At 43.2% G+C, this 53,744-nt stretch carries 39 protein-coding genes, 1 tRNA gene and 1 riboswitch (1 of these 41 only partly in view); of the genes, 17 read left to right on the forward strand and 23 right to left on the reverse strand.

The window, feature by feature from the left end; all coding sequences use genetic code 11:
• Both ACQKCP_RS04500 and cysS read right to left on the reverse strand, forming a co-directional pair.
• A protein-coding gene (locus tag ACQKCP_RS04500; RefSeq protein ID WP_427611440.1) for a mechanosensitive ion channel family protein crosses the window boundary here: on the reverse strand, positions 1-561 show its start. The gene continues 1,425 nt to the left of window position 1, outside the view; only the first 561 of its 1,986 coding nucleotides appear in the window; the start codon lies at positions 559-561; its stop codon lies beyond the left edge, outside the window.
• 153 nt (positions 562-714) lie between these two features.
• Positions 715-2,175, reverse strand: coding sequence for a cysteine--tRNA ligase (gene cysS, locus ACQKCP_RS04505; protein WP_427611441.1), 1,461 nt, complete (start codon positions 2,173-2,175; stop codon positions 715-717).
• Positions 2,176-2,407: 232 nt separating this feature from the next.
• On the opposite strand from cysS, the gene ACQKCP_RS04510 reads away from it, so the two are divergent.
• Positions 2,408-3,004, forward strand: a complete 597-nt coding sequence (locus ACQKCP_RS04510; protein WP_427611442.1) for a cob(I)yrinic acid a,c-diamide adenosyltransferase — start codon at positions 2,408-2,410, stop codon at positions 3,002-3,004.
• A 132-nt stretch (positions 3,005-3,136) separates the two neighbouring features.
• Here the strand turns inward: ACQKCP_RS04510 and ACQKCP_RS04515 are convergent, their stop codons facing one another.
• Positions 3,137-4,075, reverse strand: coding sequence for a hypothetical protein (locus ACQKCP_RS04515; protein ID WP_427611443.1), 939 nt, complete (start codon positions 4,073-4,075; stop codon positions 3,137-3,139).
• Positions 4,076-4,405: 330 nt separating this feature from the next.
• On the opposite strand from ACQKCP_RS04515, the gene ACQKCP_RS04520 reads away from it, so the two are divergent.
• The 7 genes from ACQKCP_RS04520 to ACQKCP_RS04550 all read left to right on the forward strand — a co-directional run bounded on the left by ACQKCP_RS04520 (position 4,406) and on the right by ACQKCP_RS04550 (position 13,770).
• A complete protein-coding gene (locus ACQKCP_RS04520; protein ID WP_427611444.1) occupies positions 4,406-5,134 on the forward strand; it encodes a glycerophosphodiester phosphodiesterase in 729 nt (242 codons plus the stop codon).
• A gap of 471 nt (positions 5,135-5,605) precedes the next feature.
• Positions 5,606-6,784, forward strand: a complete 1,179-nt coding sequence (locus ACQKCP_RS04525; protein WP_191115423.1) for an acyl-CoA desaturase — start codon at positions 5,606-5,608, stop codon at positions 6,782-6,784.
• Between the two features lie 336 nt (positions 6,785-7,120).
• Positions 7,121-8,587 (forward strand): protein adenylyltransferase SelO, encoded by a 1,467-nt coding sequence (locus tag ACQKCP_RS04530; protein ID WP_427611445.1) that lies wholly within the window; start codon positions 7,121-7,123, stop codon positions 8,585-8,587.
• A 382-nt stretch (positions 8,588-8,969) separates the two neighbouring features.
• A complete protein-coding gene (locus ACQKCP_RS04535; RefSeq protein WP_160021186.1) occupies positions 8,970-11,288 on the forward strand; it encodes an NADP-dependent malic enzyme in 2,319 nt (772 codons plus the stop codon).
• A 278-nt stretch (positions 11,289-11,566) separates the two neighbouring features.
• The gene (locus ACQKCP_RS04540; protein ID WP_427611446.1) at positions 11,567-12,748 is read left to right on the forward strand and encodes a tRNA nucleotidyltransferase; all 1,182 of its coding nucleotides are present in this window, start codon (positions 11,567-11,569) and stop codon (positions 12,746-12,748) included.
• A 37-nt stretch (positions 12,749-12,785) separates the two neighbouring features.
• Positions 12,786-13,598, forward strand: coding sequence for a pteridine reductase (locus ACQKCP_RS04545; RefSeq protein WP_427611447.1), 813 nt, complete (start codon positions 12,786-12,788; stop codon positions 13,596-13,598).
• 95 nt (positions 13,599-13,693) lie between these two features.
• Positions 13,694-13,770, forward strand: a tRNA-Ile gene (locus tag ACQKCP_RS04550).
• Between the two features lie 338 nt (positions 13,771-14,108).
• Here the strand turns inward: ACQKCP_RS04550 and ACQKCP_RS04555 are convergent.
• The 14 genes from ACQKCP_RS04555 to ACQKCP_RS04620 all read right to left on the reverse strand — a co-directional run bounded on the left by ACQKCP_RS04555 (position 14,109) and on the right by ACQKCP_RS04620 (position 35,402).
• Positions 14,109-14,684, reverse strand: coding sequence for a manganese efflux pump MntP family protein (locus ACQKCP_RS04555; protein ID WP_427611448.1), 576 nt, complete (start codon positions 14,682-14,684; stop codon positions 14,109-14,111).
• A gap of 7 nt (positions 14,685-14,691) precedes the next feature.
• Positions 14,692-14,859: riboswitch (yybP-ykoY riboswitch) on the reverse strand.
• A gap of 190 nt (positions 14,860-15,049) precedes the next feature.
• Positions 15,050-17,437: a TonB-dependent receptor gene (locus ACQKCP_RS04560; RefSeq protein WP_427611449.1), complete on the reverse strand. Its 2,388-nt coding sequence runs from the start codon at positions 17,435-17,437 to the stop codon at positions 15,050-15,052.
• 208 nt (positions 17,438-17,645) lie between these two features.
• Complete coding sequence (locus tag ACQKCP_RS04565) at positions 17,646-18,287, reverse strand: RraA family protein (protein WP_427611450.1); 642 nt, start codon at positions 18,285-18,287, stop codon at positions 17,646-17,648.
• Positions 18,288-18,315: 28 nt separating this feature from the next.
• The gene (locus tag ACQKCP_RS04570; protein WP_427611451.1) at positions 18,316-20,397 is read right to left on the reverse strand and encodes an IucA/IucC family protein; all 2,082 of its coding nucleotides are present in this window, start codon (positions 20,395-20,397) and stop codon (positions 18,316-18,318) included.
• A gap of 4 nt (positions 20,398-20,401) precedes the next feature.
• Positions 20,402-22,324, reverse strand: a complete 1,923-nt coding sequence (locus ACQKCP_RS04575; RefSeq protein WP_427611452.1) for an IucA/IucC family protein — start codon at positions 22,322-22,324, stop codon at positions 20,402-20,404.
• 120 nt (positions 22,325-22,444) lie between these two features.
• Positions 22,445-23,944 (reverse strand): MFS transporter, encoded by a 1,500-nt coding sequence (locus ACQKCP_RS04580; RefSeq protein ID WP_427611453.1) that lies wholly within the window; start codon positions 23,942-23,944, stop codon positions 22,445-22,447.
• The gene (locus ACQKCP_RS04585) at positions 23,944-24,546 is read right to left on the reverse strand and encodes a GNAT family N-acetyltransferase (RefSeq protein WP_427611454.1); all 603 of its coding nucleotides are present in this window, start codon (positions 24,544-24,546) and stop codon (positions 23,944-23,946) included. The genes ACQKCP_RS04580 and ACQKCP_RS04585 overlap by 1 nt, the downstream gene beginning before the upstream one ends.
• A 232-nt stretch (positions 24,547-24,778) precedes the next feature.
• Positions 24,779-26,173, reverse strand: coding sequence for a lysine N(6)-hydroxylase/L-ornithine N(5)-oxygenase family protein (locus tag ACQKCP_RS04590; RefSeq protein ID WP_427611456.1), 1,395 nt, complete (start codon positions 26,171-26,173; stop codon positions 24,779-24,781).
• Between the two features lie 102 nt (positions 26,174-26,275).
• Positions 26,276-28,105, reverse strand: coding sequence for an IucA/IucC family protein (locus ACQKCP_RS04595; RefSeq protein ID WP_427611457.1), 1,830 nt, complete (start codon positions 28,103-28,105; stop codon positions 26,276-26,278).
• Between the two features lies 1 nt (position 28,106).
• A complete protein-coding gene (locus tag ACQKCP_RS04600) occupies positions 28,107-29,612 on the reverse strand; it encodes a pyridoxal phosphate-dependent decarboxylase family protein (RefSeq protein ID WP_427611458.1) in 1,506 nt (501 codons plus the stop codon).
• Positions 29,613-29,739: 127 nt separating this feature from the next.
• Entirely contained in the window at positions 29,740-31,089 is a 1,350-nt protein-coding gene (locus ACQKCP_RS04605; protein ID WP_427611459.1) for a diaminobutyrate--2-oxoglutarate transaminase family protein, read from the reverse strand.
• Between the two features lie 370 nt (positions 31,090-31,459).
• Positions 31,460-33,616, reverse strand: coding sequence for a Fe(3+)-hydroxamate ABC transporter permease FhuB (gene fhuB, locus ACQKCP_RS04610; RefSeq protein WP_427611460.1), 2,157 nt, complete (start codon positions 33,614-33,616; stop codon positions 31,460-31,462).
• Positions 33,613-34,524 carry an ABC transporter substrate-binding protein gene (locus ACQKCP_RS04615; protein WP_427611461.1) on the reverse strand — a complete coding sequence of 304 codons (912 nt, stop codon included), beginning with the start codon at positions 34,522-34,524 and terminating at the stop codon, positions 33,613-33,615. The genes fhuB and ACQKCP_RS04615 overlap by 4 nt, the downstream gene beginning before the upstream one ends.
• A gap of 113 nt (positions 34,525-34,637) precedes the next feature.
• Positions 34,638-35,402: an ABC transporter ATP-binding protein gene (locus ACQKCP_RS04620; protein ID WP_101205244.1), complete on the reverse strand. Its 765-nt coding sequence runs from the start codon at positions 35,400-35,402 to the stop codon at positions 34,638-34,640.
• A gap of 193 nt (positions 35,403-35,595) precedes the next feature.
• On the opposite strand from ACQKCP_RS04620, the gene ACQKCP_RS04625 reads away from it, so the two are divergent.
• Together ACQKCP_RS04625 and ACQKCP_RS04630 are read left to right on the forward strand one after the other, a co-directional pair.
• Positions 35,596-36,876: an SIP domain-containing protein gene (locus tag ACQKCP_RS04625; RefSeq protein ID WP_427611462.1), complete on the forward strand. Its 1,281-nt coding sequence runs from the start codon at positions 35,596-35,598 to the stop codon at positions 36,874-36,876.
• 279 nt (positions 36,877-37,155) lie between these two features.
• Complete coding sequence (locus ACQKCP_RS04630; RefSeq protein ID WP_427611463.1) at positions 37,156-38,073, forward strand: haloalkane dehalogenase; 918 nt, start codon at positions 37,156-37,158, stop codon at positions 38,071-38,073.
• Between the two features lie 126 nt (positions 38,074-38,199).
• On the opposite strand, the gene ACQKCP_RS04635 is transcribed toward ACQKCP_RS04630, so the two are convergent.
• Positions 38,200-38,784 (reverse strand): TetR/AcrR family transcriptional regulator, encoded by a 585-nt coding sequence (locus ACQKCP_RS04635; protein WP_427611464.1) that lies wholly within the window; start codon positions 38,782-38,784, stop codon positions 38,200-38,202.
• A 122-nt stretch (positions 38,785-38,906) separates the two neighbouring features.
• Positions 38,907-39,587 (reverse strand): glutathione S-transferase family protein, encoded by a 681-nt coding sequence (locus ACQKCP_RS04640; RefSeq protein WP_427611465.1) that lies wholly within the window; start codon positions 39,585-39,587, stop codon positions 38,907-38,909.
• 287 nt (positions 39,588-39,874) lie between these two features.
• On the opposite strand from ACQKCP_RS04640, the gene ACQKCP_RS04645 reads away from it, so the two are divergent.
• From ACQKCP_RS04645 to ACQKCP_RS04675, 7 genes are all read left to right on the forward strand, one after another.
• A complete protein-coding gene (locus tag ACQKCP_RS04645; RefSeq protein WP_427611466.1) occupies positions 39,875-40,165 on the forward strand; it encodes a putative quinol monooxygenase in 291 nt (96 codons plus the stop codon).
• Positions 40,166-40,557: 392 nt separating this feature from the next.
• Positions 40,558-41,112 carry a carboxymuconolactone decarboxylase family protein gene (locus ACQKCP_RS04650; RefSeq protein WP_101205249.1) on the forward strand — a complete coding sequence of 185 codons (555 nt, stop codon included), beginning with the start codon at positions 40,558-40,560 and terminating at the stop codon, positions 41,110-41,112.
• A gap of 110 nt (positions 41,113-41,222) precedes the next feature.
• Entirely contained in the window at positions 41,223-41,876 is a 654-nt protein-coding gene (locus ACQKCP_RS04655; RefSeq protein WP_427611467.1) for a DsbA family oxidoreductase, read from the forward strand.
• Between the two features lie 70 nt (positions 41,877-41,946).
• Positions 41,947-42,834, forward strand: a complete 888-nt coding sequence (gene yghU, locus ACQKCP_RS04660) for a glutathione-dependent disulfide-bond oxidoreductase (protein WP_427611468.1) — start codon at positions 41,947-41,949, stop codon at positions 42,832-42,834.
• A gap of 359 nt (positions 42,835-43,193) precedes the next feature.
• On the forward strand, positions 43,194-43,736 hold the full coding sequence (locus ACQKCP_RS04665) for a peroxiredoxin-like family protein (RefSeq protein WP_101205252.1): 543 nt from the start codon (positions 43,194-43,196) through the stop codon (positions 43,734-43,736).
• A 519-nt stretch (positions 43,737-44,255) separates the two neighbouring features.
• Positions 44,256-45,278, forward strand: coding sequence for an acyltransferase (locus ACQKCP_RS04670; RefSeq protein ID WP_427611469.1), 1,023 nt, complete (start codon positions 44,256-44,258; stop codon positions 45,276-45,278).
• 87 nt (positions 45,279-45,365) lie between these two features.
• Positions 45,366-46,100 (forward strand): hypothetical protein, encoded by a 735-nt coding sequence (locus tag ACQKCP_RS04675; RefSeq protein WP_427611470.1) that lies wholly within the window; start codon positions 45,366-45,368, stop codon positions 46,098-46,100.
• A 117-nt stretch (positions 46,101-46,217) separates the two neighbouring features.
• Here the strand turns inward: ACQKCP_RS04675 and ACQKCP_RS04680 are convergent, their stop codons facing one another.
• The 4 genes from ACQKCP_RS04680 to ACQKCP_RS04695 form a co-directional block, all read right to left on the reverse strand.
• On the reverse strand, positions 46,218-47,387 hold the full coding sequence (locus ACQKCP_RS04680; protein ID WP_057760587.1) for an HlyD family efflux transporter periplasmic adaptor subunit: 1,170 nt from the start codon (positions 47,385-47,387) through the stop codon (positions 46,218-46,220).
• Positions 47,388-47,389: 2 nt separating this feature from the next.
• A complete protein-coding gene (locus tag ACQKCP_RS04685) occupies positions 47,390-49,714 on the reverse strand; it encodes a type I secretion system permease/ATPase (RefSeq protein ID WP_427611471.1) in 2,325 nt (774 codons plus the stop codon).
• A 74-nt stretch (positions 49,715-49,788) separates the two neighbouring features.
• Complete coding sequence (locus ACQKCP_RS04690; protein ID WP_427611472.1) at positions 49,789-51,327, reverse strand: TolC family protein; 1,539 nt, start codon at positions 51,325-51,327, stop codon at positions 49,789-49,791.
• Between the two features lie 484 nt (positions 51,328-51,811).
• Positions 51,812-53,744 (reverse strand): beta strand repeat-containing protein (locus tag ACQKCP_RS04695; protein WP_427611473.1); only part of this gene is annotated, 1,933 nt, incomplete at its 5' end.

Raw genomic sequence — 53,744 nt, forward strand, 5'->3', positions numbered from 1 at the left:
GCTTTTCTCGTCAATTAAATTCATGTTTAGCGCGTAAGCGGCCAAATCATACTGCTGTTTCATTAACGCTGATTGAAAAAACTCTAAAGCTGCAAGCGGTGTTTCTAAGTTAGCTGGCTCAGATAACGGCGGCAACCCAGCATTTAATTTATCGAGTATATAGTAGCTCTCACTGTATTCTCCGGTCAGTGCCGTATCACCTTGTAGCCTGCCTGCCTGCTCCACTGCATTACGCTCAGTAGGATCGAAGATCTCTTCAGTAATACCAGAAATACTAACACTCTCATCTTTAAGCGCATTGACTTGCTGAGCTGCATATTCAGTAAAACTATCAGGTTTACTAGGTGTTTGTTTTTCCGGCTCGCTCGTACTCTGTGCATTTTCACTACTTGCTGCGTAAACAGGCACATAGATCACACTTATAGCGATAATAAAAAAGCCTAACAATACTTGCAGCCTATGGCTTTTGAAACGACTTTTCTCTACATCTACTTGATGATTATCATCTGAGTGCAAAACGGCACAATGATGGTTCATAGGATTGTCTTTAAGAGTATTCATGTTTTCAAAGCCATCAGTCTATAAAAGGAAAGTATCAAAAGTATATCAGTGCTGCTTTAACCTAATTCAGTAAGCAAAAAAAAGCCAGCCTAAAGCTGACTTAATTTATTACGAGATTTGTAGCTATTTACCCTATAAACGGCAAGAGTTGTTTTAAGCGCGGCGCCATGTCGTGCCAGCACGGCTGTCTTCGAGTTCAATACCAGCCTCTTTTAGTTGCTCACGTATCTCATCAGCACGAGCAAAGTTTTTGTTGGCTTTAGACTCTGCACGTTCGATAATCAAATTATCAATAACCGCATCCGTTAGACCATCTTCTGCTTGATCACCAGTCACTGCTTGCAAAAACTGCTGCACTGGCTGCTGTAAAATATTTAATACTTGCGCCAATGCTTTTAGTTGCTGGGCTAATTGCCATGCGGTATCGACGTCTTCTGCTTTAATGGCTTTATTGATATCGCGAGCCAATCCGAATAAGACGCTGATGGCGGTCGAGCTATTAAAGTCGTCATTCATCGCCTTGATGAAGTCTGGAGCAACCGCGCTATTGTAAGCTTCAGCCACTAAGTCTTCATTGATTACGATTGACTGTCCTTTTTGTTGCTCAGCCAATTTTAGTGCATTATATAGTCTGCTTAGGCTATTATGTGCTTCATCTAAGGCGCTATCAGAGAAATTTACTTGGCTACGATAGTGACTCGATAATAAGAAAAAACGTACCGTTTCTGGCAGGTATTTTGCCATGACATCGCGAATGGTAAAAAAGTTGCCCAATGATTTAGACATCTTTTCGCCATCGACATTGATAAAACCAACATGCATCCAGTTGCGTGCATACTCACAACCAGTCGCTGCCTCAGACTGCGCGATTTCGTTTTCATGATGCGGGAACTGTAAGTCATGACCACCGCCGTGAATATCAAAGGTACTACCTAAGCACTTAGTCGACATCGCTGAACATTCAATATGCCAGCCTGGACGCCCTTGACCCCATGGTGATGCCCACTGCGGCTCGTCAGGTTTTGCAGATTTCCATAGTACAAAGTCAAATGGATTACGTTTATCATTTTCAACTTCGACTCGCGAACCTGCCTGCATATCGTCCAGATTACGCTTAGATAATTTGCCATAACCGTCAAAGCTATCGACGGCATAATAGACATCACCGTTGTCGCCTGCATACGCATAGTTGCCAGTGACTAACGTCTCAATCATATTCTGCATGTCATCGATATGATCGGTCGCACGTGGCTCAGCATTTGGCATCTCACAACCAAGGGCTGTTGCGTCTTCATGCATCGCTTCAATAAAGCGCTGCGTCAATGTACCAATCTCTTCACCGTTTTCAGCAGCACGAGCAATGATTTTATCATCGATATCAGTGATATTACGTACGTAATTCACGTTGTAACCCAAACGTGCTAACCAACGAACGGCCATATCAAAACCGACCATCACTCGCGCATGACCAATATGACAATAGTCATAAACAGTCATGCCGCACACATACATACCAACCTGCCCTGCTTTGAGTGGTACAAACTGACGCTTGCTGCCAGTCAATGAATCGTAAATGGCAAGTTGGGACATCGCATCTGCAAGTGGTGTGGTCATAGTAAAAAAGCCTTGTAACGTAAATAAAATAGAGAAATGTGAAATCTCAGCCGCGGTGTATGAATAAGCCATACAAATGACTGAGACTATAAATCATGTAAATAAAAAATTCAGACCAAAAAACGTCGTGATATAAAACGTAACCCATTATCTTAGCGAAAACAGGCGTAAAATACTACAATGAGCGTGCAACTAACGCTATTCAATCATAAAAACCGTTAAGGATGTAAAGATGGGCAATCGCTTAAGCAAAATATACACACGTACTGGAGATGACGGCAGCACTGGTATGGCTGATGGCAGCCGCCTTAGCAAAGCGGACGATCTATTTAGCGTCATGGGTGACATCGACGAGCTCAACTCACATATCGGCTTGGTACGTGCGCAACTAAAGCACAATAAAGGGCAATCTATAGAGAAAGAGTTCTCTGAAGCCTTGGTCATCATTCAGCACTTGTTATTCAATATAGGCGGCGAGCTTGCCATGCCAGAATATGAAGGGGTTAATGCCACTCATATTGAATGGTTAGAGCAGCAAATAGATATGATGAATGCCACATTGCCACCGCTAAAAGACTTTATTTTGCCGACAGGTTCTATATTGGTCAGTCAATTACACGTGGCGCGTAGTGTGTGTCGCCGCGCTGAACGTCAAGCTGTGATATTGCAACAGCAGCGTCCACAAGCGATTCGTAGTACTGCCGTCAGCTTTATTAATCGCTTATCTGATTGGTTGTTTGTCGCTGCACGCTTTTGTACAGATCCAGAAAAAATCTCTGAGGTGTTGTGGGACAGTCAAGCATTGAAGACGTTCACTGACAGTCAATAATAAAAACTAAGTATTTAACAATAAATAGCTTAAACACTAAAAACCCCGCGACATAATTGTTGCGGGGTTTTTATTATTCAGCAATAGCAATTCGGTTTACTGGATATCGCTACCTCTTATTACAATGATAAATTAATAAGTCGCGCTGTTGTCTTCAATGATGACCATATCGATGGTTTCATCTTTAGGCACGGCTTTTGGTGTGGCTGGCTTGCTAGGCTCGGCAGCTGCTGCTTGAGTGTTTGCAGTCGAACTGCTCTGACTTTCAGCAGGTTTATTGATGGTTGGTGGCGGCGTAGGTTCAGTTGGGCGAATTGGCTGAACTGGCGTTACAGTTCTTGGCTGACGGATTGGCGCTGTTTGAGTCGTATCGTTGTTCTGTGTTGCACGGCGCTCAGCAGCACGTTGGGCGCGTTGCTCATCCATTGCAGTTTTAAATACAGAACCTGCCATCACATCTGCAACGACAGTAATCAAAGCAGGTTGACCTGCAATGCGCGTACGCACTTGACCGCCTTGAGTACCGACGATGTAAGTGAAAGCGTCATCAACAAGCATATTGTTATTGATACGGATATTGTCTTGCGCTAAACGTGATTGTAAGCTTGGCTGATTATTGGCCGCTTGTACCTGACTGGCTTGATACAAGTCTTCACTTGGTAGCGTCATGCTGACACTTGCTTGGCAAGTGGTCATACCGTTCTCATTGGCTTGTTGCAAGATGGCAGCGTTTTGAACATCAATGACAACGCCATTGGTTTTTTCGCTAACCACACCGTTTGCTAAACTGATTTCAGCATCATTTGCATAATTGGCAGCCAATGACTGTGCTTGTTGATTGAGCGTATTCTTTAGAGCTGACTTCAGGCGATCTTGCACCATAGGATCATCACAACTGATCGCAGGCGCAATGCTATTTTCAGCATCGACCGTCTCTTGTTCTGTTAGCTCTGCCTGCTCAGTAGTGTCTTCTTTATCTGAACGATCACAGCCTGCAAGCGCCAAACCACATACCAATCCAATCCCAGCAACTTTATGCCACTTGCTCAAACTTATATTTGCTACGCTCATACTAACTCTACTCCCAATTTACAGGTTCGTACCGCCACTGACTGACAGTGTTCAACATTCAAATGCAACGCTAGCTGCTACAGATATGAAAACCACATCATTATACGGTGTTTAAATCAAATGGTCATTAGTGTAGCCCATGGATATACAAATAGTGCCCCTCATTGTGGAAAAAACCTGCGTTTGGTTGCAAAAACATAACAAACATTCGAAGATTTGGAATCTAAAAAGTCATATTTAAAAAAGTACGGATTTCATCACAGTTTTTGTTAGACGTCATTGATATGACGCTATATGATTGGGCATAAAAATCATCAATAATTGGTGCATATGATAAATTTTAGAGATACGTTGTTGTTAGGTCATCGAGGCGCACGCGGTGAGGCATTAGAAAATACCTTTTCAGGCTTTCAATACTCTCAAAACCTCAAGTCAAGAGGCTTATCAGGCGTAGAATTTGATATACAACTAAACGCTGACGGTCACTTAATCGTATTCCACGATGACGATCTAGAGCGTATGTGCGGTCGGCAATCACGTATTGACCAGTTGAAACTGACTGAGATTCAATGCCAGTTGCAGTTTGGCCAACCTATTATGACGCTCGCAAGCATAGCACCTGCGCTTAGTGGATTTAACGTTATTGAGCTGGAAATTAAAACACATAGCCGTACCAATTATGCGGTGTTGATTGCAGCGCTTCGGCAGGCATTTATTAATACACCTCTTGCCAGTTTACCAGTTGTATTGACGAGCTTCGATGTAGAGCTACACAACCGTTTGCAACGTCACAAACTATTATCTCATATGCCTCGCGGCTTGCTCATTCGTACGCCAAAAGCGTTGGCAAGCGCGACCAATACCGCATTGCAACTCGGCTGTATTCAACTAGGCATTCATTATCCGCTTTTGACCCAAGCCGTCATTAAACATAGCCACCGTTATGGATTGCCCGTAAGTGCTTGGACGGTTAATGATATTCCTACCATTGAGCAGCTCATCAAATGGCAGACCGATGTCATCATTACGGATTTTCCAAGTCATTTGCTGTTGCCTTAACCGAGTTATCTGTACTTTTTTGATATTTAATCATTTTTTCGATAAACGCATTCTTTTCTACATATCTACCCTCCTTGTTACACTTCTCCTTCATGTCTGATAAGTCACTCGTATTTTTGACCAATACATTCTATAATCCATACAAGTTATTGTTATTTAGCAATATTTTTATAGTGTATAAGTGTTCACTTTACATGCTTTTTAAGGTACTATGGTGGCTTAAATTAATACCGTTAGGGATATTATATGATTGCAAAAAAAGCACTTGGCTTACCGCTTAAAGGCTTACGTTTCGCTATCAAATCTGGTGACACGCTTGTAAAGACCGCCAGCACTCAAGTAACGCGTTTTAAAACTCGTTTTGATGAGAAAAAAGCGCAAATGGCGCTTGATGAGCAGCCTGTTGCCAAACGCAATTATGCTAAAGCTTCTGAGCAAGCGGATCTTTCTGCGCAAGAGCAAAGCATTGATATGCGCGAGTTTGAATTTACCAAAGCACCGATCAATTGGATTCCGGCGACTATTTTGGTAGCGACGCCGATTGCTGCTGCTATCATTACGCCATGGTACTTGTTCACTCATCAAGTGAGCGCACCTGTTTGGGGTGTATTCGGTGCCTTTATGGTATGGACTGGTATCAGCATTACCGCAGGTTACCATCGTCTAATGGCGCATCGTGCTTATAAAGCGCATCCAATTGTCAGAAACTTTTTATTGCTTGGTTCTACCCTAGCGGTACAGGGTTCTGCGTTTGATTGGGTTTCTGGTCACCGTACTCATCATCGTCATGTAGATGATCGTTTGGATGATCCGTATTCAGCACAGCGTGGATTCTGGTTCAGTCATATTGGCTGGATGCTACGTAACTACCCTAGCGGCAAGTTCGACTACAAAAACATTCCTGATTTGACTAAAGATAGAGTCTTACAGATTCAGCATAAATACTACGGTCTATGGGTAGTTGCCATGAACGTTGGTATGGTTGCCGCTATCGGTTGGTTGCTTGGTGATGTTTGGGGTACGTTGGTTATCGCAGGCCTATTACGTTTGGTATTGACGCATCACTTTACGTTCTTTATTAACTCGTTCTGCCATATGTTTGGCACACGTCCTTATACGGATACCAACAGTGCTCGTGATAACTTCTTCTTGGCTATCTTTACATGGGGTGAGGGTTATCATAACTACCATCACTTCTTCCAATACGACTATCGTAATGGCGTGAAATGGTGGCAATATGACCCAACCAAATGGTTAATCGCTGGTTTATCAAAACTTGGTTTAACCTCTGAGCTGCGTACTGTTGATGATACGACCATCAAACATGCAGAAGTACAAATGCAGTTTAAGAAGGCTCAGCAGCAAATCGATACAGCAGCAGTAAGCGGCATTGATCTTCCTCATGCGATGAAGAGCTTCCAAGACCGTATTAAGTTTGAATATGATGCCTTTACGCAGACTGTTGAAGAATGGCAAGCGCTAAAAGCAAAAACTATCGAGCTTAAGAAAACAGAGTTTGCTGATCGTTTGCATGAAGTTGATGATAAATTAAAGCACGATTATGCCAAAATTGAACAAAAAATCCTTGAGCATAATAGCAATCTAAAAACCGCTTTCCGCTCTATCGGCGCGAACGAAAAAGCTGCTTAATTAATCTCTGATTTGTTTTATAATTTTGAAGCTTCTCCATCCCCCTATCCGTCCTAGATAGGGGGATTTTTTTTGCTTATAATTTATCGCTTATGTCATTCTAGCTACTTCTAATGACCTTATTATCATAATAAATGGTCAAATACATTGACTGAGCCATTGCCAGATCCAACCTACAAGCAATAACAATCTCGTTCATCACATTCAGTTGATTAAAGACCGAAAAATTTATTTTTTGTCCAGATATTACAAGAGACGGACAGAGTGCAACGATGCCATATGAGAGCTATGCTATAGTGACATTCTCACTTTTATATTTTAATGGAAACGGCCTGTATGCGTTATCAAAACACTTACGTCAACCTAGACACGCGCCTTTATCATGAGCAACCACCGACGCCACTAGACAATCCTCGTGTCGGTCACTTCAACACTCAAGTTGCACAGCAGTTAGGCTGGGCAAACGACGAGGACCTGATGACCAATTGGGTTGAGATATTGGGCGGTCAATACGTGCCAGCTGACTTTAAACCATTATCAATGGCGTATGCTGGTCACCAGTTTGGACAGTGGGCTGGGCAATTGGGCGACGGACGCGGTTTACTAATGGCACAGGTACTCGATAATGATGGACAGCCACAAGACTTGCATCTTAAAGGTGCTGGCTTGACGCCCTATTCACGTATGGGTGATGGACGCGCAGTCTTACGTAGTACTATTCGCGAATACCTGTGCGGTCATGCATTGACCCAGCTTGGCATCCCTTCATCTAACGCATTGGGGTTTGTGGTATCTGATACGAGAGTGCGCCGTGAGCGTATCGAAGCAGGTGCAGCACTAATGCGTGTGGCAGACAGTCATATTCGTCTCGGTCATGTCGAATGGATTGCCAGCTTTGCCCCTGATGTACTGGGTGAGTTCACCGACTATATGATTGACACTTATTATCCAGAGTGCCGCGATAGCGACGTGCCTGTCTTGGCGTTTTTGACCGCAGTGGTTGAACGTACGGCTCGTATGATTGCTAATTGGCAATTGATTGGCTTTGCTCACGGTGTCATGAACACAGATAACTTATCTATCACAGGCAGTACTTTGGACTTCGGGCCTTTTGGCTTTATGGAGCGCTTTAATCCTGCATGGATTAATAATCACTCAGACCATACGGGTCGCTACGCTTATCAGAATCAGCCTGCTATCGGGCATTGGAATCTAAACGTTTGGCTGCCACACTTTATGCGCCTAGAAGGCGTCACCCGTGAGACGCTTGCTGAGTGTTTAGCGCCTTACGAAGCAACCTTTATGCAGCACTATCAGCAAGGTCTGTGCCGCAAGCTTGGTTTACCGCATCAAAGAGAAAGTCTCAGCTTAGCCTTTGAATGGTTGACGCTATTAGAAGACAACTTGCTCGACTACACCAATAGCTTCCGCGCCCTACTCGGTTTGATCGCACCAGCAGATCATCCTTATGAACAAAAACTACTGGCTACTATGACCACTGAATTAAGCAATGATGCGCAGCAAGTATGGCAAGGCTGGTCAGCACGTTATCTGGCACAGATCGAGCAGCTGCCACTTGAGCAGGTAGTTAATGACATGATAACCAACAATCCTGTCTATGTCCTTCGTAATAGCATGGCGCAGCGTGCGATTACTGCCGCAGAGCAAGGTCAGTTTGAAGAAGTTGATCGGGTATTTCGTTTACTAGCCAATCCTTACAGTGTGCAAGATATCGCTAATGATTTGGATAGCAGTGCGCCTGCGCCTGATACACCGCAGATGCCAATTAGTTGTTCGTCTTAGTAGCTGCTCTTCTTAGTAGTTGCTCGCCTTAGCACCTTTCAATTCTGTAATATTTTGAAACATTATGAAATTAAGGTTGATATATAACTGCATTTTTTGGCATTATCAACGAGATAAATAACGAATATCATTTTATTATATTATTCGTACAATTCACTGTTGTTGACTAGGCAGTGAATTGGCAATAATGCTAGAATGAATATTTTAGCTAGTTTGCTTTTTTGACTTGATCTTTGATCGTCGACCATGATTCTGATGGTCGTGAGTCGTTTAACGTTTTTATACCTTTCAGTTATTATCATTCAATGATTTTTGGAGGGTTAGACGTTGTTTTTTATCACCATTTAATTTATTCCAATTTATTCCAACCATGGCAATTATTATGAATGACGATACCACTTCGAATACGGATAACCTCAGTACAGAAAAAGAGCAGTTTGAACAAGCTGCCTTACATTACCATGAGTTTCCACGCCCAGGTAAAATTTCGGTAACCCCTACTAAGCAGCTAGCCAACCAACGTGATTTAGCACTCGCCTACTCTCCAGGTGTTGCTGTACCTTGTCTTGAGATCCAAAGAGATCCAAAACTTGCGTCTAAATACACGGCACGTAACAACCTAGTTGGTGTTATCACTAACGGTACTGCTGTATTGGGTCTGGGTAATATCGGTCCATTGGCATCGAAGCCAGTTATGGAAGGTAAAGGCGTTCTATTTAAGAAGTTCGCAGGTATCGACGTTTTTGATATTGAAATTGCTCAAAATGATCCAGATAAATTCATCGAAGCGGTTGCCTCGCTTGAGCCTACCTTTGGTGGTATCAACCTAGAAGACATCAAAGCACCAGAATGTTTCAAAATCGAGCGCGTACTACGTGAGCGCATGAACATTCCTGTGTTCCATGATGATCAACATGGTACGTCAATCATTGTTGCCGCAGCCATGCTAAATGCTTTGTTGATCACTGGCAAAAAAATTGAAGAGATTAAAATTGTTTGTTCAGGCGCAGGCGCAGCAGCCATTTCTTGCCTAGATATTATTTGCGCACTTGGTGTTAATAAGAACAACATCATTGTTTCAGACTCACGCGGTATCATCAGTACTAGCCGTGAAAACCTAGACGAAACCAAACAGCGTTATGCTCGTGATATCACGGCTACTTCTATCGAAGAAGTCATGGACGATGTCGATATGTTCCTAGGCTTATCAATGCCAGGTACACTATCAGAAGATATGGTTCGCCGTATGGCAAAAGACCCTATCGTCTTTGCACTTGCCAACCCAACACCTGAAATCATGCCAGAATTGGCCCATGCGGTACGTCCAGACGTCATCATGGCAACTGGTCGTTCAGACTATCCAAACCAAGTAAACAACGCGCTATGCTTCCCGTATATCTTCCGCGGTGCATTGGATGTTGGTGCAACCACTGTTAACGAAGAGATGAAAGTCGCTTGCGTAAAAGCAATCGCTGCGATGGCACACGTTGAAGCCACACCAACTACTAGCGCTAGAAACATCGAAAAGATGCAAAGCTTTGGTCGTGACTACTTAATCCCAGGCCCTCTAGAGCCAAATCTAATCATTGAGATCGCATCTGCTGTTGCCAAAGCAGCGATGGATTCGGGCGTTGCCACGCTACCGATCGATGACATGCAAGCCTATCGTCAGCGTCTGTCTGAGTTTGTTTATAACTCTGCGTTTGTAATGAAGCCAATCTTTGCTCGTGCTAAAGCCGATCCAAAACGTATCGTGTACTGTGAAGGTGAAGACAACAATATCTTGCTTGCTGTACAAGTGGTCGTTGATGAGAAGCTAGCACAACCTATCTTGGTTGGTCGTCCTTCAGTTATCGAAGCCAATATTAAAAAATTAGGCCTACGTCTAAAAGCTGGTGAGAATATTACCATCGTCAACGTTGATGACGATCCTCGCTATAAAGACTACTGGCAGGGTTACTATGAGAAGAACAAACGCCGCGGTGTAAGCATTGAGCTTGCTCGTCGTGATGTTCGCCGTAAGACGACTTTGATTGGTTCTTTGCTGGTTGAAAATGGTGCAGCAGATGGCATGGTATGTGGTACCTTTGGCCATTACCAATTGCATCTAAAATACGTTGAAAGCGTCATTGGCAAAAAACAAGGTATGAACGACTTCTATGCAATGAATGCGGTACTCATGCAAGATCGTAATATCTTTATCGCTGATACCTATGTTCATGAAGACCCAACGGCTGAACAATTGGCTGAAATGACTGTCTTGGCAACGGATCAATTACGTCGCTTTGGCATCACGCCACGCGTTGCGCTAGTATCTCATTCTAACTTTGGTGCTTCAGATCGTGCCAGCGCTGTCAAAATGCGTAAGGTTCATGAACTATTAACCAATATGAATGTCGACTTTGAGTTTGAAGGCGAAATGCAAGGTGATGCCGCGCTTAACGAAAATATTCGTCTAAACGATATGCCATCAAGCCCGTTAAAAGGTGCAGCGAACCTACTTATCTTGCCAACCCTCGATGCCTCAAACATCGCTTTCAACCTGCTTAAAACAGCGACTGGCAGTGCTTCTATTGGCCCTATTCTATTAGGTACTAATAAGCCGGTACACATTTTGACGCCATCAGCGACAGCACGTGGTATCGTCAACATGACTGCATTGACTGTTACTGAAGCGCAAGACCTAGAAAACGAAAAATAGTCATATATCATACCTAGTATGAATGCACTATAGTCGGTTCAATATAATTTGAATACAAGGAAGCCGAGTGAAAGTACTACAAATAGTAGACTGAGCGAGGCTGACACCCTACCCAATTTATAGAGGATTGACCATATTAAGAAGGGCTCTGTCATCCATTGACAGAGCCCTTCTGCTATACTAAAACCAGTCAATGCAACTTATAAAGCATTGGCTGTTTTTTTGATTTATAAAAATTGAGCTAGCGATATAAAACTCAATAATAATAAGAGGCTTCTATGCAAATTTACCTTGTGGGCGGCGCTGTACGCGATCGACTGCTTAAGCGTCCTATCAAGGACAAGGACTTTGTCGTCGTTGGCGCTACTGTTACAGAGATGATTGATGCTGGGTTTCAACAAGTGGGCGCTGACTTTCCTGTGTTTTTGCATCCGACCAGTCATGAAGAGTATGCGTTGGCACGTACAGAGCGCAAGCAAGGCTCAGGCTACAAAGGTTTTAGCGTACATGCCAGCCCCGATGTTAGTCTAGAGGATGATTTGCGCCGTCGTGATTTAACCATCAACGCGATGGCAATCGAAGTTACCAGCTTAACCGATGATACCCCGATTAATGGACAAGTCATCGACTACTATGGCGGACTGCAAGACTTAAAAAGTAAGACATTGCGTCATGTGTCCAGTGCTTTTAGTGAAGACCCATTACGTGTGCTTCGAACGGTGCGCTTCTATAGCCGTTACTACGATTTGGGATTTGCCATCGCGGATGACACTTTAACGCTGATGCGTCAATTGGTTGATACAGGAGAGCTGGCTCACTTGAGCGCCGAACGTATTTGGCAAGAATCGAGCCGTGCGACTATGCAGCTATCACCGCAAGTCTATTGGCAAAAACTGTTTGAAATTGGTGCACTCACAGAGTATTTCGCGCCTTTGCATCACGCTTGGGACAATGTCCAAATAAGAGAAGCAGTGCAGACAGCGTTATACTTTGCAGGACAGATGCATTTAAATTTATCACAGCGTTGGGCGCTACTAATGACTAGCCTGTCTTCATCATTATTTAATAGCGAAAACTCTGAGTCTACCTCTACCGTATCAACCGCCATAAAAAATATTAACGCTATCGGTAATAAAGCCAAAGTCCCAAAAGCACATACTCAGTTCGCGACTTTATTCGCTCAGCAAGCTGAAAAACTAAGCACAATAAAAAGTCTAAATTCGGCTGAAAAAATCGACCTAATCCAAGCCTGCGGTGCACATAAGGAGCCTGATAAGCTCTCTCAACTGCTAGTGTGCAGTCATGTGTTACAGCTAGCAACACAGCATCGCCAAATGATGCTAGCACTAAATAGCTTTCACGCTGTCAGCATGACTGACATTGCGCCAGATCTCAAAGGCCCCGCTATTGGTACAGCCTTACGCCAAAGCAGGATTGAACACTTGCAAGCGCAACAATGATATAGACAAGCGCACTAGAGAAAAAAGTAGTATTGCTATGGACCAAGAACTTAATGCCTACCAAGCAGAAAATATAAATAACCAAGCGCCAGTGATGCTTGTCACAGGTAGTGCTAGGCGCATTGGGGCGGCTATTGTTAAAGCGGCTCATAGGCAAGGTTACCGCGTCATTATTCATTGTCATCGTAGTGAACAAGACGCTAATGACTTGGCTGACTATCTGAACGACATCCGTGCTAATAGTGCAAAAGTTATCGTTGCTGATTTAACGATAGTCAACGATGGGATGGCTTTAGACAGCTTTGTTAAAAATATCGTAGAGGCGTTTGGACAGCTTGATGTACTGGTGCATAATGCTTCGCGGTTTTATCCTAGCCCACTCGGTAGTATCAATCATGCACAGTGGGATGAGTTGCTTTTGACCAATGCCAAGGCCCCTTTATTACTAAGCCAAGCCCTACTACCTTATCTAAAGCAGCAACAAGGCTGTATTATCAGTTTATTGGACATACACGCGCATGATAGACCGTTTAACAACTATACCGTCTATAATATGGCAAAGGCTGCGCATCGAATGATGGTGCAGTCGCTAGCGCTAGAGATGGCACCTGAAGTAAGGGTCAACGGGGTTGCTCCTGGAGTCAACATTTTGCCTGACCCTACTAGCGACCAAGCTATTGATAACGATCAACAACAAAGTATCATCGATGCTATCCCTATGCGGCGAATAGGCCAACCTGATGAGATTGCTCATAGTGTGCTGTATCTTGTGCAGGCAAATTATGTCACAGGAGAGATCATCACTGTGGATGGTGGACGTAGCCTAACCATAGCTGGCGGTCACCTGTAATACGAAAATACGGCTCAATAAAAAATATCTTGATTACTGCCTATCTTTTGCTTGAAAAATTAAAAAAATCAGGTATCATTGTGCGTCTAACGTTAGGGCCCATAGCTCAGTTGGTTAGAGCAGAGGACTCATAATCCTTTGGTCGTAGGTTCAAGTCCTACTGGGCCCACCACATTTAAGTTTTAATAAAAAAGACCTTCAAGAGATTGGAGGTCTTTTTTATTGTCTACTGTTTTCTTAGTAAATAACAACCATGTGTATAAGCATAGATATAGGCACTTTATTCAAGCCTCTCCGCTGACAGCGGATAATTATTAATAGTTTTGTAGTGCTGTGTTTTTCAGACCTCTTGCGAGCCGCTACAGCGTAATGTGCTAGTTTTAGACCAAAAAGCCTAACTATTAATATAGATAGGCTTTTCTTAGGTAAACTGGTTTTCTACATCCGAAAGACAGTAACAGATCTATACACGTAATGACCATCTGTTCGTAGTAGACAGTTTTTATATCATCATTGAAGATGGCTTAATAAAATCCATGCACCGATGGCAATTAGCATCACACCACCAAATATTTCAGCTCTATGACCGATTAAGGAGCCCAATACTTTTCCTAACATCACCCCTAGCGTGACCATTACTGTAGTGGTCAAGCCAATAAGACCTGCCGCCAGTAGAATATTGACCTTTACAAATGCTAGGCTTACACCGACAGCCATGGCATCGATGCTGGTACCAAATGCAGTCAAAGCAAGTTTGAAAAAAGAGTGTCTCGACGGCGCTTCTGCCGTTTCATCACTTGGCTTCAGTCCCTCATATAGCATGTGCAGACCAAGCGCAAAAAGTATGACAAACGCGACCCAATGATCCCATGCCTCAATAAAAGACGCATCTATAAAAGATGTAGCAGAGTGACCAATTAACCAACCAATAATAGGCGTGATCGCTTCAATGGTGCCAAAAATAACACCCATTCTGAAAGCTTCGGTAAAACGAGGGTTTTTAAGACTTGCGCCTTTACTGATTGCTACAGAAAAGGCATCAGTAGACATAGAAAAAGCAAGTAATAGAAGTGCGATAGGATTCATGTGATTTTCTCTGGTCGAGTATAGAGTCCACGACATAGCCACACCCCCGACCTGCAGTGTAGATATATCGATGGTCTCGCCAACCGAGAGGTGTTCGCACCATGGCATGTGGCCAAGTATGTTGATACGAACGCTTTCGCAGTACGAAAGCAGGCTACTCCCCAAAGAGAGGTTAGATTAGCATTGATAAACTATAAGTCAATCATAAAATGCCGAAAAATAATTTTTGCATCTGATAAAGCGTAAAGTTGGAAACGCTAGCAAATACTCTTGGAGCAGATGAATTCTTTAGAGAGTTATGAACATAAAAAACCCTTCACGCTAAATTTTCATAGCCTGAAGGGTTTTTTAATGCGTGGCGCTTTTTAGTAATCAACGGTATAGCTTAAGCCATAAGTCGTGCCTGAGGCAGGTAAACGGTTCAGATCGCCATACGTGGTTTGATGATAGACCGTTAGATAGTCCTTATTAAGCAAGTTATAAACGCCATAATCTACTCGGCCGACTGGCATATTTACTTGGCCCAATACATCAAGGGTTATATAACCGGTAACTGGTAAGGCACTAGAGTCAGGGTCTTGTTGTTGGTCTTTAAAGGCTTTATCATCACCGCCGATTGCCAGTGCTTGCAGACGAATATTGCTGCCTTCATCGAAATTATACTGAGCAAATGCCGTACCTTTTAGCGGTGTTAGACGTACTGCATCGAGCTCCAGCCAATCACCATCCTTATCGTACTGACCGCGGGTATACGCCACACTGCCGCCTACTTGCCACTTGTCACTGATATCATGACTAAGCGACCCTTCCACGCCATAGACACGCTCATCGGTATCGACAACTTCTACGGTATAGCTGTCAGTAAAGCGCACGACCTTATCTGATTCGTTGTAAAAACCACTCAAGCGTGCTGCTGTATCGCCATGTTTGCCTTGCCAGCCAAACTCGTAGTTATTGGTTGTAATCGGTTGTACGTTGTCTGAATTAACCACGAAACCGGCACGTACATCACGTAGCGCCCGTTGAATATCAGCTGTCGTAAACCCTTGTGAAAAATTAGCAAAAACTTGATCATTCGGTGTTATCTGATAGCTAGTACCGAGATTAAACAAGGTTTTGTCGTGATCTGTGCTACCTTTTTCTACGTTGCCAGCTTGATAGTCAATGCCGTAAGCTGCACTTGTTCCACTGATAGCAGAACTATTAAAATACTCTTCAAGCAGTTGCTCATAGATGGGCGTAAAGGTATCAGTCTCAGATTTTAGCTTTTGGTAACGCACACCAGCACTGGTATGCCACTTGTCAGTTATATCTACATCTGCATTGACAAAAGCGCCCCATTTATCGATGGTAGTATCTGGTCCACCATTATAAGTAAGCCCATTTGTCTGGGCACTTAAGCCATTACTAGCAAGAAACGTATTTAGGTCTTGACCGTAGTAAGTTTGCTCACTGTTTTCGCGCTCGAAATCAGCACCGTAGCTAAACAGTGTCTTTTTGCCTGCGACTTCCGTCTCGGTTTGCATGGCGGCACGTAAGCCCATTACTTCGATATCAGCTTCTGATTGAGTGACAAATGTTGCAGCACTTGCCAGTTTCTTCAGTGTGGCTGTATCAGTTAGACCATTGTTTTGCCATACTTCAGTCGCTTGGTCTCCTGCAGTTTTACCAGAAGGGTAAAAACGGCCTTTCTCATCTCGGTAGTAACCCGTCAAGCTTAGGCTAGACCCTGAGCCTACAAAATCATCGTCGTTATAGCTCAAATTTACTGAGCTTTTTTCGGTATAAGGCTCGTTCTCTACGTTGGCACCATCGATAGCTTTTAAGGAAGGTTTTGCGCCAAATAACACTGCCAAACCATCACCATAATCTGGGCCATAGTCGGTGTTTTGCTCATCTTTATAGTAAGTCACTGCAAGATCAAGACGCTGGCTGTCAGTGAGCTCTACACCCAAGCTACCATTTACACTTAGCGATTCGGTATCTTGTTGGTCCGTTTGGTTCACATCTGGGCTGATTCGATTGCCTTTGCTATCAAACTTGCCGCCTTTATTGTCATAATCAACATCTAAGCGACCATACACTCGCTCGCCGCCATATCCTAAGGTTTGCCCTACATGATAACCTAATGAGTCTGACTCAAAACCGCGACTGCTACTGACACCGACTCTAGTCTGTCTGATAGGGCCATACCCTACTAAAGATTTGGTTACAAGGTTAATCAGGCCACCTGCTGCACCAGCACCGTAGATACTGGTAGCACCTGAGAGTACCTCTACCCGCTCAAGCTGCGCAGGATCGATACTATTGAGCTCGCGTGAAAGACTACGTGAACTGCTTAAAGGCACACCATTCAACAAGAACTGTACAGGGCGACCGTGCATGGTCGTACCATAGTTACTGGTAGAACCACTACTAGCACCCAGACTCGGTATCAATTGTGCCAAGATATCACCAGTGGTACGGTCACCCGTTGCCTGCATCTGAATCTCATTTTCAGTAATTACTTGAGTGACTGCTGGCATCTCACTAATTTTCTGTGCCAGTGCCGTGCCCGTTCTGGCTTTGGCCGTGACATTGATAGTGTCTAAAGTCACATTAGGCGTCTCGTTAGACACTGTAATTGAAGCCAGTTCCGCTGAGGTCTGTGCATCTAATACGGCATCCGCTTCATTGATATTGTTTTGTGCATATAATTGCTGACTAATACAAAGGGTAAGAACAGATAGAGCAACTTGATGATGGCTTTTCATAATTTTTTCACTTAGGTTATTTCACTTAGTTGAATAAATAAACAGTGATATGAGTAATATTTAGCTAATAATACTGTGTGTACTAACTTTGTGAATCATATTGTAAATGATAATCGTTTTTATTTCTATATGTATTTACACCTTGCTAGTAAACGCTTATTTGTACTGTTTTCAGATATCGTTGACTATTTAACCTCTGATATTTTCATTAGTCATTGAATAGTTTATCTAGCTTGTTTTTACGATAGGCCTCAAAGAACCGCTGAAACTTTACTTCATCTTCTTTATGCTTCTTTTGACAATCTGATAATAGCTGCTGTGCTACACCAACAGACAATATAAATACGCCGTCATTATCCATAATGGCGATGTCGCCTGAACGAATCGTCGTCGTCTGCTCACCGAAGCGATAGGCAATATCGGGCGCTAGCGTGCCTTGTGCTTGGTTGCTCTTGAACGTGGTCACAGCACTGATACCTTGTGCAAATACCGGAAAGTCCAGCTGCTGAATTTGCACCGAGTCAGTTGCCTGTCCAATGACAATGACGGCAGACAGCTTCTCATAGATAGCAGCACAAGTGCGCAGCGCTCCCCAACATGCGGTGACGCCTAGTATCTGAGCATCAATACATAACACATCATTTGGCGCTGCTTGAATCAATGCTTGGTTTATTACATCTGTGTTGTCAGAGGTGAGTTGCACTGTTAGCACTCGGCCGACTATAGTAGCCGTGCATGGATTCAGCGATTTAATATCTGGTAAATACCCTACCCCTGTCAGATGGCCAATGGTAGAGGTACCTATCTCTTTATAACTGTCTATAAGTTCGCGAATATCAATATCATTCATTATGTTCTCATTATGGTATTTCATAATTTTAACCACTGTTCTTGACTCGCTTGAACGGATTGATCGTTTTACTTTCTCCAGCTGGCATACTGCCATGAGGGTCAGCACCACGTGCAATCACAGGCAGTAGCAATGTTTTATGCGGATAGTGTGAACTGTTTAATAACTCATCACGGAGTATCTGACGCTGATCATCATCAAAATCGATAGTCACTAAGGACTCCTCGATACTGGTCATTGCCTCATGCCACAGCTTATCTTCATTGATGTGATAGTGCTCAACCAATGACTCGATAATCGCTCGAATATTAACTAACAACCCTAATGACTGTAGATAAAATATCAGCGCTTGCGGCGTCTCGCGATATAGACGGTTTTTAAAATCTGGTGGGCTTAAATACTCAGGATCTGCTATTTGATGACGTGCCAGCCATGGTATATGGATACGTACGGAGTCATGGTCACGCAATAATAGACTGGTAAAACGATTGTCTTTTAATACGATAACAATATTTTGCCCGTGCATTTCAGGCGCAAACCCTAAGCGTAGACAGCGCAGCATCGTTCCCAAAAACACATCACAAAGGTTTTTAAAGCACGCTATGGCAGCGAGTTTTTTGTTCTGTGACGCGCTTTCTTGGATGCTGTCTTGAGCACTGTTTTGGCTACTATTCTGAGTAGTACTATGAATACCCTCCTGAACAATCCCGTCAAAAATGTGATGGCTAATACCTTGCTTATAGACCAACATACCCAAGCTTGCCATCGGTAATAGTCGAATCGTATCGTCACACAGATCTGCTGGTAGTTGGCGTAGCATCGCGCCTAGATGCGTGGGTTTTTCTTGATAAAAACAGGGATTAATAGCGCTTTTATCATATAGATGAAAGGGTGACATATAGCCCCACCATAGGCGTTCATCCCACAACCGTAGCTGTGCTAATAGTACCGGGTCTAACGTTCTTGCTTGCATCAATAGGGTTTGATTTTTTTCACCATTGATCAGCTTGAGCGCTGGCAAGTAGCGTTTTGAATTCAGTGCGTACACACCTATAGGTAGCTTAATGCTATTTGGCGTATCAGCATCAATTAACATACTGCGCATGGATGAGCTGGCATAAGTGATGAGCGTATCAAACTTGAGGGCGACAACTGTGCCATTGGCAAGATCGTCGGCATACATGTCATCAATCACATGAGTCATTTGCCAAGGGTGTATGGGCATCGCAATGTGCGTCTCCGTAATACCTTTATCATCTAGCTCTCGCATCAACTTCTGCTGCTGCGTAGTATCCAAAAGATATTTCGCTGGATTTTGCGTTGTTGTGTCTTGAACATGCTCTGCCACCATGACATGACTTTTGGCAATGGCGACCCATACCAGCGTAATAGGCTGGTTAAACTCTGCCATATAGCGTTTATATTCTTGTGCAGTAAAACCCAACTTGCCCTTTGCCAATGGATGAAACGGACGATCCATCAGTGAGGCCCACTGCTCCGCCGCAATCAAGGTTTGATGCCAATGCGGGTGCTGACACACTGTAGTTGTGATATTTGCCGCTGCTGACTGTTGCTGCGCTATAAAGGAAGCCTTTAAGCTTTCTTTTAACTTTAAGACACCGACATCAGACAACGTAGCACTATCCATCATTGATAAAAACATATCTAACAACTGCTGTGGTGAGCCTACTGGCTCTAGCAAAGCGCTATCTACATGACGCTTGCTATTAAGGTTATGTACGACAGGCAGACAGGATTTAGATAATCGCCACGGTGAAGCGTAAGCAGGCTCTACCAATAGTAATAATTGTCTATTTTGGTCAACCTGCATCACCATTAATGGGTTATCTTGGTCAAAAAAGTCTTGATACTGCTGTGGTAGCGACGCTAAAAATTGATGCGCGTCTTGAAGTTGTGACGTTTGATAATTTGCCAAGTACTCGGTAGTGGTTGTCACTTGAATAAAATGCTCATCCATCCACTGCTCTAATAGAAAGCACTCTACCAAATGACTACTCAGCGACCATTGGATGGCCTTGATATTTGGTTCAGGATTTACATCAAGATGGTTGTTTTGCGCAGAAGTTTGCACAGGAAATAAGGTATGCATCGTCTTACCCCTGACTTTTAAATAATGGGTTGTTAATATATTTAATTGGGAATGCTTTATCTCCGAATAATCGGCGCTTAGCCAATGACTCAATGCGCGTTTGTTCAGCGAATACATCAAACAAATCGAACCGTACTTGATGCTCTGGATGTGAGACTCGATAGTCGGTCACGCAGTCAGCAACCTGTTGCCAAAATGCCACTTCAGAATAGTGATAATGCGTCTGCATAAAAATTGCGATATCTGACAACGCCACAAAAAACAAGCAAGCAACCGTCATATCTCGAATGCCGTCGGTATCTTTGGTCTCGATGAATGAGCCTCTATTTAAGGCAGCATGAGCAGGTGGCAAGCTATAAAAATCTGGGCGCAAGTGTTGTTGAGTTAAGTGCTCAGGTGAATAGCGAACCCCGTCATGCAAGTCTTTTAATAATATTTTTACGGGATAACCATCTTCATGTACCAAGACGATGTTTTGCGCATGGCACTCTAATGCCACACCATAACCAAATAAGATATGTAATAAAGGAGTGACAGTGACCTTAATTAACTGCGCAATCCATGTCTCTACGCCATATTTATCAAGCCAAGGTGCTATTAAATGCGAGCCATCAGCATTGACATAGCTGACACCATTGAGCGGAAATGCTGTTTGACCTTTTGATAAATACTGGTTTACGTTTTCTCGCCAAATCGCAGCTAGCCCGCCATACATATTTGGATGCTGATAGCCACGCGCGCGTAACGCCTCATGGTCTAGACTAACGCCAACGGTCTCACCTAAAAACGCAATGGGTAATGCTTGAGCGCTCTTATCGTCTGCAATCAGTTGGTTTAACCACGTAGTGACAACAGCGGCATTCATCACGGTATGCTTTGCTAGTATTCGCGTGCTTGAGGTATTAATCAAATGCATACTTAGTTTTAGGTAGGCTTTATCATTAATAGTGTCATTGTTACCATTGTCATCGCTATTATCAAGCATAGTCAATGAGCGAATAGACTGCTGAGCGCGGTACTGATGACCTGCATCACCCAAATAGATAACTTCTTGCGTGGCAATCAATGGTTGTAATGCTTGAATTAAGGTGTTTTGCCATTGCCAAGGATGTGCAGGTATTAGGCAATAATTATTAGCCGTCTCATTTGTGGTTGTAAGTACTTCTGTGAGTTTGGCATTAAGTGCATCAAATTCATCAGCACCCACATAATCTTTCACCCATTCATTGATATCGATACCAGTAGTGGTATTGCTCACCAGTAGCTCTTTTTTGACCGCCAACCACACCACGCCGATGTTTTGATCAAACTCTGGGCCATAGTCATAGTTATCTTGCAAATCAAAACCAATACGAGACTTAAAACACGGATGATAAGGATGCCCTGCCGTCAAATAGCCTTCGAGTTGCTCATAAGTGAGCGTATCAATAGGTACAGGTATATTAGAAGTCAGTATCTGAGACTGTGTTTCATTCACTAAGGTATGGCGCAGCTCTTTGATAAAGCTGTCTTTGAGTTCTGCACCTTCAATGTTGAGCAAGATATCACTGATTACATGCTCAAGAATGGCGTCTTGGGCAACACCGTTAACCACTCGCTGCACATTCAAGTCATTTAAACGGATGATGTCAAAACTGTAATGAATATAGCCTTGAGCGGTATAACTGATATCATCACCTACTTTGATAATAAAATTCAGCAGAGTCTCACTATCAGCACTTTCATTAGCGGTGTTCGCACTTTCAGATTCAAACTCAATGATATTTTCATATAGTAATGCTTGTAGCAATTGCTTGATCACCCGTTGCTCAGCGCGTGCCATAATTTTAGAATCGACAGGCGCGTGCCACGGTTTAGTCGCATAAGTAACGTCAGTACTATGATGGCTATTATTGTTTTTGGTAAAGTTTGCTAGATTATTGGACATAGATATAAGCTTCCTGTCTGAAAATTGAATCAAATAAAAGTATGAATTTAGATACATGTAAAGCGAATGATAATTATTTATGTTAATAAGTTAAAGTAAACCCCGATACGGGGTATTTGTTTATGGGGATCGTGGTAATTTGCACGCTGAAGGAATTGTGAATAATAAAATCACCGCGATTACTACCAGTATTTCTTGGATCGCGCTTGCCATGCCGTCACTACTACCTGCTGCTAATAACTGCGCACTTCGACTGCCTATATAAAGGGTGGACAGCGTGATAAATATGGTAGAGATGATGCGGCGACTGATGTTATTAAGGGCAGCTCCCTCAGTGACCGCGTCTTTGGGTAAGCTGCTAAACCCAACGGTCGTGGTTGGTAGGTATGCTAGACCCACTCCGACACCTCGCATACTCATAATCAACATTAATAGCCAAAGCGTGGGGTGATACAAGCACCATGCCAGCATCAAGGTAGATAGCGCACTAATCGCAATGCCTACGATGCCAATCCCTCTGGCACCTTGCTTATCTACCATCTTGCCAGCGTAATGCGTGGTGATACTGGCCACGAGCGTCGCGACCATCAGGACAACACCTGTCCATAAAGCACTCTCGCCCATCACGTCTTGTATCAACACGGGTAATAGTAAGAGACACAGCATCAAACCGACTGTTTGGCTAATGCTAATGATATTACTGTGTAAATAGGTCTTATTATTGAACAAGCGCACGTTTAATAATGGATGTTTCTGCCGCCGCTCATATGCCCACCAAGCCATCGCGGACAGTAAAAATCCGACAGACAATAAACCCAACGTGGCTATCTTTAATAAGCCGTCACTGCTGAACAATCCACTAGTAAAATCTATTTTCAGCGTGCTCAGCCAAACCATCATCGCAAGCAGCCAAGTGAGTAAGCTGATAAACCCGATGATATCGAAAGGGCTTTTTTCATCATGTGAGCGCATGTCAGGTATTAACCACCACACCATCGCCATGACCGCCGCACTGAGTGGTAACGTAATGGCAAACAGTGTCCACCACGCAAACTGCTCAACCAAGTAAGCACCGACCAAAGGGCCAAACGCCAACGACATCATAATAACAATGCCCCATAGCGCCATTACTCTGCCGTGCTGCTGCTGCGGATAAATCTGATACAGCATACCAATAGACAGCGGGATAATCAGACCGCCACTCAGTCCTTGTATGGCTCTGGCAATGATGACAAAGCTCATACTAGACGCCAGCATGCCAATGACTGAGCCCAGCATAAATCCAAAAATTGCCGCCAAATAAACATGCTTAAAAGGAAATTTTTTGTTTAAGTAGCCGCTTAGCATCAGCCCCACACTCATGGCCAATACATAAGCATTTAGCACCCAGCCGCCCATCACGATATCGACATCAAACACCGACATAAAGACAGGAATCGCTGGATTGAGCGCGCTATTACTAAAGCTGACCACCGTACCGCCGAGCAGTAGTGTCAGCAACACCTGCTGTACCTGTTTGTTGCTCAAGCCATTACTACTACTTTGAGAGGCTTCGTTTATAGACGTCTCATTTGTAGATGCCTTATTTATAGGTGCTTTATTTATAGGGGCGTTGCTCATCAAGCAGTGGCACCATAAAAGCTGAGATACCCTCTAGATTCGAGAAATTCATCGCGATTGCAAAAATACAAGGCGGCGGTCTTTTCTGGCATCTCAATCAGGCGTTGTACTCTATAGGCAAAGCTGTCGGCCACCCACTGATACACCTCAACCTTGCTATCAGGCTCACCCACGATTTTTTTGGCCTCAGTATGCTCAAATATAAACTTGGTAATCATCATACCTGTTGGTTTTAGATAGCCTTTGCCAACCACTGCTGGATCGCCAAGCAAAATATGCCAGCCCATGTCCGTCTCTTTGGCTTTGTAATAATGAGATAACCGGTCACGAGCCGTTTCATAAATCTCTGTATAGCCAATCGGCTTATCATCACAAAGTATGAGGTAGAGACGCTGATGATCATCGGCCAGCATTTTTTCAAAATGTGTTTTTAGCTGCGGCATCGGAAGATGTAGCTGCCACTGATCGACCACATGCTCAGCATGCATCCATTTATACAGCAATGGCATATCATCTGGGTATTTGACAGGTCTCAACGCAAACGTCTTTTGATAAGCTTCAATGCTAAACGTATCGGGTAGGTTTTGGGTGATGGTCGGCATGACTTGCTCCTAGTTATTATTTTGCTATGTGGTTATCGCTAGTTATCTAAATGGGTTAAAAATGGCTAAATCTTGCCAAACGGTGTCAAATAGCTGACTAATATCTCGATATTATCTGCGCTATTTTCCTTGTTTGACGGCAATTTATCTCATTTTTATTACCATTTTTAAAATGAGGACACGCCCTAGTGTTTTTTACTATCGTTTCTGTTCAATAGAATGCTTATAAAAACTACGCGCCAAAATTTTGAAAAACTTTCAAGGCGTCAGTGTCGTAAGTCTGCTCACCTGTTAACTGATTGACGATACACCCTGCACGATAAGCACCCAGCCCCAAGTCTGGTGCGCCAACGCCATGGGTATGCACCTCTTGGTTTTGTACAAAAATCTTGCCATCAGTCGCATTATCTTTTTGATCCGTTAGCACATACTTTAGTGCATAGTTTCGATCAATGATTGGCTGCTCAAACTCATCATGCGCGATGGCAGGCAGTAGCGTATTTAAGCACTCAGGCAGACCGTAACGATAGCCTGTACCAGCAATCACACAGTCATAATCAGCAGTAAATGATTGATTCTGCTCACGCTGCTTAACTACCAGTTTTATGGTGTCTGTCGGTTCTGGCTCTTCTAGCATTGTTGTCAGAGCTGCCTCAACCACTTCACAGTTAGACAGCAACGTCGAATGCAGATCTTGATTGGTAATACTGCGCTCATAGAGACGATGATAAATATCGCGTATGGTCTCAAAGCCCATACCTTTATAGAGCAGGTCTTGCTTGGCAGTGACTTGAGGTTTGGTTGCTGAGTCTAAATGATAAAAGTAATCTGTATAAGCTGGGCTAAAATGCTCTAAGCCTAATGGGGAGTACTCCATAGGGAAAAATCCTGCCGAGCGAGTCATCCAATCTAGCTGAAACTTAAGGTCGTCATTAGTACTATCATCGCCATCAAACTGCTGATCGAATAAGGTTCGATATACCTCTGCTGAAGACTGCCCAGACCCCAATACCAATATTTTGGTCAGCTTGTCTTCTGCTTTGGTGCTATTCAGATCAAGTCTGTTCGACTTAAGACTATCCAAATCAAAATTGTCTGCAAAATGGGCGGTGTGCATACAGCGGTTAGGCGCTTGTTTGGCAATATCTTGCAGCGATGGTGGTAGCGTGGCCTGTGTGCCCGTTCCTATGACCAGATTTTTAGCATGATAGGTGTTTTGAATGCCTTGTTCAGAGACTGTCACTAAAAACCCATCATTACTGTCGTTAAACGCCACGTCTATCACTGCTGCATCAAAATTCAGACTATCCAGTTGGCCTGCTACCCATTGGCAATAGTGGTTGTACTCTTTACGATAAATTTTAAATTCTTCTAAAAAATAAAACTTGAGCAATCGGTGCTGAGTATGCAGATAATTCAAAAAGGAATACGGACTGGTTGGGTCTATCAATGTCACCAAATCTGCCATAAAAGGCACTTGCAGCGTGGTGTTTGGCAATATCATGCCTTTATGCCAATTAAACTCAGCCTTTTGCTCAAAAAACTTGGCGGTTACGTCGGTCTTTGTAAGTAATGCCGCCAAACTTAAATTAAACGGCCCTACGCCAATCCCAATAATATCTAACACGGTCGCCCCTTAGTGATCTGATGGTCACGTTAATTCTGCTGCTAGTTCTTATCGAACCCCAACTTCTATCGTGTGCTAATTTTGCCGTTCCAATATGACGTGCTACGTCATCATAGGGTTTGGGATATCGACATAAATAGACTGGGTCTCAACAGGTGCGGTCAGCTCATCGAGTGCATAGAGTCTGGTGAGTAGATTGCCCTTAAACGGCAATGTAGGGCTACGCAACAACAAATCAAATAACGAACGATGCGGGTATTGTTGCTCTAACGCTATTAGACATGCTTTAAACGTCGTGATTAATGCTTCCTCACTCACAAGCTGAGTACGAGCAATAGCAGTAATAAGACCAAATATACTGTTGCCAACTAAATAATAGGCAAAGCGTGAGTCGGCAAAGTCTTCTGGAATGACACACTCTCCTTCGCTAATAAGCTCTGGATAAGCATCAATGAGCGGCGTGGCATACTCAGCAATATAACCAAAGCCTTGATTGTCTCTGGCCCAAAATTTAGTAGGATAGCCGCCTTTTAGCTCGATCAGGCTGTTTTGCTGATGCACCTCAAAACCAATACCATGCTGATAATACATATGAATAAGCGGTATAAAACCAACTTGCAAATAAGTGTCAAACCACTGGACAGCCACCTGCTCTAAAGGTTCATCTGTCCGTTTATGGATAGACTTAAACAATGTCTCTAAACGATTGGTGAGACGGGTTGGATGGTCTTGGCTTAAGCTGGCAAGATTGGTGACTTGCGTATCCTCTGTAAAAGGGTTGTCACGTAAGATACAGATGGTTTCATCAATGATTTTTCCATCCACACGTAAGGCAATCCAAGCAGGGTCATTCAATACGGCAATCGTAGGATACTGAGTCTTGAGCTGAGTACCATAGTCACTACGCCAGATTCGGCAGGCATGCATGCCGCGTTTGCATTCTTTGGGCAGGTTAATCCGCACGGAATTGGTGATTGCTACAGATAACGATAACTTGAACATCCAAGGTGCATCAAAGGTAGCCAGTGTGCGTACCGATGTAGTCGGATGTAGATACCAACCAAGCTCACCCAAATCGAACAATTGACCTTGTTCTAGTAGTTTTTGATACCACGGTTGCTGCTGCAAAAACCTTGCTTGCCAAGGATGTAGTGGCAACAGCTTATAGTCAGGATGCTCATCGACAAGTTGCTGTTGATAGCCACTCATATCAGCTTGTAGCTTTGATTTGAGCGCTGTGGTAATACTCTCGCCATCTACAAATTCTTCTGTAATACAGCTAGGATGCACTAGCCAATAGTGCAACTGGGTTTTGCTACTGGTCTCGGGCGCATACTTCGCCCATTCGGCACCATAAAAACCAGCACGGCCTTTGGGTGTAGGATGCATGGCATGACCGTAAATAAGGTTTTGTTCGGTCTGAATGAAGTCTTGCTGATAGTCAATGATGTCATCAATCTCATCATTGCGATGCTCTAAAATAATCTGTAGCCCCTCATAACTCTCAATCCAGCGCTTTAATACACCATTGGCGTCTAGCGTCGCTTTGTCTTTATAACGATGCACGATGTCTTCAATAATAAAAGACGCTAGGCTCATAGCAGAGGGTTTTATCCATCGGCTGTTTTGCAAAGGGTCGTCCAGTTGCGTGTCTAATTTCGATTCTGATCGTATGCTTACCTGCTTATTCAATATAAGCGGCGTGCCCGCCAAACGATGCTGACCCAATTGGCTCACTCTATCGACAGGTACGACCATTACCGTGTTCGAAGGCAACAGCATTAGCACTAATAGAGGCTTGTTTTGTGAGGCCTGCTTCTGTATATCATCTTGCTGCTCTACGGCAATAATATCGCCGTGCCCAGTCTCAAAACAGTAAGCATTGATTAGATTTTGTAGTGTAAGTCGATCAAGCGTTTTATGCTGCATCATGTTATTTTTTCCCATCAACGTTCAGGTTGTCAGAATTGAGTTGGTTAAAACCAGCAATAGCCATCTGCTCAATGATGTCTGCAATATCATTGATTTGGGTATTGGGATTTAGAATGGTAAATTTAAGGCAAAGGCGCTGTTCAAACTGGGTGGTGGCCACATTGGCAATGTTATTGACCAATAATTCTTGCGCAATGTGACGATTAAGCTGTGCGAGCTGGTCATCAGATAGCACGGTATCTTTGGGTGTAAAGTAAAACAAAACACTGCTGATAATAGGCTTATGTACCAGTACAAAATTTTCATTTTTATCAATCAGCTGTGCCGCTTGCTTGGCAGTATCCAAACAGTTATCAATCAAGGCTGCATAGCCATCTGTCCCTAGTAAGTCCAACGCCATCCACAGCTTTAAGGCATCAAAACGTCGTGTGGTCTGCAAAGAGTATGTCACTAAGTTTGGAATGTTGTCTTGTTCGTCATCAGCAGAGTTTAGATATTCGCTATGATGGCGAATACTCTCAAAATTTTGATTGTCTCGTAAGAGAAAAGCACCGCAGCTAATCGGTAAGAAGAAATGTTTGTGAAAATCTAAGGTAATAGAGTCAGCTTGATTCAGACCGTCAATTAAGTGTCGATAGCGCTGTGATAATAACAATGCCCCACCCCATGCTGCATCGACATGTAGCCATATATTTTCATCACGGCAAATTTTGCCAATAGCAGTTAGAGGGTCAATCGCACCTAAGTCGGTGGTGCCAGCCGTTGCAATGATAGCTATCACATTGTCCGCGCCCAGCTTATCTATCTGATGTTGTAAGTCAGACATCAGTATGGCGCCTGATGCATCGGTCGCTATCTTAATGACAGATTTTTGACCCAAACCCAATAATGTCGCATTTTTTTCAATAGAAAAGTGCGCTTGGTCTGAGCACAGAATACTGCCGCTAGGTTGACCCATCAGGCCATCCTTTTGCACATCAACGCCCTTAGCTTTATAGAATTGATTGCGTGCCAGCAGTAAACCCATCAGATTACTTTGCGTACCACCACTGGTAAAGACGCCACCAGCGTTATAGTCTATCTGTTCATCAAAGAGGGCATTAGAGATATCACCAAACTGACAACGTTGACATAACCAGTGGATTAAGTCTTTTTCAATATAAGTCGCTGCTGGGCTTTGGTTCCACGAGTCCATACTTTGGTTAGTAGCCGCGATAATCATCTCAGCAATCTGACCAATAACTAGTGTGGGTGGATGCAAGTGCGCTAAGCAATTCGCATTGGCCGTCGACACACAACTGGGTAAAAACTTACTTTGAATATCAGCGAGTATCGTGTCGATGTCTCGGCCTTGCTCACGGATGCTAAAGGTATTGGTCGCTTGCACTTGTTGCGGTGTGCCGCCCAAATAGACGTTATTGTCGTCTAGCCACTGTTTGATGACAGCGCTGGTTTTTTGCATATGCGTGACATATTGCTCACTGGTTTGCTGATTTAATAAATGCAAAATGTCCTCACTTGTTTATTCTACGATGGTATAAATCGCAAATAAGTGACTTATTATTAGAATCGTTATTAGAGTCGTTATCAGAGTTTTTTATAAATGTGTGAATCATGCTAAAGCGCTGGCAAGACTATTGATTGTCTTCTAGCGCCATATCAAGCCTCTGCAAGACTTGCTGCAGCTCATCTTTGGTTATATTGAGTGGCGGTAATAATCGCAATACTGTGCCACCACGTCCGCCCTTTTCAATCACCAATCCATGTTTAAAACACGACTGCTGAATTTTGGCGGCCATATCACTGTCTGCTGGATAGCTTCCATCATTTTGCTTAGGTAGACTGGGATTGACGATTTCTATACCAATCATAAGACCACGCCCTCTGACTTGACCCATTTTGGGATAGCGCTGTTGTCGTAGCTTTAACTGCGCCATAAACCACTTGCCTATTTCTAAAGCATAATCAGCAACGTTATTGTCTTTTAAGTAATTAAGGGTGGCAAGGCCAGTCGCCATGGCTAATTGATTACCTCTAAACGTGCCAGAATGATTGCCCGCTTGCCATACATCGTATTGTTTTTTGATACCCAATACCGCAAGTGGCAGACCACCACCGATTGCTTTTGACATCACAATCATATCGGGATCGATGTCAGCGTATTGATAAGCGAACCAACGCCCTGTGCGGCAAAACCCTGTTTGTACTTCATCGATGATCAGCATGATACCAAGCTCTTTTGTCACTCGGCGCACATGCTTCAGCCACTCTATTGGCGCAGGGTTGACGCCGCCTTCCCCTTGTATAACTTCTAAAATGACCGCTGCTGGTTTTACCACACCGCTCTCTACATCTTTTAAGAAGTTTTCAAAGTAGCGCATATGGGCATGGATACTTTGCTCAAAAGGCAAGCCAAACGCGCAGCGATATATATTGGGATAAGGCAAGAACTGTACCGAGCTCATCAAGCCTTCGACACCCTGTTTAGGTGCCAAGTTTCCTGTAACAGCCAGCGCACCATGTGTCATGCCATGGTAGCCACCGCTAAAGCTAACTACACCTGAACGACCAGTGACTTGTTTGGCCAGTTTAATAGCGGCTTCTACCGCATCAGCACCTGTTGGTCCGCAAAACTGTAAGCAATATTCATCGCTATTGGTAGCAAGCAATTTATACATGAACTCGCTGAATTTATCTTTTAACGGTGTGGTGATATCCAATGTATGCATCGGTAAATTACTGTCTAATAGCGCTTTGATGCTTTCTATAACCACAGGATGATTGTGCCCAAGCGCCAGCGTGCCAGCACCAGATAGGCAATCGATATACTTATTACCTTCCACATCAGTAATCCAAGCACCTTTAGCTGATTGAATCGCAAAGGGCAGCTTACGTGGATAACTACGAACCTTCGATTCAAATTGTTCTTGACGGTTTAAGTAGCATTCGTTATCACGTGATTCGTCTAATAAGATCGTGTCCATAGCTTCAGCCTTGTTATTGTCAGTCGTCTTGAATAAACATTCAAAAGTAAGTGTTGACGCTTACTTCTTAAAATAACGCTCATTTATATTGAATGATAATGTAAATGATAATCATTATTATTAATGAGCCATAGTATCTACTACCAATAACTGACTGTCAACCCAGTTTGCGAATTTTCTGTTGATAAAAATGACAAAGATAGCAGCTAGCGTGAATCTAAGAACGACGAATCAAGAGCGAGTAATTAGGAACAATGCAGACTACTACCAACTGTCGACTAATTAATGACACACAGCTACCCCATACAGATAGTTCTAAACTATTTGTGTTCACTTTTATCGTTAGTTAAGAACTATCTAAAGACAGCAACTACCTACTTGCTGAGGCTGGCACCTTACGAATGAGCCATAAAAAATATCCACCACCAATAATGGCCGCAATCGTGCCCGCAGGCAGCTCATAAGGAAAAATAACATAACGGCCAATCCAATCTGCTATCACCATCACCCCTGCCCCTAAAAGTGCAGCTAATGGCAATTGCCGTTCAAGCTTTACGGCGCCTAGCGAAGTAGCCAAATGTGGCACCATCAAACCAATAAAGCTCAACGGGCCAACGGCAAGCGTACTGGCCGTGCTAAGCGCTGCTACTAGTGCCAGTAGTGACAAGGTAACGGGCGTAACTGCCACACCTAGATTACGTGCCACACCTGTGCCTAAACCAAGGACACGCAAGGGTTTTATCAGCAGTAGACTAAGTACAAATAAGATAGCGGCAATACCAATGAGATACCATACCGTACTGGGCTGAGCGCTATAAGTTGTCCCTGATAGCCAGCTGAGCATCGCTTCTAGACGCGGGTCTCCCGAGAGCTTGACCATATGCATCACCCCATCCATCATGGCGGCAATGCCTATGCCTACTAACAATAAATAACCTGAGCTCACCCTGCGCGCCAGCCAAATAATCAATAGCAGCACGGCCATCGCTCCTGACAGTCCTGAAACCAGCAACGTTCCTGCTCCCGCGGACAGCCCTAAACTTGGTAATAATAAAAACCCTAAAATCACCCCGAGTGCTGCGCCTGAACTGACCCCCAACACCTCAGGACTGGCCATAGGGTTACGCGTTAAAGTTTGCAGTAGTACACCGGCGACTGCCAGCATCAAGCCTGTCGCTGCAGCACTCAAACTGCGAGGCAAGCGGTACTGCTGCGTGAGCGCCCAGTCCGTACTGAGCCCCCAACCATTGATGTCTTGTACAAATAAACAAGCCAACATGATGATAGCGAGCACACCAACGCCCCATCGCCAAAAGGCAATGGATGTATGTTTACCCGCAAGCATCGGTGTCACTGTCTCTATCCGCTCGCGACGCTGACGCAAAATCAGCCAAATAATCAGCGGTGCACCCAAAATACCTGTCATGGCACCAGCTGGAATCTGCATATCGAGTATTGGCTCAAGCAGTAACGCGACATTGCTGGTCAACAATAACAGCAGCGCCCCCAACCCAAAAGCAGTAGCCAAACGCTTACCAATAGCAGAAATACCCAGCGCATTGACCAAACTTGCCGCACCAAGACCAATAAAACCAATTAAGCCAACTTCACTGATCACTAAAGCGGTCACAACGGCTACCAACAATACAACAAGTGCGCGAATCCCATTAATAGGTACACCCAGACGTTTTGCTTGGGTGTCATCTAGACTCATCAGCGTTAATGGTTTTAGTAATGGCAGACATACGACCGCTATCAAAATAGCAGTAATGACTAGCGCTATACTGGTATGCCAGCTGTTTTGTGCCAAAAACCCAGCCGCCCATGACAGCATGCCATTACTACGCTCAGCAAAAAACAACACCAGCACATTAGCCACTGCGGCTAGCAAAATATTGACCACCAAACCGGCCAATATCAAAATCAATGGATTAAATCGGCTGGGTGCTGATAAGGCAAAGACCAGACCCATACTAATGATAGCCCCCACAAAGGCCACATAAAGTCCGCCATAAATAGCTAAGCTTGGCAAAAATAACGTGACTATAAGCATGGCTAACTGTGCACCCACGCCCACACCTAGCGTCGTATCTGATGCTAGTGGGTTTTTTACCAATTGCTGCAGTAAAATACTGACCACGCCTAATAGCCCGCCAGCCAACAACGCCACCACGCTGGTCGCCACAATATGTAGCTGTATCGCCATACTGGCAATATCTAATTGCGAGCTTGGTATAAGCAAATCACTGACTGGGCGCGTCCACTGTTGGTCTAACAACGCCCAACTACTCCATAACGACAATGCCGCTAATCCGATGAGCATGGTCCATAGTCGCCAAGACAAATTGGCAAATAAAGAAGTCTGGGGATTGGGTTGATTAGGTGGCGGGGACGATTGTTTCAATGATGATTTTGACACTGTTGTTTCAGAAGCTGCTGTCATCGTATGAGCACTGTCGTTATGAGAACTGTCGGCGTGGTTATTGATATTATTGTTTTTGTTGTTAGTATCTACATTGGCGCTCATAGTACTTCCCCGCCTTTTAATGAAACGTCTGACAAGTTATTTGCTAAGCTAACCAATGATGACATCCCACCATAAATCCATACTGGTGGTAGCTCACCCACACAGCGGGTATTGCCATAACCTAGACGCTGCCAAATCAAGCTATCATCAATTTCAGCTCTAGTGATTGGGCTCAGCGGTTCGATAATTAATAGACAAGTCTCATCATCTAATTGCGCCAAATCTCCCATTCGTATCGGCACAAACCCCCACTGATTGCCCTTGCCCAATACCACAAGCTCTCTATTCATCTGCTCTAACGCAGGCTGAAATAAACTATTTGCCACATACATACGCATGTTATTGGCATCCGCAAACTGTACCACTGCGAATTTCTTGGCTTTTGGATAGCGCTGCTGGAATTGCTGACTGGCTAGCTGTATGTCTTTCTGACTTTGTACAATATAGTCTTCAGCCATCTTCGGGTTATCGATCAGTACGCCAAGCTCCCGCGTCGGTTCCGTATAGTCAGCCCACGTTGCCGTCTCTCCCTTGGCAGCAAACATCACAGATTCTGCAGGCACATCGCCGTATAAGTTACGTGCATGCTCATAAAAATAATTATCTATGACCATATCGACAGGCAATTGGGCGATTAGCTCAGCATTGGGCTGATAGCGGATGCCTAAGTCTGTGATCGATGTTGGTAGTTTGGGGCTACCCACCCATCTATCCCAAACCCTGACATCACCTGTCGCAATTGGTGCATGCCCCATCGCTGTTAAAGTCGCTGCATTACCCCAGTCAGGAGACACGATATTCATCCTATCGCTATCACTGTCTTTTGCTTCTGAGGTAGTGGATGTCTGACTATTACAGGCCGTCAATACCAAGCACAATACGAGCGCAAACCATTTTAGTATTGTCATTACTGATACTGACGTAACTAGTGGAATTTTCGATAATTTATCTGTATAAAAAACGGGAGGCATAGAAGCGTATCTTTGTAGGCGAATTAAAAAGAAGGAGCAGAAACCAGACGTTAAGCGACTGCGACAGGCTGTCCAGTAATAGGATGACTGAGCAGCTGCATATCGACATTAAAGATATCGTGTAGCACGGTAGGTTGCATGGTACTGGCGATATCGCCGTTATGACATATTTGGCCATTTTTCAGCGCGATGACTCGATCGGCATATTGCGCTGCCAAATTAATATCATGAATAATAATTACCACGCTTAAGCCTTGCTCATCCACCAAACGACGAATGAGCTGAATGACCTCGATTTGATAATGCATATCAAGCGCAGCAAGTGGCTCATCGAGCAACAAGTAACGGGTATCCTGTGCCAGACACATTGCGAGCCAAGCACGAGCGCGCTCACCACCAGATAGCGTGGCAGTGATGCGATCAGCAAACGCTTCGGTTTGAGTTACTTTTAATGCTTGCGCGACTTTGTCTTTATCTATTTGAGTTGGCTTTTGCAGCCATTTTTGATGTGGATAGCGCCCTAGCATGACCAGCTCACGCACCGTGAATCCAGCAGCTTCTGGCAATTGCTGCGGCAGATATGCCATTTGCCGCGCTAATTCCTTACTGCCATAGTCATTGATACTGTGCTCATCTAAAGTGACATTGCCGCTACTACTTGCCATCTCACCCGCTAGCGCTTTGATCAAGGTCGACTTGCCAGACCCATTATGCCCAACCAAAGCCACCAGTTGATTGGTATCAATCTCACAAGTCACGTTGTCTAATAGAGTATTTCCTTGACGGCTGATAGTCAGCTGGTTTGCACGTAGCATATAAGCACTCATTGTTGATAAAAATAATATGTCATAAAAATGATGGTTTATCGGCCATCGGTTATAGACCGATTTTTGATGATCAAACCACAATAAAAATTGATTTTACTCGTAAATGATAACAAAAACAATTATCATTAACTATAAACTCATTCACTTTAATTTCAACGCTCTGTTGATTGCGAGTATTTATATGACCAACCTTCTTTTAGCTTCTACAGAAAACACTGATAACCAAAACAGCCAATACACTTCCCTAAACGATCCTGAAATAGCAGGTGTGGTCGCTCATATTAATGAGGAGCACCTCGACGAACTGCTTGGATTTTTGAGTGCATTTACCTCATTATCTACCGCCGAATTGGATCTGGTCGATGCGCAAATAATTGATATTTATGCTGAAGGTATTGCTATACAGACTTGTCCAAAAGGCTCAGAGAATAAACCAACTGACGCTCAAAACGACTCGCTTCATGACCAGACTTTCTTTATTGCTTTTGCTGCACCTATCTCCCAGCTTGATGACTTGCAAGTCCAATATATCTTGCTAAAACAAAGAGCAGATAAAAAGCTAGGCAAAAAAACAATCAAACTGACCAAGCAAGTATTTGAGGTGCAAAACAGTTATAGAGTTAGCAAAAATATGCTGCGCCTTGAATTGAGCATGCCGTCATTAAATAATGATACGCCATTAAATAATACCGCTCAGTTAAGTAATACTAAGGGCGCAACAAGCTCGACGTCAGTACCTACCAACGAAGCGGGTTACGCGTACTTGTTTGATTTAGAGCACAATGCAATGACCAACGCATTGATGACTGACAGCACTGATGGCAATAAAGCTGATGAAAGTGCAAAGGAAAACGTACACCCTGCACGTCCTCACTGCTATTACACTTTGAGAAAAGCATGGCAAGCCGATGATGAGATACGAGCATGGGTCGATGTTTTTTTGCATGGGGATACGCCGGGCGGCAACTGGGCAGCAGCACTGCAAGCAGGCGAGACCGTTGTCACAAAACGAGAGTTTCCAGAAAAGGTAGAGCACTTACGAGACGGTCAAGCGGTACTGATTGTCGATGAGACCTCGATGCCAACGGCAGCACGACTGCTGGAGCTATGGAACAATCCTACGCCACCATTGGTCATTTGTGTGACGCAAGATGCAGGCGATCAAAGTTATTTTGACACGGTAAAAATGCGCAGTGGCCTTGATTGCGATACTAAAAATAATGGTAATAACCACTTTACCATATTGCCTATAGTGACCAATCAGGTTAACTCAGGGGCAGAGTTAGCCACGCTAATTGACAGTAAATTGGGCGATTATTTGACTGACAACCCTCTACAGATTTATAAAGTTTGGGGAGCACTAGAAGCGAATACTGCCAAAGCATTGCGCCCATTGCTAAAGAACCGACTTGAGCTAAGTCGTACCGATGTCGTAGTAAAAGTCTACTGGCGTCACGATTAGATTAGCCTTATAAAATGAAACTCAAAATCTATCCTATATCAAAACTTATCCTATATATAGTGGATGCTACTGACGCATCCATTATTAATGTTTGCAGCAACGAATGCATGTAGGGTATAGTTTTCATTTTGAACGTTTAATCAATATAAACTATAGGCAGATAGCCTTATCGCTAGGATTACCAGTGATAGTCGAGTAGCACCCAGAGACTCACTTCTAATAGACTGTCTAACACCTGTGCCAGAATGCACTGTTATTTTTCTAACCCAAGGATGATATATGAAAAAACTTAGGACGCCTGATTCGTGTTTTGCCAGTTTGCAAGATTACGATTTTGAACCGAACTATCTGATGGTCGATGATACAGAAGGTGGCGAGCTACGCGTACACTACCTTGATGAAGGTCCAAGCGACGCCGACCCTATCTTGTTATTACATGGTGAGCCTTCTTGGTCTTATCTGTATCGTAAAGTCATTCCAATACTAACAGCAGCAGGACACCGCGTTATCGCGCCAGACCTTCCTGGTTTTGGACGTTCAGACAAACCTGCATCACGTACTGACTACACTTATCAGCGCCATGTCGATTGGATGCAATCGGTGCTTGATCAATTAGATTTAAAAAATATCACACTGTTTTGTCAAGATTGGGGCGGTTTAATCGGTCTACGTTTAGTAGCAGCGCATCCTGATAAATTCGATCGCGTCGCAGCAGGCAACACGATGCTACCGACTGGGGATCACGATCCGGGCGAAGGCTTTCGCAAGTGGCAGAAGTTCTCTCAAGAGACGCCGCAATTTAATGTAGCAGGCACCATTAAAAGCGGTACCACAACGACGTTATCACAAGCCGTACTGGATGCTTACGATGCACCCTTCCCTGATGAGTCTTATAAAGAAGGCGCCAGACAGTTTCCTATCCTAGTGCCCACGACACCAGATGATCCTGCTTCAGGAAACAACCGAGCAGCTTGGGTCGTGCTAAGCAAATGGACCAAGCCATTCATTACATTGTTTAGTGATTCCGACCCCGTAACTGGTGGCGGCGATCGCATCATGCAAAAGCTAATTCCGGGTACCAAAGGTCAAAATCATACGACTATCACTAATGGCGGTCATTTCCTGCAAGAAGACCAAGGCGAAACATTAGCTGAGCTTCTATTGAAGTTCATCAATAACAATCCAAAAGCACAGTAATAGATAACAAAAACCCTGATTGCTAATGTACTAGCAATCAGGGTTTTTAGTAATACTATGATGATTGGTCAACGACAAAAGGCGCGAGCTGTCATAACTAAAAAATCTGCTTTTTATACAACCTTGCTATACGATATTTTTAAAAATATCATCGATATATCTCTCTACTGCATCATTGTCGTTAGTGACTTGTGCATACGTCCTGAGACCTATAATTTGAATTTGGAAATAACGCGCCAGCTCAACGGGATCTTTTTCTGCGCTAATTTCACCGCTATCAATGGCTTGTCCAAAGAGCACGGCAAATGATGCCTCTATACCTTCTAAGATATTCGTTGCATGTGCGAGTAGATCTGGACTATCGTTTTGAGTAAGCTCAGCGACTGTCTTGACGATCATGCACATACCGCTAGGCGCAGTAGCACTATTACAGACAATCACCGTATGGATAAAATGTTTTAAGCCATCCAGCACTGTGTCTTTTTGCTCAATACAGTCGGCCAATCTCTTGGCACCATCTGCAGCATAGCGATTCAGTGACTCTGTAAATAGTTTATCTTTACTACCAAAAGCTGCGTAAATACTACCTGGGTGCATATTCACCACATCTTGCAAATTGCGCATTGATGTCGCGTGATAGCCTTTTTCCCAATAGAGATTTTTTGCTTTTTCGATCACATCCTCACGATTGAACTTTATCGGAGCACTCATAATTTTCACCTTAATATCTTTGCCTTAAAATCTATTTTAAGGCAAAGTTTGTAGAATCAACCTTAGTTACTGGTTTTAATCACTTTTTATATTATAAGACTTATTAAGTCTCTTTGCTTCGATTAACTGTTTTTATCAAAGTTTTGCGGATAAAGCGCACGTGCAGCAACGTCATCAAACTCAGTTTTGAAATCAATACCTTTAGGAATATCACGGGCTTTTTGTACCGCTGGACGAGCATTAATGCTATCAAACCAGCGCTTTAGATTTGGATAATTATCTAAGCCGCCTTCGCCTAGCACAACTGTCGCCTTATCAATCCAGCCCCAAGTAGAAATATCAGCGATTGAGTAGCTATCACCAACCATATATTCACGGCCTTCTAGGTGTGTATCTAGCACTTCATAATGACGCTCGGCCTCACGAAGATAGCGGTTAATGGCATATGGGATTTTCTCTGGCGCTTTATGTCTAAAGTGAACAGACTGACCAGAAAAAGGGCCTAATCCAGATGCTACAAACATTAGCCACGACAGCATCTCGCTACGATATTCTGGTTGTCCTGCCAGCTTGCCTGTTTTTTCAGAAAGATACATCAAGATAGCTGTAGAATCAAACACGCGTTTGCCATCATCTTCCAGCGCAGGTGTTTTGCCGTTTGGGTTAATAGCACGGTACTCAGGTGTATGCTGCTCACCTTTTAGTGTATCTACTGCAACAAGCTCATAAGGCAGCCCAGTTTCTTCAAGAAACAATGCTACTTTCATTGGGTTTGGCGTTTGATGAAAATAAAATTTAAGCATAACTTTATCCTATTATATGAAGACAGTCGTCTGATAACTATCAAATCTAGTGACTATACTAATGACTGTAAAAGCTGTAATGAGATAACAAAAATAGACGTCGAAATTTGAAGCACATTTTTATTGTCTGATATACACTATAACCACAAATGAACGGTCGTTCAAGTAATGTTATATATTGATATAATAAACACAGTATCGATATAACTCTGTTCGCATATAGACTCCTTTACCAACAGCCATCCTCAAAACCCATCTAACCATCACACCAATTCAAAGGATTAGAAATGACTACATTAACCGTCATTGCCCATATAACAGCAAAGGACGATAGCATCGCTCTCGTAAAGGCTGAACTCGAAAGACTCATACCAGCTACTCGCAGCGAAGAAGGCTGTATTCGTTATGATTTGTTCCAAGATAATGAAAAACCCACTCACTTTATGTTTCATGAAAGCTGGGCCACCCGCGAGCTATGGCAAACCCATATGGAAAGCCAACACCTAAAAAATTTCTCCACCGCAATAGAAGGCGCGGTTGAATCATTCGTGCTACATGAGATGACAGAAGTTGATTAATCTCGATTCATTCAATCATTTCAATCAGCTTTGTCCGTAATACTAGGGAAAATAATGTTATTAACGCTGGCAATCGCTTTTTTACCATTATTTTTTCTTACTACTTACACAGTGTTACCTTATTAAGGTACTGATATTAATAGAATAATATGAATAACGCAGAGGAATGTAATTGAGCCATTACAATTTACTTGAACGATTACTCAAATAATTATTGAGCGATTGCTCAATATCATTTATAGTAGTCTCTATTGACTCGCTTACTAAGCAAAGTTGCTAATTTTGAGTAACTACTCAAGCCAATAATTAAATGTAAATCAGCGACTGCTTTTAAGCGAGCATGAAAACTCTAAAACACACTAAATCTCAAACCTATTATTAGGAATTATGTTATGACCGAATTTACTCTACACGATAAAGACACAGCCCCAGCAGAAAGCAAAGACTTACTTGATTCTTCTATCAAAGCATTTGGCATGGTACCTAACCTACACGCCGTGATGGCTGAAGCGCCTGGCTTGCTAGAAGGCTACCAACAGCTACATCAACTGTTTTTAGACAGCAGCTTTGATGATGAAGAAACCACTGTGGTATGGCAGACTATCAACGTTGAGCATGCTTGCCATTACTGTGTACCTGCGCATACTGGTATCGCTAAAAGCATGAAAGTAGATGACGCTATCACTGATGCATTACGTGATGAAACGCCACTACCAACTGAAAAATTGGAAGCATTGCGTACCTTCACACTATCTGTAGTCCGTAATCGTGGTAACGTTGATGACAGCGCGGTTCAAGCATTTTTAGATGCTGGCTACACTAAACGTCAGATTCTTGAAGTTATTCTTGGTGCTGCTCAAAAAGTCATGAGCAACTACACGAATCACCTAGCTAACACACCAGTCGACAAACCATTCCAGAAATTTGAATGGCACAAAGCTGACTAATACGTTTTTCGGCTAACGCTGACACAGTCCATTTGATGTTTTCATACTGTTGTTCGAAACATCTTCGGGCAGCAGTTTTTCATTTTAATTTATCGCTAATGAGAGATCCTATGGAACAGGCAAAAAAACCCTTACAAATAGACATTGTGTCAGACGTTGTATGCCCTTGGTGCGCTATCGGCTATAGTCAACTGGCCGAGGCATTAAAACAAACCAACACGCCGCACGAGATTCATTGGCACCCATTTGAGTTAAATCCTAATACGCCACACGAAGGACGAAACTATCGTGAGCATATTATGGAGAAGTACGGTACAACTGCTGAGGACATCAAAGAGAGCCGAGCTAGAATGACAGCAGCAGGTGCAGAAGCTGGATTTAATTTTCAGTTTACCGACGAGTTTCGTACCTACAATACTTTTAATGCGCATCAGTTACTGCATTGGGCTGATCAGCAAGGACGTATGCACGACCTAAAACAAGCATTGTTCGTTGCACATTTCGTTGATAATAAAAACGTGGCTGACAGTACCGTACTGGCAGATGTCGCGGCAGATATTGGACTAGATCGTAATGAAGCACTCGCCGTTATCGCAGATCAACGCTTTGCCAATATGATACGTGAAGCCGTACAGCATTCAAAGCAGCAAGGTGTTCAAAGCGTACCATCGGTTATCTTTAATGGTCGTCATCTGGTGAGCGGCGCACAAGGTATAGAAAACTACAAAAGCATCTTGAAGCAACTAGCAGACATGCCAGAATAAAAACAATAAACTGGATCTGATTTACCAATTACACCCTACTGAACACAGTATATAAAAAGGTATCATCATTATGTCAAACACTAATCATTACGAGCCACCTAGCGTCTGGACATGGGATGCAGAAAGCGGTGGCAAGTGGGCAAGCGTCAACCGCCCTATCGCTGGTCCAACGCATGAAGCAGAACTACCTCGCGGCAAACATCCGTTGCAGATCTACTCAATGGGCACCCCTAACGGTCAAAAAGTCACCATTATGGTTGAAGAGTTATTGGCATTAGGTGTAACAGAAGCTGAGTACGACGCGCACCTGATTCAAATTGGTGAAGGCGGACAGTTCTCATCAGGTTTCGTTGCGCTAAATCCAAACTCAAAAATTCCTGTGCTTTTGGATACAGAGACTGGTAGCCGTGTGTTTGAGAGTGGCGCTATTTTATTTTATCTTGCCGAAAAATTCGGAAAACTACTGCCTAAAGATGCATCAGCACGTACTGAAGTGATGAATTGGCTCTTTTGGTTACAAGGCTCTGCTCCTTACTTGGGTGGCGGTTTTGGACATTTCTACTTTTATGCACCAGAAAAGTTTGAGTACCCTATCAATCGATTCACGATGGAAGTAAAACGCCAACTAGATGTACTAGAACGAGAGCTTGCAGAAAATCGCTATTTAGGTGGCGATGAGTATACGATTGCAGATATCGCCACTTGGCCTTGGTATGGCAATCTAATACTAGGTGAAGCATACAATGCAGGAGAATTCCTACAAGTTGAGAGCTATCCAAATGTGCGTCGCTGGGCAACTGAGATTTTAGAGCGTCCTGCTGTGCAACGTGGTCGCAAGGTAAACCGCACTTGGGGTGAACCTGCTGAGCAATTACACGAACGTCATGATGCCTCAGATTTTGAGCTAAAAACTCAAGATAAAGTAGATGCTCAGACAACCGAAGAAGCGAAAAAATAGACGCTTTGTCTATGACTTACTGGGGCGTGTCCTCATTTTAAAAATGGTGATAAAAATGAGATAAATTGCCGTCAAACGAGGAAAATAGTGCAGATAATATCGAGATATTGACCAACTATTTGACGATGTTTGGCAAAATTTAGCTGTTTTTAGCCCATTTAGAGAACACTCGTTTGAATTGAGGACACGCCCTAGCTTACTTAAGTAGTCTTATTAATCGATTTTAAAGGTAATGTTAACTTTTCCTATTACTACCTGGGACTACTGTAAACATCCCATACTTTTGCATTTAAGACTGCTAATGTAAGGCTGTTAAATACCAACCAACCATAAAAATACTATTAAAAAGGATAAGAACTATGTCAACAGATTATGCTCAAAAAATTCAAGCCGGTACTACGTTTCCTGAAATGGAAGTACAAGTCTTAAACGGTGAAATGACTTCATTAGGCAAACCCGAAAACGGTCATGACTGGAAACTGGTCGTTGTATACCGTGGTAAGCACTGCCCAATCTGCACAAAGTATCTAAATACCTTAGAGACAGTAAAACAGTCTTTCTATGACGTCGGTGTCGATATCATCGCAGTATCTGCAGACAGCAAAGAGCAGTTAGAAGGTCATCTAGATCAAATAGATGTTAGCTTCCCTATGGCTTATGGTCTGACTATCGAGCAGATGAACACGCTAGGTCTATACATCTCTGACCCACGTTCAGAAAAAGAAACTGACCATCCTTTCGCTGAGCCTGCTGTGTTCGTTATCAATGCTGAAGGAAAAGTACATATTGTTGATATCTCAAACGCACCGTTCTCTAGACCAGATCTTGAAGCCTTGGCAAACGGTTTGGCTTTTGTTAGAAATCCAGAAAACAACTACCCTATCCGTGGTATGCACGGCTAATTGATATAGTAGATATAGAGTGTTGATTCACTCGATTATTTAGCTGACCTATATCTAACAGGTTAAACTATATGGGGCGTATCGAGATAATTCTTGATACGCTTTTTTTTGTTTATTGATAACTTAACTGCTATCAAAACATTTAACTTCATTAATACTTGCTCAGTACTAATGTGTGAGTAGTACTGTTAATCTATAAAAAGAGGTTCTAGACAAAACTCATAGACTAGCCAGCCTATAAGGGCTATATTTGAGCTCGAAATATCAGCTACAAACACTGTCTTTTTTAAGTAATCTATATTTCCTTTTTTATCGGTTTATTTTTATAGATAAAACAGACTGTTTTTATGGTTTGATTTGTCTTTCGTTTCGGCTAAATCTTGATACGATTTTACGTTCTGATTTATCAATGCTGTTTATTATTTGTTGTTAACACTCGTACACTGAGATTGATTTCTGCTAAAATCATGCAGCAACATTATCAATATCTCATCATAGGTATGAGTAAAAGGATTCGATATGCGATTGAAATCAATCGTTCAAAAACTACATGAACGCGCTCCAAAATTGGGCAAAGCTGCCTCACTGACGACAGCAACCAGCGTTATCACTTTTAATAGTATGCTAGCTGGCCTGCCTGTCTGGGTAATGGGTGCTACCAAGGCCATCACAGGTGCTGCCATCGCTGACAAAGCCGTTATCGACGTGACGAACTATTGGATCAATAGCAACAATGCATTGATCGATAACGTATTACCGCGCAAAGACTGGCGCATTAACTTACCTGATGATGTGCATACCAACGGTAAGTATCTACTGGTGAGCAATCATCAGTCATGGGTTGATACCAGTATCGTGCAATATATCAGCGAAAAACGTTTACCATTGACGCGCTTTTTTACCAAGTTTGAGCTCATATATATCCCCGTCATTGGTCAAGCTTTCTACTTTCTCGACTTTCCTATGATGCGTCGACATTCCAAAGAAGCCATCGCTAAAAACCCTGCTTTAAAGGGTAAGGATATCGAAGAAGCGAAACGAGCGTGTGCATTGCTCAAGGACAAGCCCTTTACGCTATTGAACTATCTAGAAGGAACTCGCTTCACTCCTAGTAAACATGATAAACAAGAATCCCCTTATACGCATTTACTTAAGCCACGTGCTGGCGGGTTATCACTGGCTATGAGTGCATTAGGGGAAGAGATCGATGGGATTTTGGACATGACGATCGTCTACCCTGACGGTGTACCCACTTATAGCGATCTATGGAAAGGCAACATCAAACGTTTAGGCGTCGATGTGCGACATATTAAGATACCTAAAGACCTATTTACGGCAATCAAGAACGGCGGTTACGAAACAGATGAAGCGATAAAAGCACAGATGTTTGATTGGGTAGAGCAAATATGGCATCAAAAGGATCAGCTAATCACAGAAATGTTGGCTGAATTTGAGAACAGTGAATTTGAGAACAGTGAATTTGAGAACAATGACTCTGGAAATAAAGAATCTGAAATTAAAGATAATACTGAACAGGCTTAGCCTATTCTCTCTACCAACAATCCCAATTACTTGATAACCTCAAGGTGTGTCGCACGTGTACTAATATGATAAAGGTAAAGCCATATAATGATGAAGTTCCGCGAAAAATGGTTTTGGGCGTTGTGCCTTGCAGTATTAGTACATGTTGGGGTTTTCTTTATTTTCTATCTCAACACTCATCAGACGGATTCAGTAGAAGTAGCTGAGAGTCAAATGAAAACAGCTGAACCTACTGTTATCAACAATGTAAATCTACCTGAAAAGGTCTATACCACTAGTGTCACCAGCACTAAGACATCTGATGACACTAACGACAATGTAGAAGACACGGTCAATAAAAAATCTGAGATTGGTAATGAGCCTGAACTATCTCAGATAACAAGTAGTGATGAGCAAACAGCCAACGTGGAAAGCAGAAAAGCACCCCCTTCTTCAGCTGCCAATAACGTCGATGATAAACCCAAAAAACCAGCTTCTACATCGATAGAATCACTGCAAGCAAACGAAACTCCTCCGCAAAATGAAAAAATTCCAAATGTCCAAACAGATAGCAATACCCAATCTATAGTTGCGAACACTGATGATAAATTAGAAGAAATTAGAAACAATGCAAGCTTATTGGATATAGACGTTCCTGCTCAAAAAAGTAACGTCAAAATAGATAAAGACTATCTTTCAGCAAAATCTGAAGTGGAAGCGATAAACGATCAATTGAGTTCGGCTATCAACGAAGTCAAAAAACGTAATCAACAGAAAATTGACGAGCAACAACAGTTAAGAAATGAGGCGAATAGCCAAAGACTTCCTGAAAGTTCCAATTAAGACTATAAGATTTATAAGCAGTAGCACAATTAGACCGAATACCTCTATACATAAAAAAACCCCAGCGATTAACTGGGGTTTTTATTATCTTATCAATAAATACTCAATATTAAGCTGTTAGCGCTCACCCAAACCTTCTGATAAGGTTTTGGTAATTGGCTTAGTTAAATAAGACAATACCGTACGCTCCATTGCTTTAATATCAACAGAAGCTGTCATACCAGGTTTAATGACAATCTCATCACCGCGCCCCTTAAACTCAGCACCATTAATCACAATTAATACACGGTAGTAAGGCTCTTCGCCTTTAGGTGTTTGCTCCATTAGCGTGTCTGGACTTATATAATTGACCGTCCCTTTCATGGCTCCAAAGATAGAATAATCATAAGCATCGAGCTTAACCGTCGCTTCTTGACCTTCTTTGACATAAGCAATATCAGCAGGACTGACCTTGGCATCTATAACCAAGTCACTACTGGTCGGCAAAATCTGCATGATGACCTCGCCCGGCTTGACGACACCGCCAATAGTGGTCACATTGATGTTTTTAATTTTACCTTCTGTGGGCGCCATTAAGCGCTTCTCTTCAAGTACTTGTGCCCGATCTCGCAATTGCTCAAGCTCTGTATCTAACTCTTCTTGAGCCTTTGTCATTTCAGCCTGTGCTTCTTCAAAGTACTTATTACGCTTGTTATTAATCTGCGCTTCGATATCAGCCACTTGACGACTGAGCTTGATGACATCAGCTTGGCTCACATCGCCATACTTTAATAAAGGCTCATTCATGCGCAATTCTTGACGCGCCAGCACCAGCATTTTTTCAAGGGAAGAGACTTCCTCGTTGATAGCTTGACGACGTCTATTGTATAGCGCCCTTTGGTTTTGCACGTACTCAGGATAGTCCTGTACCCCTTTAGGAAATACCAACGGTTTTTCAAAAATCTCAGCATTTAGTCTTGCTAGCTTAGCAGTCAATGCAGCTGTTTTAGAAGCAGAATTATCAACAGCTGCTTTAGCTCGCTCTTCTTCCAACACTACCAATAACTGACCTGCCTTAACCTCTTCACCTTCTGTGACAGCCAACTGAGTCAATACGCCGCCTTCTGACGCTTGGATTTCTTGCGTTCGAGCACTGGCAATTACCGTTGCTTGCGCACGGGTCACTTGGTCAATCTTGGCAAATGAGGCCCAGACAATTAAAGTGACGATCCCGATTAATGCTATCCAAATACTCAACCTTGAACGATTAACTTGGGGTTTAGTGGGTGTGTACTTATACTCTGACATGCCTACTTCCCTTGATCGTCTGTTGAATGTTTAGCACTGATGGGTTTTACGCTGATGTTTCTTACTCTAGAGGTAGCAGGCTTATTTTCGTCGGCACCTTCTTTTGACGGTTGGTTGGTTTTATCAACGATTCTATCTTTTTGCTGTACGGTGGTTTTATTTTTTGCTTGATCGTTTTTTCTGAGCTCATCAAGTACAGCTTGTTTTGGACCATCAATAATAATACGTTGGTTATCCATAATAATTAGCCGATCTACCAAGTCTAGCAATGCTGTCTTGTGGGTAGACACAATAAACGTTTGCCCTTGCGTCAACTCCTGACGTAGCACTTGTAGACAGCGCTGCTCTTGTCGATTATCCATAGAAGCTGTAGGCTCGTCTAACAAGAACACATCAGGTTTGGTCAATAATAAACGGGTAAATGCCACCAGTTGCTTTTGTCCACCTGATAGGCCTTTACCGCCTTCACTGATCGGTAGGTCAAGACCACTTGAATGACTGGATACTAAGTTGATTAGCCCTGTCCTGTTTAAAGTCTCTTGAAGAACGTCGTCATTGGGCGCTGCCATACCGATTAATAGGTTCTCACGCAGCGTTCCTTGGAACAATCGATGGTCTTGTTGCAGATAACCCAAGCGCTCACTAAGTGTCTCACGACTGATTTGATGTATATCAAGTCCGTCTAACAACACTCGTCCTTCCGTTGGTGCATACAGTCCTGCTAGCACCTTAAGCAAGGTAGATTTACCTGAACCAATAGGCCCAAGTATCGCTATACGCTCTCCTGGTTTAATCGATAGTTGCGGAACCGTAATGGCTGGTCGATCGTTGCCTTGGTAATTGAACGACAATCCATCGCACTGATACGCGCCTTTTATGTGCGTAGGCGATAATGGATATGCAACGCCTTGGTTGTCTTGCTCCAGTGCAAACAGACTCTCAATATTCATTTTGGCGGCTTTGGCATGAGCGTACTGCACTAATAGGTTGGGTATTGCCATAACAGGCGCTAACACTCTACCACCAAGTATCGAGCAGGCAATCAGTCCACCCATTGTCATGTCACCTTGCATGACGACAAACGACCCGACTATCACGATACCAACGTAGCTTACTTGCTGTAGCATCTGCGTAAAATACGTCAAGTTATCATTGGCATGCTTCATATCCAAGTCGTTTTTGATGGTGACATCCATCACGTCCAGCCAACGCGAGAGAAACTTCCAGCTGCCTGCCCCCGCCTTTATTGTCTCGACGCCTTCCACAGCTTCTACCAACAGACCTGTCTTATAATAAGAGGCAGTCGCGCCCTCTGAAGCAATAGCATCAATGCGTTTGCGCGCAATTAGTCCCATCGTAATTGCGATGACCGCCGCTATCACTGGCACAACAGCGACTAAAGGCGAGCCAATAAAAGCTATTAAGCTGATAAAAATAATGGTCATGGGCAAATCGACTAAACCAAAAAGCGTGCTCGCCGTAAAAAAGCTACGTACTTGCTCATAACCACGTAGCTGTGCTGCCATAGAGCCAACTGACCCCGGCATTTGGTCGATACGTACTTTAAGTAGACGTTGGAACACTTCTCGAGATAAATACTGGTCTAGACCGACGACGACCTTATCCATGATTCTTGAGCGCGAAAACTTCATAAACGCTTCAAACATGATCACTAAGAAGACGCCACTGGCTAAAATAATCAGCGTGTATTCACTACGCGTTGGTATGACACGGTCATACACTTGCATAGAAAATAGAGAAACGGCCAATGCCAACATGTTGATCAGAAAAGTGGCGATAACGGCTTCAGCTAAAATGCCTTTATAATTACCCAAATCAGACTTTAATAGATCAGAAAATGAGGCCTTTCGCTGCTTAATATGATCTTCTTTCAAACGAATACGCATGACCAAAGTCAATTCTTCGGCACGCGTATGTACCTGCTGGTTCGCTTGCCTAAAGTTCCAGCTTTTTTGCGGCGTTTGGCTGTCAATCACGCCCCAACCTAAATCCGTTCGATACGCTAGTAAGGGCAAAAAAGCGGCATCAGGCTGCTCTAATATTTCTGGTGTATCGGTTATACCAATGCCTTGTAATACTGCAATGACACCGCCTAACTCATGAATGCTTTGACCTTGTCTGTCCGACTGCTCACTATGACGTTTGACGACATCATGGAGCCGTATATTATCTACTGGATAGCCTTGCTGTCCGAGTAAATGCTTAATCGCATCAGTCAACGTTTCGGTCAGATCGACCTGCTCTGAGTGTTGCAGCTCATGGCGGTCAACAGACTGAGACGGTGTCTTTTGTAATTGTGCACTCATATTAATCGCTTATTTAATATTTTAGATGGTTGCGTATGTAGGATAATTTACGCCTGTTTATATGACTTTTTGATTTAATTATTTGTCATATTCTCTTGATCAGTTATCGGCGTAATACTGTAGTCATCATTTAACATGAGATACTCACCATTGTTCAAACTTTGCTCTGCCGTCGCGGGCAGCTTGATATCGATATACTCTTCTGCTGCGTTGTTCCCATAACCGAAATGACTACTAGCGTTGTTTTTGTCTTGCTTATTGAGCCATTGCTTAACAGAGTTGGCTGGGCTAAACAAAGTCACTGGGTCACGATTATGAGAAAACTGCTGCCACTGCATGATGCCAAAATCTACTTGTAGTCTATAAAATGCACCCAACATTTCTGCGCGAGTTTGTACCAGCTGGACTTGATAATCGTTATGCTCACGGACAGCATTTAGTACTTCTAGCCATGACTTGCGTCCTGCGATAAATTGCCGGCGATAAGAGCTGACTACAATCTGTGCCCCCGCTACAGCAGCGACCAACGAGGTTTCTCGGTCTTTGGCACTGACAAACTGCTGATACTGTACCTGAATGTTCTCTATGACATTACGGCGTGCAGCTTCTTGGTTTTGTACTAGGCTGTTGACCTCTGCCTGTGAAGCTCGTGCTAACGCAAAATTAGAAAATCCAGCACCTGGTGCATAGCTCAATCCTACTGAGAACTTACCATCGTTTTCGTTATCCTCATGATAGTAAGCATGCTCATATTGGGCATAAATGGTTGGATAACGAGCTGCTTGCTGTGCTTCGACACCTTGCTTAGCGGATTCAATCTGGAAGTGTTCTTTGACGACGGTAGGATTATAAAAGCCAGCTCTATCAAACGCCATTCTTTCAAAGTCAACGGATTGCTGCTTGGCTTGATTTACCAATACCTTAAGATTCGGTATGCTCGTGACACTCATCTGAGACAGTGGCTGACCAATGATTTGTTCTAGCCTAGCAGCGGCGATACGTTGCTGCTCAACTGCCGCTTGATAAGATGTTTGCTCTTGCAGGATACGGTTAGTCACCAGATCAAGCTCAATACGAGCTGATACACCTTGACCAACGCGTCGCTGCATCATGGCTTCAAAATCATTCAGCTCTTTTAAATTCTCTACATGGACACTTTGTGTAGCGACGGCTTGGATATAGCTCTGCCAAGCATCAATCGTTGTTTTGGCCACTAGGTTTTGCTGCTCATAAATATACTCTACAGCAGCCTTGTCATCGAATATGGCTTGATTGACATCTGCGGTGAGCTTACCCCCTGTCCATAGGGGCTGGCGAATGGTCACCTCTGAGACAAAATCATTGTCTCTATCGTAACCTGAGCTTACGCTTGGTGTTGGTAAAAGGTTTAATTTGGCTGCATTAATTCCTTCGGTAGTTGCTTCTTGACTCGCTCGAGCCGACCCTACTAAAGGATGCGTTTGAATTGCCTGCGCCACTAGGCTATTGATTTGGAAGTCTGCTACTGCTGCGTGTGAAGTCACTGTAAAACATATACCAGTCGCCAAAGCGGTCATAAAATGGCGCACTGAAATACTACGAAGTAACTGCTTATGATTTGACGAATTTTTCATATTGTTTTTCAGTGATCAGCTCTATGAATGTTTTTTGAATAAATGTTGATCTTTTATGCACTAAACCTTACTAAAACTTACCTTATAAGGCAATAAGATAATAATTTAAATAAAGTCTAATGTACTCTACGGAGTAGAACTGTGCATAACGGAAGTTTATTTAGTCATCGTAAATAGTGTACTACTGAACATAAAATGTCTTGAGTAAATCATAATCTTAAAATATAAGATAAATGATAATAAAACTGCTCATAAGATGCATTTTACAACTTCAAAATAAACAATATGGAATAGCAATTAGTTGAATAAAGTGCATAGCGTATCGTCCAAATTCTGCTGTGACAGAATCTCTCTTTTAGTTGTATACTCTAGAATTTTTTAGGTTAATTATCTATATTTCATATGTATAATTCATTAAATAGATAGTGCAAAAAACGCCTCCATCTTGGAAGCGTTTCTTATGTCAAACTTTGATCAGCCAGTATTAAATAACAGTGATATCCGTATCAATATAAATTTGCTTAGAGGTATCATTCCCTAATTGCCATACATCGTACCCAGTATCAGGGGCAGCTCCGACGTTTGACCAAGTACCACCTACATCACTAAGATCATTGCCATTACTACCCAAATCTACTGTATCATCACTACCCCCTCTTACATAGATAGGATTCGTGGTTCCTGAGTTGATAACATCTGCTGCTTGAACTAGCAGTGTATTGGCACCTGTACCGCTAATATCGAGCGCCTCCGTTTGGAAGATATCAGATAGACTTAGCGTCTGACCTGATCCAGTTAAATTGATAGTATCAAAACCCTCACCACCTATAATATTAACGTTCAAAGCTGAGTCAATATTGATAGTGTTTGCATTATCGTCTAGTCCATCCAACGGCGACTGAAGAACATTATTTGTAATATTAACAACGTCATCGCCACCTGCCATATCAACCGTATAAGCTAGATCGACCCCTAACTCTGCCGTATCACTATCACCAGTGACACTATCGTAAATAGTATACGTGAATGTATCTGATTGACCTGACGATGAATAATCACCATTAGCTGTATAGGTATAGTCACCATCCGCGTCAATCTCTAAGACTCCATATTGACCATTAACAGTGATAATACCAGTGTTGACATCAGCTGAAACACCATTTACCTCAGTCACTTTGGTATTAGGAGTAACGACATCTTCTCCCAACTCACCACTTAAACCTTGATCAGGGTCGATGACATTACCTGTTATCTCAGTATCATCAGCGAAGCTGTATTCGGTGAGTGTGGCGGTCACTTCAGTGGTTTCAAGTAACGATAAAGTGTTGCTTAGAACTTCGGCAGCCACTGCATCTAGCAACAGATCGACTGGAGCATCTGCGGTTATCAAAATTGGCTGAGCTATACTAAGGAACTCGCCAACACCTATGTCTGTGGTTAAATTTAAAGCAAGTGCTAACGTTGCTCTAACAGTACCACCTAGTGGGAAGCCTAAACTATCCCGGACCGCATCTAAAATAGCTGTTTGATTGTCAGGCCCCAAGACCACGCCCGCTTCACCCAGCTCTGCTACTGACAGGTCATTTATGAGGTTTTCTAGTGTGCTGCTATCCTTACTTACCACTACTTTATAATCACCTGGCCCTAAGCCAGATAACGTTGCTGTCAAACCACCGTTATTATTCGTTAAACCTAAAATTTCTAAACCCAAAACATTACCTACCAATGGATTATTGCCATTAGCAGCAACGTAGAGAAGGTTATCATTACTATCATATATCTCCAAACTAATAGCATCTGCTACTTGTACTACTGCACTCTCTGCAACCTCAATATTTACAGTGCCGTTTGTGTTGTCACTCACAGTGAAGTTTAAATTACTGTTCGATCCATTACTTCCTCCTAAAGCCTCTACTATTGTTGTCTCAGTTCGGTTAATAGGCACAGAAATATCGGTTTGCAATTCTAAATCTAGACTATCCAAATCATCTCTCGCATCGATAACAGATGCGTCAATGTCACCAACCGTAGCAGTGACGGTAGTAGGTTCTGAGCTATTACCCGCTTGATCGGTCACGATAGCAGTTACAGTCAATACCTCACCTGCTGCTGGTGCAGGCACTGTGGTGACATAACCCTCGTCGAGCATCGCTTGAGTGACTGTCACTCCAACTCCACCATTGATGCTAATAAGGTCATCGATTGATGTCCCTGCTTCTAGTTCTACGGTTACGGTTACTTGTCCATTATCCGCCAGGTCAAAGCCATTAATGGTGGCATCACCATCACCTATTGTGACGGTTGGGGCATCAGGCGCTGTAATGTCACCAACCGTAGCAGTGACGGTAGTAGGTTCTGAGCTATTACCCGCTTGATCGGTCACGATAGCAGTTACAGTCAATACCTCACCTGCTGCT

The organism is Psychrobacter sp. NPDC078631, from assembly GCF_050268165.1.
Taxonomy (GTDB): domain Bacteria; phylum Pseudomonadota; class Gammaproteobacteria; order Pseudomonadales; family Moraxellaceae; genus Psychrobacter.

Bases quoted from the DNA above. Each gene is read 5' to 3' on its own strand.
- cysS (WP_427611441.1), bottom strand. From the start codon at position 2,175: ATGACCACACCACTTGCAGATGCGATGTCCCAACTTGCCATTTACGAT.
- ACQKCP_RS04510 (WP_427611442.1), top strand. From the start codon at position 2,408: ATGGGCAATCGCTTAAGCAAAATATACACACGTACTGGAGATGACGGC.
- ACQKCP_RS04515 (WP_427611443.1), bottom strand. From the start codon at position 4,075: ATGAGCGTAGCAAATATAAGTTTGAGCAAGTGGCATAAAGTTGCTGGG.
- ACQKCP_RS04520 (WP_427611444.1), top strand. From the start codon at position 4,406: ATGATAAATTTTAGAGATACGTTGTTGTTAGGTCATCGAGGCGCACGC.
- ACQKCP_RS04525 (WP_191115423.1), top strand. From the start codon at position 5,606: ATGCGCGAGTTTGAATTTACCAAAGCACCGATCAATTGGATTCCGGCG.
- ACQKCP_RS04530 (WP_427611445.1), top strand. From the start codon at position 7,121: ATGCGTTATCAAAACACTTACGTCAACCTAGACACGCGCCTTTATCAT.
- ACQKCP_RS04535 (WP_160021186.1), top strand. From the start codon at position 8,970: ATGAATGACGATACCACTTCGAATACGGATAACCTCAGTACAGAAAAA.
- ACQKCP_RS04540 (WP_427611446.1), top strand. From the start codon at position 11,567: ATGCAAATTTACCTTGTGGGCGGCGCTGTACGCGATCGACTGCTTAAG.
- ACQKCP_RS04545 (WP_427611447.1), top strand. From the start codon at position 12,786: ATGGACCAAGAACTTAATGCCTACCAAGCAGAAAATATAAATAACCAA.
- ACQKCP_RS04555 (WP_427611448.1), bottom strand. From the start codon at position 14,684: ATGAATCCTATCGCACTTCTATTACTTGCTTTTTCTATGTCTACTGAT.
- ACQKCP_RS04560 (WP_427611449.1), bottom strand. From the start codon at position 17,437: ATGAAAAGCCATCATCAAGTTGCTCTATCTGTTCTTACCCTTTGTATT.
- ACQKCP_RS04565 (WP_427611450.1), bottom strand. From the start codon at position 18,287: ATGAATGATATTGATATTCGCGAACTTATAGACAGTTATAAAGAGATA.
- ACQKCP_RS04570 (WP_427611451.1), bottom strand. From the start codon at position 20,397: ATGCATACCTTATTTCCTGTGCAAACTTCTGCGCAAAACAACCATCTT.
- ACQKCP_RS04575 (WP_427611452.1), bottom strand. From the start codon at position 22,324: ATGTCCAATAATCTAGCAAACTTTACCAAAAACAATAATAGCCATCAT.
- ACQKCP_RS04580 (WP_427611453.1), bottom strand. From the start codon at position 23,944: ATGAGCAACGCCCCTATAAATAAAGCACCTATAAATAAGGCATCTACA.
- ACQKCP_RS04585 (WP_427611454.1), bottom strand. From the start codon at position 24,546: ATGCCGACCATCACCCAAAACCTACCCGATACGTTTAGCATTGAAGCT.
- ACQKCP_RS04595 (WP_427611457.1), bottom strand. From the start codon at position 28,105: ATGATGCAGCATAAAACGCTTGATCGACTTACACTACAAAATCTAATC.
- ACQKCP_RS04605 (WP_427611459.1), bottom strand. From the start codon at position 31,089: ATGGACACGATCTTATTAGACGAATCACGTGATAACGAATGCTACTTA.
- fhuB (WP_427611460.1), bottom strand. From the start codon at position 33,616: ATGAGCGCCAATGTAGATACTAACAACAAAAACAATAATATCAATAAC.
- ACQKCP_RS04615 (WP_427611461.1), bottom strand. From the start codon at position 34,524: ATGACAATACTAAAATGGTTTGCGCTCGTATTGTGCTTGGTATTGACG.
- ACQKCP_RS04620 (WP_101205244.1), bottom strand. From the start codon at position 35,402: ATGCTACGTGCAAACCAGCTGACTATCAGCCGTCAAGGAAATACTCTA.
- ACQKCP_RS04625 (WP_427611462.1), top strand. From the start codon at position 35,596: ATGACCAACCTTCTTTTAGCTTCTACAGAAAACACTGATAACCAAAAC.
- ACQKCP_RS04630 (WP_427611463.1), top strand. From the start codon at position 37,156: ATGAAAAAACTTAGGACGCCTGATTCGTGTTTTGCCAGTTTGCAAGAT.
- ACQKCP_RS04635 (WP_427611464.1), bottom strand. From the start codon at position 38,784: ATGAGTGCTCCGATAAAGTTCAATCGTGAGGATGTGATCGAAAAAGCA.
- ACQKCP_RS04640 (WP_427611465.1), bottom strand. From the start codon at position 39,587: ATGCTTAAATTTTATTTTCATCAAACGCCAAACCCAATGAAAGTAGCA.
- ACQKCP_RS04645 (WP_427611466.1), top strand. From the start codon at position 39,875: ATGACTACATTAACCGTCATTGCCCATATAACAGCAAAGGACGATAGC.
- ACQKCP_RS04650 (WP_101205249.1), top strand. From the start codon at position 40,558: ATGACCGAATTTACTCTACACGATAAAGACACAGCCCCAGCAGAAAGC.
- ACQKCP_RS04655 (WP_427611467.1), top strand. From the start codon at position 41,223: ATGGAACAGGCAAAAAAACCCTTACAAATAGACATTGTGTCAGACGTT.
- yghU (WP_427611468.1), top strand. From the start codon at position 41,947: ATGTCAAACACTAATCATTACGAGCCACCTAGCGTCTGGACATGGGAT.
- ACQKCP_RS04665 (WP_101205252.1), top strand. From the start codon at position 43,194: ATGTCAACAGATTATGCTCAAAAAATTCAAGCCGGTACTACGTTTCCT.
- ACQKCP_RS04670 (WP_427611469.1), top strand. From the start codon at position 44,256: ATGCGATTGAAATCAATCGTTCAAAAACTACATGAACGCGCTCCAAAA.
- ACQKCP_RS04675 (WP_427611470.1), top strand. From the start codon at position 45,366: ATGATGAAGTTCCGCGAAAAATGGTTTTGGGCGTTGTGCCTTGCAGTA.
- ACQKCP_RS04680 (WP_057760587.1), bottom strand. From the start codon at position 47,387: ATGTCAGAGTATAAGTACACACCCACTAAACCCCAAGTTAATCGTTCA.
- ACQKCP_RS04685 (WP_427611471.1), bottom strand. From the start codon at position 49,714: ATGAGTGCACAATTACAAAAGACACCGTCTCAGTCTGTTGACCGCCAT.
- ACQKCP_RS04690 (WP_427611472.1), bottom strand. From the start codon at position 51,327: ATGAAAAATTCGTCAAATCATAAGCAGTTACTTCGTAGTATTTCAGTG.